Raw genomic sequence first — 53,021 nt, 5'->3', positions numbered from 1 at the left:
CCGGGATTTGTCGCCCGCGGCAACGGAACGATCATCAACATCGCATCGATCGTTGCGATCGCGCCGGAGGTGCTTAACGGGGTCTATGGCGGCACCAAAGCCTTCGTGCTCGCATTCAGCCATTCGCTGCGTCATGAGCTCGCCGACAAGGGCGTGCGCGTGCAGGCGGTGCTGCCGGGCGCCACGGCCACTGAATTCTGGGATGTCGCCGGCACGCCGGTTCACCAGCTTCCGGCGCAGATCGTGATGACGGCCAGCGACATGGTCGATGCCGCGCTCGCGGGTCTCGACCTTGGCGAGACCGTCACCATCCCGTCGCTGCCCGACAAGGCCGAGTGGGATCGTCATGAGGCGGCTCGCCTTGCCATGACGGACAGGCTCTCGAGCGCGATCCCGGCGCCTCGCTACAATTTGCACAGACGTGCGGGCGCAGGCGTCTAGCCGACGCCAACGCCTCTCCCGGAGTTACACACGTACTCCTCGGCATCCAGCCGGACATGCCGAGACCGCCGCGCCGATGCGCGACGGCAATCCTTCACACGTCCGGTTGAACAAAGGAGACGTACCATGAAAACGGAAATTGCCATTGCTCGCACCGCCACCCAGGTTCCGCCAGCGGTCCTGGCTCTGAACGCACCTATCCCCTGGCGCGTTCACGCCGAACGCCTGCTCGCTTCCGCCGAGCCGGTCAGCCGGGTCGGCCTCTACGTGTCGCTCGCGATCATCTACGCCTGGTTCGGCGGCATGAAGTTCACCGCCTACGAGGCCAACGGCCTGGTGCCGCTGGTGGAGAACAGCCCGCTGCTGAGCTGGTTCTACGCGATGTTCTCGGTGCGCGGCTTCTCGACCTTCCTCGGCTTCGTCGAGCTCAGCATCGGGCTGCTCATCGCGCTCCGATTGGCGAGCCCGCTGTTCTCCGCAGCCGGCGGCCTGCTGTCTGCCGGACTGTTCGTCACGACCGTCAGCTTCATGATCTCGACGCCGGGCGTCATCGTGCCGGAGCTCGGAGCTCCCGCGATCACGGTCGCGCCGGGTCAGTTCCTGCTGAAGGATATCGGTCTGTTCGCCGCCTCGTTCTGGGTGTTCGTCGACTCGCTGAAAACCGTGGTTCGCAAGTGAACCGGCGTGGGCATCAGCACCGCATGAAACCCGCAAAGCTGCTCGCTGTGTTCGTCGTCGATAGCGGCGAAAAGGAGCCGACGATCACAGTTGAGCAGGATCCATCCTCAAGGAGCACGAAATGAGCAAGCGTCTCGACTACGATCAGGTTGCGCCGGCCGGCATGAAAGCGCTGGGCGGCGTCTACGGCTACATCATGCAGAGCAAACTTCCCGCGGTGCTGGTCGATCTGGTCTATCTGCGGGTATCGCAGATCAACAATTGCGCCTACTGCCTCGATATGCACACGCGCGATCTGCTCAAGAAGGGCGAGAAGATCGAAAAGCTCGCGTTGCTGCAGGCGTGGCGGGAGGCCGGCAATCTCTTCGATGCCCGCGAACGCGCCGCGCTCGCCTGGGCCGAAACGGTGACGCATGTCGCCGCGACCAACGTGCCGGATGACGCCTATCGGGCCGCCCGCGAGGTGTTCGACGAGCGCGAGCTCGTGGATCTCACGATCGCAGTCAGCCTGATGAACGCCTACAACCGCATGGCCATCAGCTTTCGGAACACGCCGAAAGCTGCAATCGAGAAGTAGAACCGGACGCGCGTTTGAGCGCAGCAGGACGCCGACCAGAGCAGGGCGGCAACAACGTCGAAAGGATATGCATCATGTCACGGCCAGTCATCGACGACGCGATCGACGTCTTCAAGATCGACGACGACGTCACGCTCAGGCGAATGGTTCTGCACAACGCGAACCCCAAGGGGATCGTGCTGTTCCTGCACGGGTTTCCGGAGACCCTGTACGCCTGGCAGGATATTGCCACGGCGCTGGCTGGTGACTTCGAGGTCCACGCTTTCGACTGGCCGGGCTACGGCCTCTCGTCACGGCCAGCGATCGACCGGTTCTCCTATGCGCCCAGGGACTACGCGCGGCTTCTGGATCGATATATCGAGAAGGCGGGCATCGACACATCGAAGCTGACGATCTATGCCACCGATATCGGGGCGCTTCCGGCGCTGCTGCTGGCCGTGGAAAAAACCGATATCGCAAGAACGATCATCGTGGGCGATTTCGCCCCGTTCAACAGGCCGCAGTTCATGTATCCGAGCCTGCAAAGCCTGAAGGCGGGACCTGCGATGGACCAGGTCCGCGCCAGCCTGAACAGCAATCGCGACGAGATCCTTGAAAACACCTTCACAAGGGGCTTGCCCAAGGAAGCTCATTTCGACGTCGCGCGCGAATTCAAGGACGACATGTCCCGCGGATGGATGCAGGGCGCGATGACGATGGCAGATGCGTTCGCGCATTACTACTCGCACTTTACCCGAGACCAGGATCACTTCGAAGCGCAACTGACCCGGCTCACGACACCGGTAAAGGTGGTCTGGGGCGAGCAGGACCTCTACATCAACAAGCAGATGGGAGTTGAGCTCGCCGAAAGACTGCACGCGGAACTCACGGTTCTTGCGGGCGTCGGGCATTTCCCCCATTTGCAGGCCCCTGCGCTGACGATCGCCGAGGTCCGGGCCGCATTCCGGTGAGCCGCCCAGCCCATTGACCGGCGCGGCCCAATGCTCGGCTTCGCCCAAAGCCATGCGGCAGACGCAACCGGCCGCGCGGGCGCGAACCGTCTCGCGCGGTTGCCATGGGTCGCTCCCCGGCAGATGATGCAGAAAAAGCCGATCGAGAGGAAACGAATGCGTGGACGTCGCGTGCTGATGGAATCGTTCGTGGCGCACGGCGTGCGTCACATCTTCGGCAATCCCGGCACCACCGAAACGCCGCTGCTCGACAGCCTGCCGGCTTTTCCGCAACTCGCATACATCATGGCGCTGCATGAAGGTGTCGCGGTCAGCGCCGCGAGTTTCTACGCGCAGGCGTCGGGACGCGTCGCCGTTACCAATCTGCATGTCGCGCCGGGCCTCGGCAACGGCATCGGTTCGCTCTACGGCGCGCTGAAAGCAAATTCGCCCGTGGTGGTGACGGCCAGCCAGCAGGACACCCGCATGCGGCTGAACAATCCGCTGCTCGGCCACGACCTCGTTGCGATGGCAGCACCAGTCACGAAGTGGAGCGTGCAGATCGAGCGCGCCGACGAGATCGCACCGATCATGCGACGCGCGTTCAAGGTGGCGACCGATGCGCCGCAGGGGCCGGTGTTCGTGGCGCTGCCGATCGACGTCATGGAACAGGAAACAGCGGTCGATGTGCTGGCGCCGGATCATCTGTGGCGCGCGACGCGCCCCGATCCTGAAGGCATCGAGGCACTGGCCGCGCTGCTGCTGAAATCGAAACATCCGGCCATCATCGCCGGCGATGACGTGGCGCGATCGGGCAGCGTGCAGGCGCTGGTGGCGCTCACGGAAGCGGTCGGTGCCACGGTGTGGTTCGAAGGGCTGCGGCATCACGCGCCGTTTCCAACCGGCCATCCGAGCTACCGTCAGGCGCTGCCTGGCGATGCCCGGCAGGTGCGCAAGGCGCTCGGCGACGCCGATCTCGTGCTGCTGGTCGGCGGTCCGTTCTTTGAGGACATCTGGTTTGCGCCAGGCGGCCACATTCCTGACGGCGCGGCCCTGCTGCAGATCGAAGCCTCGGCCGAGCGTCTCGCACTCAACAACCGGCTCGATGCCGGCGTGGTCGGGGACATCGCCGCCAGTCTCGGCGCGCTGACCGACGCTTTGCGCGCAAAGGCGGGTGCAGAGTTCAGGCAAACTGCGCAAAACCGCAATGCCGCGCTGGCCGAATTGCAGGCGAAGGAGAAAGAAGCCTATCGCGCGCGCGTCGAGAAAAGCTGGACCCGCGAACCGAGCTCGATGCCGCGCGTCACCGCGGAACTTCGCCGCGGTCTACCCGACAATGTCGTCATCGTCGATGAGAGCATCACGGCCAGCCTCGATCTCGCGCGCGCCTTCGACTATCGCGGCTTCGGCGATTATTTCGGCGGCCGCGGCGGCGGCATCGGACAGGGCCTCGCCGGCGCGATCGGCGTCAAGGTCGCGATGCCGGACCGTCCGGTTGTCGCCGTCTCCGGCGACGGCTCGGCGATGTATGCGATCCAGTCGCTGTGGACCGCTGCGCACCACAAGCTTGCGATCGTGTTCGTGGTGCTCGCGAACCGCGAGTACCGCATCCTCAAGCACAATGTGGACGTCTGGCGGCAGAACTTCGAAGCCGGCACCCAGCATCCCTATCAGAACATGGATATCACCGGCCCCGCGCTCGACTTCGTGCATCTCGCAGCCGGCATGGGCGTCGAGGCCGTCCGGGTCGAGAGGGCCGATGACATCGCAGGCGCCGTTGCGAAGGCCGTTGCAAGCCGGCGGCCGTACCTTGTCGAGATCGCAATCGAAGGAAAGCGGTAGGAGTTTCTCATGGCAGGCATTCTGGACGGCAAGGCTGCATTGGTGACGGGCGGCGGCTCGGGCATCGGCCGGGCGACGGCGATTGCGATGGCGCGCGAAGGCGCGCGTGTGGCGGTGTCCGACCTCTCGAAGGACGGCATCGAGGAGACGGTCGCGCTCGTCAACGCCGCCGGCGGCCAGTCGATCGCGATCCAGGGCGATGTCACCGACGAGGCCGCCGTCGCCAACATGGTGGCGCGCACGGTGTCGGCGTTCGGGCGGATCGATTGCGCGTTCAACAACGCCGGAGTGGCCGGGCGCTCCGTCGGACCGCCCGGCCAACGCATTCATGAGCTCACGCAGCCCACCGTGGCAAAAATGTTCTCGGTGAATTTGATGGGCGTGTTCCTGTGCCTGAAGTACGAGATCGCGCAGATGCTCAAGCAGGGCGGCGGCGGCGCGATCGTCAACACGGCCTCGATCGCCGGGCTGATCGGCCTTGCCACCTCGGCTCACTATGTCGCGACCAAGCACGGCGTCGTCGGGCTGACCAAATCAGCGGCGGTCGAATATGCCCAGGACGGCATCCGGGTGAATTGCGTCAATCCCGGCTACATCAAGACGCCCATGACCAAGGAGACGATGGACGAGCGTTACGACGAGATCATGGCCAAGGTGCCCGTACGCCGTTTGGGCGTACCGGAGGAGATCGCGGAGGCCGTGGTCTGGATGTGCTCGGACAAGGCGTCCTTCATGACCGGCGCCTCGCATGTGGTCGACGGCGGCTACACTGCCGCCTGACATGCATCGGCGAAGCTAAACCCGTCCGTTGACCGGCAGCAGGGCGCCGGTGACGGCGCTGGCGGCGTCGGAGGCGAGGAACAGGATGACGTCGGCGAGTTCTTTCGGCGTCACCCATTTGGAGATATCGGCTTTCGGCATCGCCGCACGGTTGGCCGCGGTGTCGATGATCGAGGGCAGCACGGCGTTCACCGTGACCTTGCCCTTCAATTCGGCGGCGAGCGACTCGGTCAGGCGATGCACGCCGGCCTTCGACGCCGCGTAGGGGCCCATGCCGGAGGCGGCCTGCAGCGCGCCCAGCGCGCCGATATTGATGATGCGTCCGGCGCGGGACTTGACCAGATAGGGAATGGCGGCCTGTGATGTGTTCAGCGCGGTCATCACGTTCATGGCGTACATGCGCTGCCAGGTTCTCGGATCGCCATCGGTGACGGCCTCGAACACGAAGCCGCCGGCAATATTGATCAGCGCGTCGAGCCGGCCGAAATGCGCCGCTGCCTTGTCGATCGCCGCCTTGGCCTGCGCCGCGTCGGTGAGATCGACGTTACCGAGCTCGATGCGGTCGGGCGTTGCCGCCGCGGTCGATGCGGTATGGTCGAGGCCGGCGACGCGCGCGCCCCGCGCCAGAGCTTCGTCGGCGACCACCTTGCCGAGCGCGCCGAGGGCGCCGGTGATGACGATGGCTTTTCCGTTCATGGTGGTCTCCGTAACCGCAAATGGCAGGGGACCACTATGATCAGGCGGAATTCATTTGCAACGAGGCGAATTTCGCGCCGTAGTGTGGACGGTCAATCTATGCCCGCAAAGGATGTTGGCGATGTCCGCTCCACGGCCATGCGAAACCCATCTCGACGTTGTCAAATTCCGTTACGGATTGCCGCATCTGGCGCAAGCGCTCAAGCGCGACCGCAGGGTCAAGGTCGTGGCCCTCGGATCATCGTCGACCGCGGGAGCCGATAACATCCTGCCGTTCCCGCCGCGGCTGGAGCTCTTGTGGCGCAGCCAGAAGCAATCGTTTGGCCGGATGATCGACATCATCAACCGCGGCATCGGCGGGCAGGAGGCGCCGGAAGAGTTTTCGCGGATCGAATCCGACGTCATCGCCGAAACGCCTGTCATGGTGATCTGGCAGGTCGGCACCAACGCGGTGTACAAGGACTTAAACTTCGATCAGGTGCAGGCGACACTCGAGGCAGGCCTCGACGTGCTCGGTGGGCTGCCGCTCGATGTCGTGGTGATGGATTCGCAGTACACCGACGCAATCATCGGCAAGGCCGACGTGCTCGAACGCGCCAACCGGTTCATGCCGATGATCGCCAAGGTCACTGCAAGCAGGAACGTGAACCTGTTCAGCCGCTTTGCGCTGATGAAGCGCTGGGTTGACGATGGTATTCTGCTCTCCGATCTCGACGATGGCGCACCGGAGCATCTCCATACGAGCGAGTGGGCGACCGATTGTGTAACCAAGGCGCTGCTCGGTGCGATCAACGATGCGGTCGCGCGGGACGCGATTGCGTGAAGTGACTACGTAAGACTACGGGGTATGGCGTGATCGCTAAAATTCGCGGCAGTTCTGTAAGTCGTTTGCAGAACCCTTTTCGTAGAAGCGGAACCTCGACCAAGCAGGGGGTTTGCGAATGGGAAATCTTCCGGATCACGGTTTACCGCTCGTTCAGCTTAAGGAGCAGCGGCGCGATCTCGTGGTGGCGTTGCAGAACCGCAAAGGGCCGGTGAGCAGCTGGGAATTGATGCAGATCGCGGCGATCCAGCAGGCGATTTCCGCCTTCGAGGACGTCATTGCCGATCTTGATGCCGAGCTCGAGCTCGAGGCTGCGGCGTAATCCAATTGATCAGGCTTGCAGATAGCGGCCTTCAAGCGCCTTGCGCTCGGCCTGTCCGAGCCCGAGGCCGTCATGGAAATAGCCGTCGAGGCTGCCGTAGTCGTCATCGATGGCCTCGAACGCCGCGTCCAGGAACGCGGCCTGCACGGTGCCGAGCACCTGCCTGACGTGGTCGGGAAGCTCGGAGGTCGCGGACGTATCGCGCTTGTAGAACTGGTTGGTGAGCAGATAGTCGTCCGCGATTACCTCGTCGGGCACGCCGAGCGCGTGCAGGATCAGCGCGCAGGCAAAGCCGGTGCGGTCCTTGCCGGCGGTGCAGTGGATCACCAGCGGCGCGCGATCTTCCAGCAGATGGGCAAACAGCGTGCGGTAGCGCTCGGTATTGTCCTGCACATAGCCGCGATAGGAGTCCCGCATCACGTCGACCGCGTCGTCCTTCGACAGCGGCCGGGTCTCGGCGATCGCGCGCAGCGCGGCGACGACCGTCGGCTCGACCGGGAGCGAATGCACGGTGACGTCGGTCATGCCGCACAGCGCCTCGGCGCGCTCGGCGACACCGCGGAAATCGAACGCGCTTCTGACCCCGAGCCCGCGCACGACCGCGATGTCCTGCTCGGTGAGGTGGGCCAGATGGTTGGAGCGGAAGATCTGCCGCCACCGCACGGTCCGGCCGTCATGCGTCACGTATCCCCCCAGGTCGCGAAAATTGCTGGCACCGGAGAGATTGAGATGACGCGCGAGGGTTTTGGACATCGGGCAGACCTGTTGCTGTGGATGCTGTCTTGACGCAGGAGTCTCGTGCAGACAGGTCTATAATGGGCGCGTGAGGGGGAGAATATGACTTATCGCGGGATCGCCATTGTTGCCGGCGCAATTCTTGTCGCCGGTTCCTCGGCTGCGTCGGCGCAGTCCACGTTCCGGAATTATCGCTGCGCCGACGGCACGCAGTTCGTCGCGCTGCTGGGGGCGGATTCGCGCGCGCATCTGCAACTCGACGGCAAGGCGGTGGCGCTGCGGAAGCGGCTGTCGCTGACGGGGACGCGCTATAGCGGGAGCGGGGTTACCCTCGATATCACCCGGACCGGTCAGGCCCGGCTGAAGCACGGCAAGCAGCCGGTCACGGCCTGCGACCTGACATGAAAAAAGGGCCGAAACGCTGCGTTCCGACCCTTCCTTACCGTTCTGACGCTGTTTGATGTCGCCGCGTCGCGCGACTTGGTTGCCGCGGCATCAGTGGTCGCGGCCCGGCTTGGCGTCGTCGATCGCGGCCTGATGATACCAGCTCTCGCTGCAGATGCTGGTTTCGACCTGCGCCGCCAGCTCGAGCGCCGAGCGCGCCTCGCCGTAACGACGTCCCCCGAGAGCCGCGCGGCCCCCGGCCGGGAATTGATAGATCTTGGCAGATCCCTGGTTTTGGCCCGTGGTGATCATCTGAAAGTCTCCTTGGCCGGAATGCGAGCCTCCATGCTGCGCCCGACTCCTTCGCGTGTGGTTACCGAGTTCTGATATTGGCCGGGGCTGGACTGGGTGCAAATGACTACGAAGCGGGCAGCTATTGTCCATTCTTTGGGCAAATCTCGGTTTGCATCCTGCGAGGCAGGATGCAGCTGACCAACGCTTGAGCGGGGGTGATGGTTGCCGGTGACGGCTCGGCGGGACCCAAACTGTCACATGGCGCTGCCGCAGCTTTAATCGGCGAGGGCGCTAGCGGCCGGATTTGCTGGAGAATCGGGCGGCGGGCGGCTCAGTAAGCGGATTCTGGCTGGCGCCGACGCATGCCAGCCGCGCGCCTTTGTCGCAGCAAAAAGTTCAAAAGCAGCTGTGGACATTCCGGCCGACCTGCGTCCCGCAGCGCAGCGGCTGGCATTCAAATTGCTTAATAGGAACCGGCCGATGGTGGCCGGGTACGTGCGGCGACCGACTGGCTTTCGGTTTCCTCGCGGTTTTTTGCATCATCAACAGAGAGGCTCAATGACCAAGTACAAGCTCGAGTATATCTGGCTCGACGGATATACGCCGACGCCGAACCTGCGCGGCAAGACGCAGATCAAGGAATTCGCGTCGTTCCCGACCCTCGAACAGCTTCCGCTGTGGGGCTTTGACGGTTCGTCCACCCAGCAGGCTGAAGGCCACAGCTCTGACTGCGTGCTGAAGCCGGTCGCATGCTATCCCGACGCCGCGCGCGAGAACGGCGTGCTGGTGATGTGCGAAGTCATGATGCCCGATGGCAAGACGCCGCATTCGTCCAACAAGCGCGCCACCATCCTGGATGACGACGGCGCCTGGTTCGGCTTCGAGCAGGAATACTTCTTCTACAAGGACGGCCGTCCGCTCGGCTTCCCGGGTGAGGGTTATCCGGCTCCGCAGGGCCCGTACTACACCGGCGTCGGTTACAAGAACGTCGGCAGCGTCGCCCGCAAGATCGTGGAAGAGCACCTCAACCTCTGCCTCGCCGCCGGCATCAACCACGAAGGCATCAATGCCGAAGTGGCCAAGGGCCAGTGGGAATTCCAGATCTTCGGCAAGGGCTCCAAGACCGCGGCCGACCAGATGTGGATGGCTCGCTATCTGATGCTGCGCCTCACCGAGAGCTATGGCATCGACATCGAATTCCACTGCAAGCCGCTCGGCGATACCGACTGGAACGGCTCGGGCATGCACGCCAACTTCTCGACCAAGTACATGCGCGAAGTCGGCGGCAAGGAATATTTCGAGAAGCTGATGGCGGCCTTCGAGAAGAACCTCATGGACCACATCGCCGTCTACGGCCCGGACAATGACAAGCGTCTGACCGGCAAGCACGAGACCGCGCCGTGGAACAAGTTCAGCTACGGTCTGGCCGATCGCGGCGCCTCGATCCGCGTGCCGCACTCGTTCATGAACAACGGCTACAAGGGCTATCTGGAAGACCGCCGTCCGAACTCGCAAGGCGACCCCTACCAGATCGCCTCGCAGATCCTGAAGACCATCGCCGAGGTCCCGACCGGCGCGAAGGCCGCGGCCTAAGCCATCACCGGATGCCCTGACGGGCGTCCGCTCACGCAAAACGGGTCCGCCAGGGCAGCACGCCTTGGCGGACCCTTGCATTTTCATGACGGCGTTGGCCGGTGCCGGCGCACCGAAAGCGGTTTCGCCGCGTTATGAACCGCGCTAGACAACGGTGGTATCTTTGGCTGCCGCGGGGACACGGCGCTTGTTTGAGGGATTTTACAAGGTCCGGTTCGAACTGGGCGGCAATGTCGGCCGCAGCGTGATGTATGTCGGCAACGGCAAGATGCTCGGCGGCAACTCCGCCTTTGCCCATATCGGCAGCTATGAGATCGAGGGCGACGAGGTCGCGGCCGAGATCAAGACCGTCCGTCACAACCCCGATCCGAACTACCGCGCGATGGCCGGCACCGATGACGCGACCCTGATTGCGAAGGGACGGCCGGACGGCGCGCTGCTGCGCTTCAAGGGCGAGCTGAAGGAATTGCCCGGCGTGCCGTTCCAGTCGGTGATGACGCCGATCACCGAAGACGAGATTCCGGCCGTCCGCGGCGTCGGCGAGGGCGGCATCGTCGACGGGCTGTACTCGATCCACATCCGCATGCTCGACGGGGTCGACGGCGGCCTGACCGGCGTGATGCTGCTCAACAACGGCCGCATCCTCGGCGGCGATGCGTTCTTCTACTATCTCGGCAGCTACACCTCGGCGAACGGCCGCTGGAAGGGGCAGATCCTGAACCAGGAGCACACCTCGGCGGTGGGCGAGAACCCGATCTTCGGCGGCCACGAGGTCGGCATCGGTTTTGCCGGCACTTACGACGAAGAGGGAGCCGTGCTCGACGCCACCGCGTTTGCCGGCAAGCGCAGCCTCCGCCTCACTGCGGTGCTCAAGCTGATGCGGCGAGCGTAATGGGCAATTCGGTGCGCGTGCTCTCGACATTGGCGCTGAAGGGCGCGGTCGCGCGGCTGGCCGCGGCCTATCACGCCGCGAGTGGCGTCCGGATCGATGCGGATTTCGCGCCGACGCTGGCGCTGCTCGAGCGCCTGCGCGGCGGCGAGGCGCCCGATCTCGTGATCCTGACCCGCGAGGGGCTGGACGAGATGATCCGCGAAGGCCGCGTTGCTCCTGAGAGTGCGGCTGATCTCGCGCGCTCCTATGTCGGTCTTGCCGTGAAGGCGGGGGCGGCGCATCCTGATATCGCGACCGAGGCTGCGCTGCGCGCGACACTGCTTGGTGCGCGCGCAGTCGCCTATTCGCGGCTCGGCGCCAGCGGCATCCTGTTCGCGCAGCTGATCGAACGGCTCGGGATTGCGGCCGCGATCAACGCCCGCGCGGTGATCATTCCGCAGGGCTTTACCGCAGAAAGGCTCGTCAGCGGCGAGGCCGATCTTGCGGTCCAGCAGATCAGCGAGCTGAAGCAGGTCGACGGCATCGAGGTGATCGGTCCCGTTCCGCTGGAATTGCAGACGCCGGCGGTGTTTTCCGCCGGCCGGATGACGCGTTCGCAAAGCGCCGATGCCGCCGATGATCTGCTGCGCTATCTGTCGTCGCCAGCGGTCGCGCCGGTATTGCGCGAGACCGGGCTCGAGCCTTGAATTTGCCCGCAGCACGACGCAACCTGCCGCCCATGTTCAGACCCCTTCATGTCATCATCGTTGCCGCGGCACTGGCCGCGCCGGCGCTTGCGCACGCGCAATCGGCCGACCTCGTCTTGTGCGATCGCGTTGCGGCCGATCCCTCCGATCCCGACCGGCCGGCCGACGTGAAGGGCGTCGCCGAGATCGCGGCGTCGGATATCGCGACCGCGATCAAATACTGCGCGGTCGCCGCAAAATCGTCGCGCCGTGCGATGTACCAGCTCGGCCGCGCCTATGCCGCGAACAAGCAGACCGCGGAGGCGGTCGCCGCCTGGCGCAAGGCGGCCGACAAGGGCTCAACTTCGGCGATGGTCGAGCTCGGCGTGCTCTACGGCACCGGCAGCGGCGTGGCGAAGGACGAGGCGCAGGCGCGAAAACTGCTGGAGCGCGCGGCGCAGGCCGGCAATCCGCGCGGCGTCAGCAATCTGGCGGCGCTCGGCGGCAGCACAGCGGCCGATCCGGCGCGCTCGCGCGACCTGCTCGCCAAGGCCGCGGAGACCAACGCCGAGGCGCAATATCAGCTCGGCATGATGTTGGCGGAAGGCAAGGGCGGTGCGCAGGACGATGTCGCCGCACGGGCGCTGTTCGAAAAGGCCGCGGCGCAAAACCATCCCGCCGCGCTGGAGCGGATGGGCGCCTTCGCGCAGGCCGGCCGCGGCGGGCCGAAGGACAGCGATGCCGCCAAGGCCTACTACGAGCGCGCCGCGGCGCTCGGCGACGAGGACGCCAAGAAGGCGCTGGAGCGCGCCCGCTGTCCCTATGTCATCAAGGACAAGCGCGGCAACCCGGTGACCAATCTCTGCTTCTAGAGTTCCGGAACTGCCGGCGAGCATGGCTCCCTGAACTGGAAGAAACTGGCCCTTTCTTTCGCGACACTCCGGTTCTAGCTTCGACCTTTCACGCCAAGCGCAAGCGACGGTCGCAACATCGGGGCAACCTTGATGATCTCCCAGTTCTTCGAAGTCGAGATAAAGGACGGCCACATCGACCGCTACATGAGCCTTGCGGCCTCGCTGAAGCCGGCGCTGGACGCCATGGGCGGCTGCCTCTTCATCGAGCGCTTCCGGAGCCTGACCCGCAAGAACCTGCTGCTGTCCTATCAAATCTGGCAGGACGAGGGATCCATGACCGCGTGGCGCGTCGATGAGGGCCATCATGCGGTGCAGACGATCGGTCGCGAGAAAGTCTTCTCCGACTATCGCATCCGGATCGCCCAGGTGATCCATGAAGCAAGGCCGGGCGGCCCGATCTGGCAACCCGAACGGCGCACACCCTACAACGACCCCACGAGGCGTCCGGCTACATACGTCGTTGCATCGGAGTCGACGAATCCCGATCTGCCGGTCGGCACGCAATGGCGTCGCGATTCCTTCGCGAGCATGTATCGCGACGGCCGTTTCGCGCATCTCGTCGACGTGCCGGATGTTCAATCCGGTCTGGACTTCGGTGCCAAGCTGTTCGCCGATCCGACGACCGAATATTTTCGCGTTTTCGAGGTCATGCGCGACTACGGAATGTACGATCGCCGCGAGGCGCCGCAATATTATCCGCCGGCGCGTCGCGCCTAGCCGAGAGGAACGCTCGCCGCGGCACGCCGTTGACCTCGCGAAAGGCACTGGCGAGGCGATGTCATGATCCGCAAGCTGCGTTCCGGCGAGTATCGGCTGTATTCCCGCAAGGTCAATCCGAAGACCGGCAAGCGCCGCAATCTCGGAACCTTCAAATCGCGCGCGGCGGCCGAGAAGCACGAGCGCGACGTGCAGTATTTCAAGCGGCATTAGGGCCGCTTGCAGGCCGTCGCAGGGGGCGCTACCAAAATGCCGAAAAACAACCCCATGCAAAGTAGCCGGCGCGGCGCGCCAACCAAGCCGCTTGACACGTCGGGCAACTCAGGGGTATTCTTCCAATATTCCGAAATGTGCAAAACCTGAGCGGCCGCGCTTACGGTGCAGGGCAGGCCGCGCCGGTCTTGACCCAGGCCTCGACCAGCGCGCCGGCTTGGTCCTGAGTGCCGGGCGCGGGGGCGCGGCCGAAGCCGGGATGCCAGGCCCAGCCCACCAGCGTGTCCTTGCCGATATGCTCGATCAGAGACTCGACCTTGCGGCCGCCATTGCGCGCCGGGTCCTTGATCTGCTCGCAGATCTCGCCGATCGACTTGCCGCCCCACGCCATCTCGCGCGGCGCCAGATGCCATTCCGGATGGCCGGGGACGCGGCCGGGTTCGAAATTGCCGTGTTGGTGGCAGGTCGCGCAGCGCATCGCCTCGATGCCGTGACCATCGGCGCCGCGCGTCACCGGCGGCTGGTGGATGCGGCTGACATCGCCCTGCCGCGGGCTGTCGCCGGCGGGATGGCAGTTGGTGCAGCGCGGATGCGTCAGCACCCTGCCGAGCTCGGTGAAGATCGCCGCCGATCGCTTCTCGACGTTCTCGATCGACGCAAAGCTGTCCGGCGAGGCGAGGGCGTGGCTTGCGGCCTGCGACGCCGCGTAGCCCGCGCACAGGCTGGTCATGAGCGCCGTCGCCGCCGCGATGATCCGAAACCTGGTCTCCGTCATCGCACGCTCATTTGTTGGCGATCAAATAGCGCTGGGCGTCGGCGAGGATCACGTCGCGCACCGCTTCGTGGTACTTGATGTAGCCGGTGCAGCGGCAGAGATGGCCGTCGAGCGCATCGGCGATGGTCTGCTCGAGCTCGTCGCGCGGCACCGGCGTGCGCGCCAGACGTTCGAGCAGCACCTGCCCCTCGTTGAGAAACCCCGCCGTGCAGTAGCCGCACTGGAAGGCGAAGTGGGCGATGAAGGCTTTTTGCAAGGTGGAGAGCTCGCCGTCCTTGGCGTGTCCCTCGACGGTGCGGATCGTCTTGTCGTGAAAGGTCACGGCGGAGACGATGCAGGTCGGGCTGGTGTAGCTGGTGCCGTCGGGGTTATCGACGATGATGGCGCAGCTCAGGCACTGCGCGGCGCCGCAGCCGAACTTGGTGCCGGTCATGCCGAGCATCTCGCGCAGGAAATCGTTCATGGTGAGGTCGTCGCGGACCTCGAACGGCCCGTGCTTGCGGCCGTTGATGGTCAGGCTGAGCGTCGTCACGTCAGCGCTCCCTTGAGCAGGCTTGAGGTCACCGGCAGCGAGCGGAATCGGTGGCCGGTAGCGTCATAGATGGCGTTGAGCAGCGCCGGCACGATCGGGATCATCACCACCTCGGCCATGCCCTTGGGCGGCTCGTCCGGCGTCAGCGGCGGCAGCATCTCGATCTCGAGATCGCGCAGCGGCAGGTCGGAGCCGCGCGCGACCAGATACTGGCCGAGATTCCATTGCCCGTTGCCGGGGCCGCCCTCGTACGGCGGCAGCGTTTCCAGCAGCGCGTAACCGACGCCCATGGCAAAGCCGCCATGCGACTGGCCCAGCACCACCTCGGGCACCAGCGCCTGGCCGCATTCGAACACGCTGTAGGCCTTTGCGATGCGCAACGTTCCGCTGGCGCGCTCGATTTCGACGCGGACCAGCGTGCCGCACATCGAGGTATAGGCGGTGCCGATCCGGTTGTTGTCGGTCGGCGGAAACTTGACGCTGACCCGGTCGATCCGTTCGAACGCGCTGCGGCCGCGACGGATCGCCAGCGCGTCGATCTCGGCGCGGTACTGCTCGCCGAACAGCGGGAAGCGCGCCCGCGACCAGGCCCAGCGTGAAAAACTATGCGCGATCGCGCCGGTGACGAGGTTGCGGGCATGCGCGGTCGCGGCGAGTTTTGCCAGCGGCAGCGGGGCGAGATCGTCGAGTGTGAGCTGGCCGTCCTTCCAGCGCGCCTTGTCCCATTGCTTGGCACGAGGATCAGTCTTTGGCATGCGCCACAGTTCGAGCGCCGCGGGCCACAGGCCGAAGCGGTAGATGATGCGGGCCGCCTCGGCCGACGAATGGGTGCCGACATGGGCGCCGATCGAGGCGCTGGTCGGCGAACTGATCGCGGGCACCCAGCGCGGATTCTTCTCGGCGAGATCCTGGGTCTTCTGGTCCATCGTGTAGGGATCGCCCGAGCTGACCAGCCCAAGCGCGTCGTAGCTGTCGACGCGGGAGACCGCGACCTCGTCGGCGATGGCGCCGAGATGGCCGGCGACGCGGTTGGCGAGCGCGGTGCCGATGCCGTTGCCCATCTCGACGTGATCGCAATAGATCGCGATCCGTCCCTCGGGACCGAGCTCGACCCGGCCGAGCGAGCAATCCGCGCCCGCGCCGTAATCCTTGGTGACGCAGGCGACCCCGGTGCCGATCAGCCGCTCGGCGGATGCGCTCTGCTTGAATTTGGCCCGCTGCTGCCAGATCGGGTGCTGCTCGAGCTTGTCGAGGATTTCCGGCGTGCGCACCGACACGATGTAGGGATTGCCGGTCATGGTCCGGCCGTTCTGCTTCAGCGCGTTGTTGCGGCGGAACGCGATCGGATCGGCCTTGAGCTCATCGCATGCTTCGTCGATCAGCACTTCGAGCGCGGTCATGGTCTGCAGCGTGCCGTAGCCGCGCATCGAGCCGGCGGTGACGCCGCGCGAATGCAAGGCAACCGTGGTGACGTCGACCTTCGGGACGTCGTAGATGCCGATCGCGGCGGTGGCGCCGACGGTCGCGACATTGGCGGAGAAATTGGCGAGCCCGCCTCCGTCGAGCACATGGTCGGCGGCAAACGCGGTGATCTTGCCGCTCTTGCGATCGATCCCGATCCGCGAGCGCATCTTGAACGGGTGGCGCTTGATGCCGGCCTGGAACTGCTGGTAGCGGTCGTGCGCCAGCCGCACCGGCTTCCCCGGCAAGAACATCGCGCTCAGCGCGACATAGAGGATGAACGGGGTATGGTCGCGGCCGCCAAAGCCGCCGCCGACATGGGCGAACTGCGCGTTGATGTGCGTGGGCCTGAACGGCGCGCGCGCCTTGCCGAGCAGATGCGCGATCGACTCGATCGCCTCATAGGGCGACTGCACGCCGAGCACCAGCTCGAGATTGCCGCTTTTGCCGTCGTACCAGGCGAGCCCGCTTTCCGGCTCGAGGAACATCGGATCGACCGATTGGGTCTCGAACTCGCGGTCGAGCACCAGCTGCGACGGATCGTCTTTGCTGAGCTGAGCCCGGATCTGTTCGCCATAGGTGGCCGCCTTGGCGTAGTCGGGCTTGGTGTCCTTGGCGAGCGGCAGCCAGACCGGCAGCGGCGCGTTCTGGATCCGGCTCGGCGACACCCAGCCGGCCATGACAGGGGAATAGACATCGGGTGCGTCGGGGGTGGCGCCGGCGACGCGGGTGAAGCGGTAGGCCCCGTAATTCGGCAGGGTGACCGGGCCGGTCTCGTCGCCGATCTTGACGAAGGTGCCGTCGCGCAGCGCGAAGCGCGCCCGGTCAAAGGCGTCGAAGGTCTCGAAGATCAAGAGCGCGACCGGCTGGCCGAGATAGATCGGGGTCTTGCCGATCGGGCAGAACAGGTCGCCGGTGTAGAACTCCGGCACCCGCGTGCCGATCCGGTCGAGATCATCGGCGGTCACGACCACCGACGGCTTCGCCGCGCCGTCGAGCCGGGCGAGGTCCATGCCGGCATAGACATGCGTCGCGTCGTTGGCGCGCACCAGGATGGCGTGCGAGGTGGTCGCCGGCCAGCCCGGCATGTCGGCGGCGCGGAAGTCGGAGGCGTAGAGCTTTGCGCCGGTGACTTTTGCTACGCCGTCGACGCGGCCGGCGCCGGCCGCGGCCGGATTGAACTGGCCGCGCCCGGGCAGCGTCTCCCGGGTCGCGAACGCCGGCGCCTTGGCCAACTCCTTGGCAATGGCGAGCTGCGACAGGCTGACCGAGATGCCGCCCGCCGACAACCACTTCACGAATTCGCGTCGCGAAGGCCGCATGCCCAGATCCCTCATCAACGCTCTCAGTCGCATGTCGCGCCCCGGTTTACCGGGAGGCGCGACACGCGCCGCAACGTAGCGGTCAAGCCGCCATGATTCGCAACGCTACGATAGGCGGAATCCGCCGCCTCACTGCAGATCGGCGATCGTCGCCGGCCCGGGACCGGGCGTGATCAACGCCGGCCACTGCTTGGAGCCGAACGGCACCATCGGCGGCAGGAAGGTGGCCATGCCGCGCTTCTTGGTCTCGGCGATGATCGCCTCGCGCGCGTCGCCGCCCATCAGTTCGTAATCCATCAGATGGTAGCTGCCGAAGAACAGCGCGCCGACCGAGCGGTCGGCGATGATCCGGGTCAGCGACTCCAGCATGTCCTGCGGCGTCGTGGTGAAGTTGATGGTCTCGATCAGCATCAGGCGGTCGTTCATGGCGTCGGGCCCGAAGAACTGCGCCAGCACGCTGAAGATCACGTTGTTCTGCCGCGCCACATAGATGGTGTTGCTCGCGCCGTAGGTCTTGTCCCAGTCGGCGCCGAGCTGGCCCTTCCAGTCGGCCATCACGGTCATCCAGTGCGCGACCTGGGTTTGCGCCGCCCAGGCGACGTTCTTGGCGAGCAGCGGCGCCTGCTTCTTGCCGAATGCCTGCAGCTTGGCGAACGGGATCGCGCCGGCGGACAGGCATTCATCCATGAAGGCGAGGTTGTTCTGCAGGATGGCGCGGTTGTTGTCGCGCCAGTCGGCCTGCATCGGCGTCTTGTCGAGCCCGTCGAGCGCCGACTGCATCCGGCTGCGATAGGCCGCCATCGAGCCGCGCCACGCCTTGTCGTCGGCATTGTCGACGTAAGGGCCGACCACCTCGGCCAGCGCCATCGTGCTGTGGCCGACCGACTTGAGCAGCTGATAGACGACCGGCACCTGCGGCGCCTCGGTCGGCGGCTTGCCCGGCCGGTACAGGATCAGGCGGCCGCCGGCGCCGGAGAACAGGCCGAGGATCACCGGATGCTTGTCGAGGATGTTCTTCTGGAAAATCCTGGCCGCGTCGCCATACAGCTCGAACATGCCAGTGTTGAGCGCGAGCACGTCCTTGGTGGCGACGTCGGCCGGCGTCGATGAGGTCTTGCCTGAGATCGGCGCCATGTAATCGGGCAAGGCCTGCGCCAGTGCGGCGCCGCTGCCGCCGAGCAGCAGGGTCGCGGCAACTGCCAGGCGAAAACGAGTGGTCATGTGGTGCTCCTCGAAGCCTGTCATGAGAGCCGGACGCGCATCGCCGTGGCGTTAGCGGACGCGCGGGCATTTGACGCAAATTGCACAGGATGGTCGGTCCCGCATGACGCAGCACGAGGTGCGGGCGGGGCCTACAGCTAAGCGACGAATCGGCCGGTGTCCACTCCCGGAGATTGCGGAGATGACTGCGCCAAAAGACCTAATGGCCGAGGCATGGCGCCGATGCTATGTCGCTCGGGGACACATTTTATTTTTGGATTTCATGCGTTGCTGAACGGACTTTACAAGGTCGAGTACGGCATCAACGGGGCGTTCGGCCGCAGCATCATGTGCATGCATGACGGCAGGTTGCTGGGTGGCAATTCGGCCTTCGCCCATCTCGGCACCTATCAGGAAACCGGCGGCGGCCAACTTACCGCCGAGGTGATCACCGAGCGCCACAATGACGATCCCCATTACAAGCCGCTGATGGGCGCCGACGTCGCCGTCATCAAGGTGCGCGGCCGGACCGAGGGCTCGACCATCCTGTTCGAGGGCGCGTCGGATGCGATGCCGGGCGGCGTGTTCTGGGCCAATCTGGCGCCGCTCGACGACGAGGCCCTGCCGCCGCGCGGCACGGTAGGTCCTGGCGGCATCGTCAACGGCCTCTATTCGATCCACCTCCGCGTGCTCGACGGTGTCGATGCCGGCCTCTCCGGCGTCATGCTGCTGCTGGACGGCCGCATCCTCGGCGGCGACGCGTTCTTCTACTATCTCGGCTCGTATTCGTCCGCCGACGGCCGCTGGAAGGGCGAGATCCTCAATCAGGAGCACACGCCGGCCAAGGGCGAGAACCCGGTGTTCGGCGGCCACGAGGTCGGCATCGGCTTCAGCGGCGCCTGCGCGGGCGACCGCGCGGAACTCGAGGGCATCGCGCTGGCCGGCAAGCGCAGCCTCCGCCTCGGCGCAACGCTCAGGTTGATGCGGACCGTCTGATTGCGGTCGGGCCGGCCTCAGTCCTTGATCAGGAGAACGCCGCCGATCACCAGCGCGATGCCGGCCAGTCGTGAAACTGATACAGGATGCGCCGGCAATCCGAAGACGCCGAAATGATCCATGGCGATCCCGGCCAGCATCTGGCCGCCGACCACCAGCGCCAGCAGGGTTGCGGCACCGAGCGAGGGCAGCAGCAGGATCATCAGCAGGATGAAGACGCCACCCAGAATGCCGCCGCTCCAGGCCCACCACGGCACAGCCGTCACCAGCTTCCACGACGGCACCGGCTCGCGCGTTGCCACCAGCACGACGGCCATCGTCGCGAGCCCGCCGAGATAGCTGACGAAGCCGGCCCAGGCCGGCGAGTTCAGGGCGGAGCGCAGATTGCCGTTCAGGACCTGCTGAACGGCAACGCTGATGCCGGCGCCGAGCGCGAGCAGATAGAGAAGCCAGGTTTGCATGGATTGCCCCAGGAGATCGATTTGCGATCGATTTGCGGAGTATTCCCCGTCACATTCGGTTGGCAATAAGGCGCCTGCATGCGGGCATGGCGCCAAACGCAGGGAACACCCTTCCACCCGCGCCCCGGATCGACTAAGAGGCCCGCAAATCCCTGTTTTGCTCAACCATTCGCATGATCCGCCTCGATAACGTCTCCAAGCAAGTCGGCCACCAGATCCTCTTCATCGAAGCCTCCGCGGCGCTCCAGAAGGGCGAGAAGATCGGCCTTGTCGGCCCCAACGGCGCCGGCAAGACCACGCTGTTCCGGATGATCTCCGGCCAGGAAATCCCCGACGAGGGCCAGGTCTCGGTCGATCGCGGCATCTCGATCGGCTATTTCAGCCAGGATGTCGGCGATATGAGTGGCCGCAGCGCGGTTGCCGAGGTGATGGACGGGGCAGGGCCGGTCAGCGAGGTCGCGGCCGAGCTCCGCGAGCTCGAGGCCGCGATGGCCGACCCCGACAAGGCCGACGAGATGGACGACATCATCGCGCGCTATGGCGAGGTGCAGCACCGCTTCGAGGAACTCGACGGTTATGCGCTCGACGGCCGCGCGCGCGAGGCGCTGTCGGGTCTCGGCTTCAGCCAGGAGATGATGGACGGCGACGTCGGCAAGCTCTCCGGCGGCTGGAAGATGCGCGTGGCGCTGGCGCGTATTCTTCTGATGCGGCCGGACGTGATGCTGCTGGACGAGCCGAGCAACCATCTCGATCTCGAAAGCCTGATCTGGCTCGAGCAGTTCTTGAAGGGCTATGAGGGCGCGCTGCTGATGACCTCGCACGACCGCGAGTTCATCAATCGCATCATCAACAAGGTGGTCGAGATCGACGCCGGCCAGCTCACCACCTATTCCGGCGACTACGAGTTCTACGAGCAGCAGCGCGCGCTGTCCGACAAGCAGCAGCAGGCGCAGTTCGAGCGGCAGCAGGCGATGCTCGCCAAGGAGATCAAGTTCATCGAGCGCTTCAAGGCGCGCGCCTCGCACGCGGCGCAGGTGCAGAGCCGGGTGAAGAAGCTCGACAAGATCGAGCGGGTCGAGCCGCCGCGGCGGCGGCAGACGGTGGCGTTCGAATTCCAGCCGGCGCCGCGCTCCGGCGAAGACGTCGCCAGCCTGAAGAACGTGCACAAGGCCTACGGCAGCAAGCGGATCTATGACGGGCTCGACTTCATGATCCGCCGCAAGGAGCGCTGGTGCGTGATGGGCGTCAACGGTGCCGGCAAGTCGACGCTGCTGAAACTGGTCGCCGGCTCCGCCGAACCGGATGACGGGTCGGTCGCGATCGGCGGCAGCGTCAAGATGGGCTATTTCGCCCAGCACGCGATGGACCTGCTCGACGGCGAGCGCACCGTGTTCCAGTCGCTGGAGGATGCGTTTCCGCAGGCCGGCCAGGGTAGCTTGCGCGCGCTCGCCGGCTGCTTCGGCTTCTCCGGCGACGATGTCGAGAAGCGGTGCCGGGTGCTGTCAGGCGGCGAGAAGGCGCGCCTCGTGATGGCCAAGATGCTGTTCGATCCGCCGAACTTTCTGGTGCTGGACGAGCCGACCAACCACCTCGATCTCGCCACCAAGGAGATGCTGATCAACGCGCTGGCCGAGTTCGAGGGCACCATGCTGTTCGTCTCGCACGACCGGCACTTTCTCGCCGCGCTCTCCAACCGCGTGCTGGAGCTGACCCCCGACGGCATCCACCAGTACGGCGGCGGCTACACCGAATACGTCGCCCGCACCGGGCAAGAAGCGCCGGGGTTGCGGAGCTAGGACTGCTCCGCCTTCGTAGCCCGGATGCAGCGAAGCGAAATCCGGGATCAGTCTTTCCGCTCGCCAAAATCGCCATTGTCGGCGGCACCGCTGCCGCCCCAATCCGACGGCAGGATTCCCTGGCGAATGTATCGGTGGAGCGACGAGTGCTTCCAGTCGGCCGGCGACGAAACGAGGCGGTGTTTGGCCGGATTGTAGTGGGTGTAGTCGACGCAACGCTCAAAGTCGCGTTCGTTACGGACGGTGTGCTCCCAAAACCGCCTCTGCCAGAGCCCATATTCGCCGCGATGGTTGGCTGAGACTGGCACGCCGGCAGCAACGACCGCCCGCGTAAAATGGCTCTTGATTTGCCGCCATCGATCCGAGAAGTCGGCGTCTTCGGGTGGAAGCGTCATCACCGCGTGCAGGTGCTCCGGCAAGATTACGATGGCGTCTAGGGTAAACGGCTTCTTGGCACGCGCCGCACGAAATGCGGCGCGCAACAATCCGACGTGCTCGACCAGGAGCGACGATCTTCGATCCTCCAGCGTGACCGTGAAGAAGAATGTGCCGCCCGGCATGAAATTGCGTCGATAGTGCACCATGCGGAGAGGCTTACCCCGGATTACGCTTCGCTCCATCCGGGCTACAAGGTCCTGCGTAGCCCGGATGGAGCGAAGCGTAATCCGAGAGAGTCTATCCGCGCAACCCAAGCGAGCCGCGTTCACGCACTCCAGCGCGCGCAAAAGGCTTCGACGTCGCCGGACTGAAATTCCGGCAGCCGCTCCCAGATGGTTTCCGCCGGCCAGTCCCACCACGCGATCTGCGCAAGCTGGGCCGCGATGGTGCGGTTGAAGCGCTCCTTGATCGGCCGCGCCGGCACGCCGCCGACGATGGTGTAGGGCGCGACGTCGCGCGAAACCACCGCGCCCGCCGCCAGCACGGCGCCGTCGCCGACGCTGACGCCGGGCAGCACGATGACGCCGTGGCCGATCCAGACGTCGTTGCCGATCACGACGCGATCGGCGCGCCGATCCCGGAAGAAGTCATGATCGCGCTCGGCGGACGCCGTGTAGTATTCCGGGCAATAGGTGAAGCGGTGTTGCGAGGGGCGCTCCAGCGGATGGTTGGGCGCGCCGATCCGCACCTGCGCGGCGATCGCGCAAAACTTGCCGATCTGCGCGTCGGCGACGATGCAGCCGGGACCGAGATAGGAGAAGTCGCCGAGCTCGGTGTACTCGATCGCGGTGTCGCCGAGGATCTCGCAGCAACGGCCGATCGTCACCTCGCGCAGCTTGACCGTCGGCGCGATGACGGTTTCGGCGAGTTTTGGCGGCTTGGTGTCAGTCATGTGAATGTCCTTGGTCGGGCGGCCGGTTGCAGCCGCAGTGCGTATAGCACGCGCGGCATTCGGATGAACCGCGGCGGCTGCGCACCGCAGCAGCAATGCAATGGCGCATGGCACGCCGCGCGGGGCTCGCCTTGTCGGGCGCCGGGCCGGCCGCTACGCTTTGCAAAAAAGCGGGAGCGAAGCGATGAAGCAGATCAGGATCGGCGACATCACGATCGATGCGGTGATCGAGCGCGAGGGGCCATGGCGGCGGCCGCAGGATTTCTTCCCGGCCTATGACGATGCCGTGTTCAAGCATCATCTCAAGACCATGGAGCCCGAGGTGTTCGATGCTACGAGCGGCTTGATGATGATCACCTACCAGACCTTTGTGGTGCGCACGCCGCGCTACACCATCTTGGTCGATACCTGCACCGGCGAGGACAAGGGCCATCCGCCGCCGTTCGACTTTCCGGGCAAGGAGCGCTGGCGCAACGAATTGTTCCCGCTCGGCGTCTCCTTCGAGCAGATCGACTACGTGTTCTGCACCCATCTGCATATCGACCACACCGGCTGGAACACGACCCTGCGCGACGGCCGCTGGGTGCCGACCTTCCCGAATGCAAAATACGTCTTCCACAAGCGCGAATACGCCGCCTGGGAGGCCGAGCATGCCAGGGGCGCCAACCCGCCCGGCACGGTGTTTCGCGACAACTGCCTGCCGATCGTCGAGGCCGGGCAGGCGCTTTTGGTCGACGACGACTACGCGCTCGACGACACCGTCACGCTGACGCCGACGCCGGGCCATTCGCCCTGCCATTGCTGCGTCAATATCGTCTCGAAGGGCCAGCGCGCCGTGGTCGCCGGCGACCTGATGCATCACGTGATCCAGTGCCGCGAGGTGGATTGGTCGGCCAAGCCGGATTGGGATCCGAAGCAGTCGGCGGTGTCGCGGCGAAAGTTCTTTGCCTCGGTGGCCGAGACCGACACGCTGATCCTGCCGATCCATTTCCCGGCCCCGACGGTCGGCCTGATCAAGGCGGACGGCGACCGCTTCGACTACCGCTTCAAGCGGGAGTAGCAGGATCTCGTAACCATAGGCCTGAACGGATTCTTAACGGCCTGTTCGGACAAAGGGCTTGCGATCCAACAACAAGGCCTCGGCGATGCATCCCCGGCGATTTGTGCGTGTGCGTCCGTCCGGTTGCGTGTCGAGCGTGGTCAAGCTGCTGCTTGAGCCGAAAGCACCGCTGCTCGAATGCCGCCTGGTGGACTATTCCGCCGGCGGCGCCTGCCTGGAATTTTCAAAGCCGGTGCAACTGCCCGAACGTTTCGAAATGCTTCACGGCAACACAAGGAAACGATGCCGGCGGGTCTGGAGCAAGGGCGTGCGGGTCGGCGTTTCGTTCTGAGCGGCGGCCGCGCTCATCCATCCGTCAACGCCGATTGGGCCGCGCTTGGGCGGCCCAATGTACGATCGTCGGTGCGAGAACGCCGCGGCGAGGGCGCTCAGGCGCCGCTCTGGCACTTCTTCATGAAGGAGGTTTTTGCCGCGCCGGCGAGCTTCTTGCCGTCCGAGCCGACCGCCTTGGCCGCGCAGGCATCCGTCGTGCACTTCTTCATGAACGAGGTCTTTGCCGCGCCGGCCAGCGGCTTGCCGTCCTTGCCGACGGCCTTGGTCTCGCAGGAGGCGTCCTGCGCAAACGCCGAGCCGGCCGCAAAGGTCGCGATCACGACAGCCAAGAAAATCCGCTTCATCTGGGTTCTCCCTAAAGCAAACCAGTGCTGCGGATTGGATATCGGATTCTGTGCCCGATCAAGTTCCCTTGGCGGATTTTGCCGATAAAATGCGGAAGCAGGATCAGGAAAATTCCGCGTGCAGCGCGGAACAAATTGGGGGGGAAGCCGACAATGGATTTCGAGACGCTGGTCAAGACACGCCGAAGCGTGCGCGGGTTCAAGAAGCAGCCGGTGTCGCGTGCCGTCATCGAGGAGATCATCGAGGTCGCCAAGCGGGCGCCGTCCTCGATGAACACCCAGCCCTGGCACGTCCACGTCCTGACCGGCGAGCCGCTCGAGGAAGTGCGCCGCCGCAACATGGCGGAGATGATCGCCGGCGCCAAGCCGAAGCGCGACATCGTCAGCCATGGCGAGTACCAGGGCGTGCACCGCACGCGCCAGGTCGACATCGCCAAGAAACTGTTCGGCGCGATGGGGATTGCCCGCGACGACAAGCCGATGCGGCAGGACTGGGTGCTGCGCGGCTTTCGCCAGTTCGACGCGCCGGTGTCGCTGGTGCTGGCCTATGACCGGGTGCTCGATCCCGGCGCGGTCTGCCATTTCGACCTCGGCGCGCTCTGCTACGGCATCGTGCTGGCGGCCTGGGATCGCGGGCTCGGCAGCGTGATCAACGGCCAGAGCATCATGCGCTCCGACATCGTGCGCGAGGTGGCGAGCATCCCCGACGAGCACGTGATCATGACCTGCGTCGCGATGGGCTATCCCGACGACAGCTTTGCCGCCAACGCGGTGCAGTCGGATCGCGAGGCCAACAGCGATTTCGTTCGCTATGTCGGCTTTGCCGATTGAGACAGCGCGCGTTCGGCGCGATTGCGCAGGCGCTGACCACGGTGCGGGATATCGAATTCCGCGCGATGAAACCTCGGCGCATCGCGCGAGGTGAAACTGCGTTTGCGCTATTCCCGCCGCTGCAAAATGCGCTACTGCTTTGTTGAAAACAACAACAGCACCGGCGAGGACGAAAGATGAGCGATGACGAACAGACGGCAATGATCCGCGAGACGGTGGCGAAATTCGTCGATCGCGAACTGATCCCGCTCGAGCCGCACTATCTGAAATCGAAACTGCCCGGCAGCGCGCATCCCGAGCTGAGCGCCGAGCAGCGCAAGCGGCTGCGCGACGTCTCCAAGGAGCTCGGCCTGTGGGGCCTCGACGCGCCGGAGGATCTCGGCGGCCACGATCTGCCGACGCGCACGATGGCGGCGGTGCACGAGGAGCTCGGCCGCAGCGCGGTGCCGTTCGTGCTGCCGCCGGACTCGCCGAACCTGCGCATGCTGCAGGCGGTCGGCACCGAGGCGCAGAAGAAAAAGTATCTGCAGCCCTATATCGAGGGCCGGATGGCGTCGGCGATTGCGATCTCCGAGCCCGGCGCCGGCGGCGATCCCGCTGCGATGAAGACGCGCGCCGTGCTCGAGGGCGAACAGTGGGTGCTCAACGGCCGCAAGATCTGGATCAGCAACGCGCGGGCGGCCGACTTCATCATCGTGATGGCGCGCGTCGGCAGCGATCAGCGCCAGGGCGGCATCACCTCCTTCATCGTCGAGCAGGCCACGCCGGGCTTCATCATCGAGCGCGAGATCCCGATGCTCGGCGGCGGCTCGACTTATGAGATCGTGTTCGAGGATTGCCGCATTCCTAAGGACTCCGTGCTCGGCGAGGTCGGCAAGGGCTACGCGCCGATGCAGCTGCGCCTGCGCACCCGCCGGCTCGAAATGGGCTCGACTTGCATCGGCATTACCAAACGCGCGCTCGACATGCTGTGCGAGCACGCCAAGCAGCGCGAGACCTTCGGCGTCAAGCTCGCCGAGCGCCAGGCGATCCAGTGGTGGATCGCCGACATCGCGACCCGCATGCATGCCTGCCGGCTGATGGTGCGCGAGGCTGCCGACAAGACCGACCGCGGCGAGGACATCCGCCACGAGGCCTCGATGATCAAGGTGTTCGCGACCGAGATGGCCTATGAGGCCTGCGATCACGCCATGCAGACGCTCGGCGCGCTCGGCATGACCCTGGAACTACCGCTCAACGCGCTGTGGCAGAAGGCCCGCCTGATGCGGATGTACGAAGGCCCGAGCGAGGTGCACCGCCAGTCGATCGCGCGCCGCGTGCTCGGGTTGCGGGGCGGGTAGCAAACCGCCGTTGCCGCAAACCCCGTCATTGCGAGCGCAGCGAAGCAATCCATTCCTCCGCTTGCGGCGCGATGGATTGCTTCGCTGCGCTCGCAATGACGGGGAGGGAGCTTGCGGCGCGTTGGATTGCTTCGCTTACGCTCGCAATGACGGGGAGAGAGCTTACTGCTCCGTGACGGCGCGCGGTTAGGCCGCGCGCACGTCCGACAGGAAGCGGTTGACCTGGCCGGCGAGGTCCTTCGACTGGGTCGAGAGCTGCTCGGCGGCGCCGAGCACCTGGGTTGCCGCGGCGCCGGTGTCGTCGGCGGCGTGCTGCACGCCGGAGATGTTGGAATTGACCTCCTGGGTGCCGCGCGCGGCCTCCTGCACGCTGCGCGAGATCTCCTTGGTCGCCGAGCCCTGCTCCTCGATCGCCGCCGCGATTGCGGTGCCGATCTGGTCGATCTCGGTGATGACTTCGACGACGTTCTTGATCGCGCTGACGGTCTCGTCGCTCGCGGTCTGGATCGCGGTGATCTGCTCGGCAATCTCCGTCGTCGCCTTCGCGGTCTGGCCGGCGAGCGACTTCACCTCGGAGGCGACCACGGCAAAGCCGCGGCCGGCCTCGCCGGCGCGCGCCGCCTCGATGGTGGCGTTGAGCGCGAGCAGATTGGTCTGCGCCGCGATCGACTGGATCAGCGTCACGACGTCGCCGATCTTCTGCGCGCCCTCGGCCAGCGAGCGGGCGGTATCGCCGGTGCGGCGGGCGTGATCGACCGCGCGCGCGGCGATCTCGGTGGACGTTGTGACCTGGCGGGCGATCTCCGAGATCGAGGAGGTCAGCTCCTCGGTCGCGCTCGCCACGGTCTGCACATTGGTCGAGGTCTGATCGGAGGCGGCGGCGACGACGGCGGCCTGGCGGTTGGTGGCGGCCGCGGTGGCCGACATCGATTGCGCGGTCTGTTCCATCACCGAGGAAGCCGACGACAGTCCGCCGACCAGCTCGGTGACCTTGGTCTCGAAGCTGCGGGTGAGATTGTCGAGCACGCGGGCGCGGCGCATCTTGACGTCGTTCTCGGCCTCCTTCTCGGCGGCGAGGCGGTCGGCCTCGATCTTGTTGTCCTTGAACACCTGCACGGCGGCGGCCATCGCGCCGATCTCGTCATGGCGCGCGGCGCCCGGGATCTCCTCGGCGACCTCGCCGGCGGCAAGGCGCGACATCCGGCCGGTGAGGGCCGCGATCGGGTTGAGGATGCGGCGGCGGACCAGCACGATCAGGCCGGCGCTCACGGCAATGACGGCGAGCAGGCCGATCGATGCCACCACGAAGCTGAAGCGCGCCGACGAGTAGGCGGCAGCGAGCCCTTGCTCGGCATTTTCGTAGAAGGCGTCGCGCACGCCGATGATCGAGGCGAGGCCGACTTGCGATTCCGCGTAGTAGGTCTCGACGTCCATGTCGTATTTGCCCGACACGGCGCCTTCCTTGCCGAGCTTCAGCGCCTTGCCGAAGCGCTCGACATAGTCGGCCTGCATCTTGCCGAGGGCGGAGAGGACGTTGGCCGACGTCGCCGGATTGTTGCGCAGCTCCTGCAGCGTCGAGAGGATCTGCTCGGTCTTGCCGGTGCTGCGGAACAGGTCCTGCTTCTCCTGCTCGGTCGCAACCCGCTTGGCGCCGACCAGCGCCTTGTGCAGGCTGGCATTGTGGCCGCCGATGTCGCGCAGCGTCCAGGCGACGTTAGCGTAGCTGGCCTGGCGGTAGGCATTGCCGTCGAGGCCGGCGAGCCGGCGCACCTGCTCGTCGAGCAGCGCGGTGACGCCGGCGTTGAACACCGAGTTGTCGGCGACGATCTTGGTCGCGGCCGGGCGGCGGCTGTCGACGGGACCTGCGATCGCCGTCGCAATCGCGTCGCGGAGCGCGGCGAATTTCGCCTTCAGCGCGTCGATCGCGCTGGCCACCGCCTCGCCGTCGTCGAGCGATCCCGGCAGGCTGGCGCGAACCTGGTTGACCCTGGCGAGCGCGCCATCCGTCAGCGCACGAAGCTTGTCGAGGTCGGCGATCTGCTTCTGCTCGATCGCACCGCTGCTGAACAGCAGATTGGTGGCCATGCCGCGTTCGGAGTTCATGTAGCGCGGGATGTCGCCGACGGCGCGAACGATGTCGAGCCGGCTCTGCGCGGTCGAGATCTTGTCCATGGTCTGGTACTTGGTCACCGCGACGTAGGCCGCGAGTCCGCCGCCGACCGCGGAGAGGGAGACGATCGCGGCCGTCAGGAGGGTACCGATTTTCATGTGCGCGCCATTTCTTGACGAGAGAGGGGAGAGCCTCAACCGTACCGGGTGCGCATTAAGCAGGGGTTTACGATGCGCGCGGAGCGAGCCTTTGCCGCCGGCATCGACCCAAAGTCGAAGCGGCCGCGTCCCGGCGGCGCCGCCGCGCCGCTCAGTGCTCGTTGTCATCGGCACCCTTGGCGGCGCCGCGATGCTGCGTCGCGCCGTTGGTGCCGGCCTCGCCGCAGGGCAGCTGGGTCCAGCTGCCGTCGGCAGCCTGCTGATAGGCCTGGCAGCCGGTCGATGTGACGGTAGATTTGTCGTCGGCTTTCTGCCGCTCGGAACTCTTCGCCAGCGCAGGGGTGGCAATGGCTGCGATGGCCGCGAGCGAGCTTGCGAAAACCAGCCTTGCGATCCGCATGTCGGGTTCTCCTTCTCGAAGCGGTTACGTATCCAGAAAAGGAATTGGGCGATTTTGCGCCACGGCGGCGCGCTTGCGACGAATTGCTTAATGGCAGGAAAATCTGCGAAAAGGGCGATTAACGCCTGTGACCGCGGCGGAGCGCGCGCTTCGTCGCAGCGCGGTATCGCCGCACGATGATAGGATCGCCCCCATGGCCCACCGCATTCTCGTTCTCTACGGCTCCTATCGCTCCGACCGGATGGGGATCCGGCTCGCCCATTTCGTCGTCGACGGCTTTCGCGGCCGCGGCGACGATGTCGAGCTGATCGATGCCAAGGCAATCGGCCTGCCGATGCTCGACCGCATGTACAAGGAATATCCCAAGGGGCAGGCGCCGGCTGCGCTCGAGACGCTCGCAGGAAAAATCCGCGCCGCCGACGGTTTTCTGTTCGTCACCGGCGAATACAATTGGGGCGTCCAGCCCGGGCTCAAGAACCTCACCGATCATTTCCTCGAGGAGTGGTTCTGGCGGCCGGCCGCGATCGCCAGCTACTCGGCCGGGCGCCTGGCCGGCGCGCGCGCCGCGACCGCCTGGCACGGCACGCTCTCGGAGATGGGCATGGTGGTGGTGTCGAGCACGATCGGTGCAGGCCCGATCGGGCAGACCCTGTCGGAGGACGGCAAGCCGATCGGCGACGCCGGCAAATCGCTCGAGCGCGCCTTTCCGCGCTTTGCCGACGATCTTGCCTGGTGGATGGAAGCCGCCAAGGCGCAGCGGGCGCGCAAGGCGCCGCCATACTGAGCGCCGCGTTGCGCGGTGGGAGGTCGGAGACGATGAACCTGTTCAATTCAGCTTTCGATCCCGCGCGCGAGGCGGCACTGGTCACCGGCGCCGGCAACGGCATCGGCCGCGCCATTGCGCAGGCGCTGGTCGGCGAGGGCGTGCGCACCGTGTTTGCCGACCTGCACGAGGACAGGGTGTCGGCTGCGATCAAGGCCGCGCCGCGCCCCGAGCTCGCGGTACCCTGGGTCGGCGATCTCGCATCCCGTGACGGCTGCGACGCGCTGCTGGCCCATGCGCAATCATCGATCGGGCAGGTGACGCATTTCGTCCACTCGGCCTCGCCGCCGCGGCGCGAGGCCGATCACGCGATGGCGGTGGGCGACCACACCTGGCGGCAGATGCACGCGGTCAATCTCGATGCCGGCTTTCATCTGTCGCGCGAGTTGGCACGCAGTCTGATCGCAGCGAAGACGCCGGGCTCGTTCCTGCTGCTGACCTCGCTGCATTCAGGCACGCCGCGCAATTTGCCGCATTACTCGACGGCGAAGGCCGGCATGGCGATGCTGGTCAAGGAGCTTGCCAAGAGCTGGGGCCGCTACGGCATCCGCGTCAACGCGCTGGTGCCGGGCGCGATCGCGGCCGGCGGCTTCGTCGCCGATCCCGCGCTGGCACGGCACATCCCGCTTGGGCGGCTTGGGCAAGCCGACGATCTCGCGCCGATGGCGCTCGCCGTGCTGTCGCACAAGCTCTCCGGCTACGTCACCGGCGCGTCGATCGTGATCGACGGCGGTCTGTCGCTGACCAACTGGTTCGCGCCGCCCGAACTCGAATGAAGGTTATTCCTTCGTCCTGATGTAGCCGGCGAGCCGCGTCTTCTGGTCCTGGCACCAGGTGGTCATGCCGGCGCGGCGCTGGTCGAGGTCGATGGACTGGGTTGCAACCGCGACTTCCAGCATCAGATCGTCGGCCTGCTTCTCGCCCATCTTGCCGCCGGTGTGCATGAAGGCGATCGCCTTGCGCACCTGTTCGGTGGTGCCGTCGGGCAGGTGCATCTCCTGCGCCTTGGTGACGAGGTCCTGATAGACCACATCGGTGCCGGGGCACTCGACCTTGGCGGCGAAGGCCTGCAGCACCATCGTGACATAGGCCGAGCGCGGGTCGGCATGGGCCGGCGACGCGGCCACGATCAGGCCCGCGACCAAGAGAGCAGAACGCATCGAATTCCTCCCGAGTACTTCCGATTTTTGGCCAAGCTAGCGTCGGCCGGAACCGACTGCAACCGCCAGGACACACTTGCCGAAAGAACCGATCAAACAGACGTGTTCCAACCGGCCTTGCCACGATTTCAGCACGATTTGGGCAGCTTCTGCGACGGGTTAACGCAGGGGAGAACGATCGTGTCGAAGTTGGGGCTTGCGGCGGTGCTGGTGGGATCGCTCGCGCTTGGCGGCTGCATGCAGGCGACGCTGTCGCCGGTGAACGATGCTGCGATGACGCTGCGCGACAAACAACTGCTGGCGCACACGCCTTACACGGAAGTCAAAGTCCCCGAGCAGTTCCAGCGCCACATTGTTGAGTACACGCGCCGGGAGCAGCCGGGTTCCATCCTGGTCGATACCGATAAGCGCTATCTCTACTACGTGCTGCCGGGCGGCAAGGCGATCCGTTACGGCGTCGCGGTCGGCGAGGAGGCGATGGCGTTCTCCGGTGTCGCCACCGTCGGCCGCCTGGCCGAGTGGCCGGACTGGGTTCCGACCAAGGACATCCAGGAGCGGCTCGGGCCGTATCCGGCGCGCGTCGCCGGCGGACCGGCCAATCCGCTCGGCGCCCGCGGCATCTACCTCTACCAGGGCAACAAGGACACGCTGTACCGCATCCACGGCACCAACCAGCCCGAATATATCGGGCAGGCGATCTCGTCGGGCTGCATCCGCATGACCAACGCCGACGTCATCGACCTCTATCAGCGGGTCAAGCCGGGCGCCGTGGTCGTGGTGCTGCCGCCGGGGCAGAGCGCGTAGGCGTGCATAGCGCGTAGGGCGGATTACCGGGTCCGCGCGGGCGCGGCCCGACGAAAGAAAGGCGGATTAGGCTAGCGCTAATCCGCCTTGTTTTTTGCTCTCACCGCACCGGCATTGGCGGCCGGACCACGGGGCCGTTCTCATCATCCGCCTCAACAACGCTGGACTGCTGCTGCGATTGCAGCGGCAGCGGCGCGGCGCTCGGCGGCAGCGCGGATGACGTGCGTGGCGGCTGCGCCGCGGCCGGCGGAGGCGGCGGGATGTAGGCCTGGACCGGCCGGCGGACGGCCGGCGGCGGAACGGCGGCTGCATGCGGCACGGCCGCCGGCGGCGGCGTTGCGGCGCGCGGACGTGGCGCCACCGGACGCGGCTCGGCGGCCCTGGTCTCGGTTGCCTTCGCGACGCGCTGGGCCAATTGATCCTGGCCGGCCTTGAGCTGATCGATGCTCGCCTTGAGCTGCTCGACCTGCTGTCCCATCGCGGCGAGATCGCGCGCCATCGACTGCAGCAACTGGGTTTGATCCGGCGCGCCGGCTGTCGTGGCCGGTGCCGCCGCAAGCGCTGCCGGCGCCGGTGCCGGTGCCGCAGGGGCAGCGGAGGAGGCGGGTGCGGCTGGGGCTGCGGCAACGCTTTGCGGCGGAGCCGCCGCTGCCGTGTCTGTCGTTGCCGGTTGATCCGCCGCCGCTTGCGCGGCGGGCGCGTTCGGCTGATCGGCCGGAGCCGGCGTCGTCATGCCGGGAATCAGCGACGTCAGCTGCGCGACCTGCGGCATCCACTCCGCGGTCAGCTGCCTGGCGCGGTCGCCATAGTGCTGCCACGCCGCAGCACCCATGGCGCTGACGATCGCGAACATGAACCAGAAGGCACGGATCGCCCATCTGTTGCCGGCAACCGGCGGGCGGCCGAGCTTGATGTCATCGAGCCTGATGTCGCTGGTCGCGGCCGGGTGATACGGCGAGACCGGTGGCGCCGCCGCGAACGCCGGCGCAGTCGCGAACGCTGGCGCTGCAGCGAACGCTGGCGCGGTCGCGAACGCTGGCGCTGCCGCGACCGATGGCGCAGCGCTGACCGGCGGCACCGAGGGCGCTGCTGCGGCCGGAGGTACCGGCGCAGACGGTGGCGCTGATGTCAGCGGTGACGCAGGCATGGGTGTCGGGCTCGGCCCGAAATACGGCTCGCGATGCGCCGCCGTGACAGCACCTGCCGGTGCCAGCGTCGGGGCGGCGGCATGCTCTGCGCGTGCCGGTCTGAGGTCAGATTCAATCGCGAAAATATCGTGCGGATCAGCGTCTTTAAGTGTCGATTGCATTGGCGGTCCCCGTTTCAGCCCAAGGTCAAACCGCAAATGGCGGCTGGCGAATTTACGCTCCGTCTCAAAACCCTAGCCCTGCGCCACGACTCCAGTCCGGTTTGACCAAAGCAAGGCGAGAGGGTGGAGAGGTTGGGGTGTTTCGGGAACATCCCGTGGACGAGCGGTGCACGGATCGGCCGGCGCCGTCAGCATCAGCGATGCTCCGAGTTGTGTGGCCCATCCACCACACCCGCGCGGAAATCGTGCCGCGCAGGCCACACCTTGCCGCATTCCGCCTCCGTTCCGCCCCGATTGGATTCGGCCATTGGGCGACGTTGGATTTTCGGCTTGGGCTGGGGAGCGCGAGTTGGGGGTGCAACATGTCAGGCGACGGTGCAGTCAGTTCGTACGTCGACGTCAACCGCGGCGCACCTATCGCCGTGCGCCCGGTCTCATTGGCTCCTGCGCGACGCGCGCTGCATCTGTTCGCCGCCGTGATCGGCGCCGCCTCGCTTGCGGCCTGCGTGCAATCCTCCGTCGTCAGCGAGCGCTCGCAGGCGCTCGCAAGCCGGCCTGCGTCGAGCGAGCCGGTTCGAACCACGGCAGCTCCGGCCCGCACCCGCGTCGCGGCCATGCGCCGGCATACGCCTTATGCCTCGCGCAAGAAGCCCGGCGCGACCAGGACCGCGTCGCAGGGAGTCGCGAGCTTCTACAGCGAGGCGCAGCAGACCGCGAGCGGTGAGAAATTTGACGGCCGCGACCTGACCGCGGCGCATCCGACATTGCCGTTCGGCACCAGGCTGCGCGTCACCGACGTCAAGAGCGGCCGCTCGGTGACGGTGCGGGTCAACGACCGCGGGCCCTATGTGCCCGGGCGCATCGTCGATGTCTCCTATACGGCTGCGCAGTCGCTCGGCATGATCGGCAAGGGCGTCGCGAATGTCAGGCTCGACGTGGTGCAGTGAGACAGACGTGAAGGCGGGATTTTTGCTTGCCTGACCGGGAAAAAGTCCCGGTCGCGTCGCCGCTTTAATCCCGTTGCCCGCGCAACCAGCCCGGCTAGAATCATCGCCGCTACTTCCCGTGCTCTCGATTTCCAGGCGCGTGGATTTCAACCCAATGAACCTTCCCCGCCTTCGCCTCCTGAAGGCGGGGTTTTTCTTTGGCTGGCATGCAGCCTCAACGCGTTGACAGGCAGGGCAATCGCATATGGGGGATTCGAGTGATGTTGGCATTGGCGGTGGGCTCCCTCTCCCGCTTGCGGGAGAGGGCGGGGTGGGGGTGTCTCCGCACTGCGAATCCCACCGTGGAGACACCCCCCACCCGCCACGCATCTCACGATGCGCGTCGGCCTCCCCCGCAAGCGGGACAGGCGAAGTGAGCCAGCTGATGAGCTTGTGCGCCACATATGCGATTGCCCTACGTTGACAGGGCCGGCCGGCGCCATAACCTCCGCTCCTCTTCCCGAGGGGCGCGCCATGCCAGACAACAACGAAAAATCCGACGGCATCTCATTGGGGCAGCCATCGCGACGCGGTGCGTTGCAGCTGTTCATGGGCGGCGCGGCCATGATGTTTGCGCCGGATGGGCGCATCGTTACGCCGGCACGAGCCGAGACCGCCTCTGCCGACGGGCTCGTGCGCGGCCGGCCCGACGAGCAGGGCATCGCGCCGTCGGCGATCACAGATTTCCTCGACGACGTTGATCGCCAAGGCTACGAGCTGCACAGCTTCATGCTCTGGCGTAACGGCCGGGTGGTCGCCGAGGGCTGGTGGTCGCCGTACCGCGCCGACCTCAACCACATGATGCATTCGCTGACCAAGAGCGTCACCGCCTGCGCGGTGGGCCTTGCGATCGCCGACAAGCGGTTCGGCCTGCAGGACAAGGCGGTGTCGTTCTTCAAGGACAAGCTGCCGCCGGTCGTCGACGACAAGCTCGCCGCAATGACCGTTGAAGATCTCCTGACCATGCGCACCGGCCATGCGTCGATGACGTCGGGCTCGGCATGGCGGCCGATCAAGACCAGCTGGGTCGCCGAGTTCTTCAAGATCCCGGTGGTCCACCAGCCCGGCACCAAATGGGTCTACACCTCGGCGGCGACCTATCTGCTGTCCGCGATCGTGACCAGGACGACCGGAGAGGCGGTGGCCGATTATCTGAAGCCGCGACTTTTTGATCCGCTAGAAATTTCAGGCCATGAGTGGCCGGTCGGGCCGGAGGGCATCTCGCCGGGCGCCAACGGCTTGAGCTGGAAGACGGTCGACGCCCTCAAGCTCGGCATCCTGCACGCGCAGAACGGGATGTGGAACGGCAAGCAGGTGCTGCCGGCCGACTGGGTCGCCGCCGTGCAGCAGCCGCACGTCAAGGATACCTACGGCTATCAATGGTGGATCGGACCCGAAGGCACCTTCTACGCCGACGGCCTGTTCGACCAGCTCAGCTTCGTCTTCCCGAAGCACAATGCGGTGGTGGCGATCACGGCCGGCATTCCGCAACGCAGCGGCTTCAACAAGCTCGTGTTCCGCCATTTCCCCGCGATGTTCTCCGGCGCGGCGGCGAACAACGATGCCGATGCAGCCAGGCTGAAGGCGCGCACCGCGGCGCTGCAATTGCTGCCGCCGCTGGTGCCGGCATCGTCGCCGGTCGCCGCCGGAATTTCGGGCAAGACCTGGCAGATGCCGGAGAATGCCGACGCCATCAAGTCGGTGACTCTCAGCTTCGCCGACAAGACCTGCACCTTCACGCTCGAGGACGGCAGGGGCACGCACAGAATCGAGGTCGGGCTCGACGCGCCGCGCGAGGGCACGACGACGATGACCGGCAACAAGCTGCACCACGAGTACCAGCCGGATCTGATGCGCGTGGTCGCGAGCGGCAGCTGGCGCGACGTGCGCACCTTCGTGATGACCTGGACCTTCGTCGAATCGGCGTTCCGCGACACCGTGACCTGCACCTTCGAGGGGCCGCAGATGCGGTTCGCGCGCAGCGTCAATGTCAACTCGTCGGCGCTGGACATGCTGACCTTGATGGGAAAGCTGGCGTAGCCGCGACCGCACGTTGCGCGTCTGGGGTGCGTGCGCAAGCGCTTTCACCAAATTGTCACGCTCCCGGCGAATTCCGGCCCAAAGCCGCTGCCAACAGACGGGCGAGCAGAATGCGTCGGCGAGGGACTAGCGTTGGCCTACAAGATGATCGCAGAACGCGAGAACGAAACGGTCAGAATTGAACGCGAGAGCACCTGGCTCATCGTGGCCAAGGCTCGCGTCTGGGCCAGCGAGGGATGGCAGGTCGTCATCACCGACAAGGACGGCAAATCCTACCCGCCGGAGGATTTCGACAAGCTCGCGGCGGCGTGAGAGCGTTTTCCAGCGAAGTGGATGCCGGTTCGCGTGAAGAAAACGCGTCAAACGAGAATCTAGCGCTGCGCTGACACCAGCAGCATCATCGGGCGTTCGAGCTCGTCGGCGAGTTCAGGCATCGCCGCGATCTGCTCCGGCGTCGGTGAGAACTCCTCGACATGGCGGAGCGTGAAGCCCGCGCTCATCAGCGTGTTGAGCGTGGTGCCGATGGTGCGGTGATATTTCAGCACGCCTTGCACGTACCATTCGGTCCGCCGTTCGCCTTCGACAAAGTAGCGGTTGACCGGCCAGGTCTTGCGGCCGTCCTCATCGGCTCCCCAGCGCGGATGCGCGGCCGCCATGTAGACCGGATGTTCGATGGTGAAGACCAAATGCGACTCCGGGCGCAGGGCGCGATGCAGCATGCGCGCCAGCCGGTCAAAATCCCTGACGTAGTGGAAGGCGAGCGCGCTGTAGGCGAGATCGAACGCGCCCTCCGGCAATTCGAGCGTTTCGAGATCGGCGATCTCGTACGCGATGGCCGGATCCTGCGTCATCTCTTTCGCCCGCGCGATCATGTTCTGCGACAGGTCGATGCCGAGCACGCCGGTGGCGCCTTGCTCGCGCATCCAGCGCGCGGCCCAGCCGAAGCCGCAGCCGAGATCGACCACGCGCTTGCCGGTGACATCGGGCAGCATGGCGCGGATCGCGGGCCATTCGGGCGCGCCGACGAGGCCGCGGACCTGCCGCGGCAATTGGCTGTAGCCGGCAAAGAAGCCGGGATCGTCATAGATGTTCTGGGCCATGGTCACAGCAATTCGGGTCGGTGTTGAAGCGTAACCCGCTGGCGCGGCGCCTGGAACCCGTCATTGCGGCGAGTCGGGCCGTCGCCTGGAACCAGATATCGCATTCGGCGGTTTTGATCCCAGCCCCGCGGGACAGCGCCAGGCCGGTCCCTGCGAGATCGGACAGCGGAGGAGAGCGTCATGATTGCCGAGACCGAAATCCACACCATCGCACGTCAAATGCTGCAGAAGCACGGCCCGCAGGCGATCGCCCAGGCCGCGCAGAACGCCATCGCGTGCGAGAGCAAGGGCGACACCGACGAGGCCCGCGACTGGCGTCATGTCGAGCAGGCCATGAAGATCATGCGCGGCCCGAGCCAGGGCTGACGACCCGGCAAGAAAGATGCCTGAGCACATGATCTGGCGATCTCCGCCGGATCGTGCGGCTTGCGATGCCCCGGCGCTGCTTGCGTGACGCTTGCCTTGATACTTGGCTGGCCTTGATACTTGCCTTGGCCGGAAATTCCGGGACCTCTATAATTGCAAAACAGCACAATTTCATCTGGGGGAATTCGCCATGGCTTTTTCACTCTACGACGCAACCGTCGCCAATTACCTGCAGATCCTCGGCGCCGTGACCAGCTTCCTCGACAAGAGCCTCGCGCACTTCAAGGAGGCGGGCGTCGATCCCGCCGAGATCGTCGAGACCCGGCTGTTTCCCGACATGCTGCCGCTCCGCTTCCAGGTGGTCTCGCTCGCGCATCATTCGCGCGGCGCGATGGACGCGGCGAAGAACGGCGTGTTCGTGCCGCCTTCAGCCAAGCCGGACCTGGACTATGCCGCGTTGCAGGCGTTGGTGAAGGATGCGCATAGCGAGCTCTCGGGCCTGGCGCCTGATGACGTCAACGCGCTGGTCGGACGCGACGTCACCTTCAAGGTCGGCGACCGCACGATGCCGTTCACGGCGGAAGGCTTTTTGATGTCGTTCTCGCTGCCGAACTTCTTTTTCCACTCGACGACGGCCTACGACATCCTGCGCCACAAGGGCGCGCCACTCGGCAAGCGTGACTTCATCGGCCGGCTGTCCCTGAAGAAGTAATGGCGTCGCGTGCAGACACCGTCTCCGTCGCTCGGCTGCGGTTACAATCTTAAATAGTGAATATAAATCACGGTTGTGCAGCCGCACCGGCGATGTTATTAATCTCAAGTAGTGAGCTAGCTATATTTCAACTCTGTTTCTGGTGCCGGGCGACTGTCCGCAGCGCCCGGTTGCGGGCGTTTGACGGCTTTGGTCGGGGGGTTCGGGGGCTTCCATGAAGACGAAGACCATGAAGACATGGCTATCTGCAATCCTGCTGCCGTTCGTGATTGCGGTGGCGATCGCGGCGTCGCCGCTGGTCGCGCAGACGCAGTCCTCCTATCAGCCGCAGGCGCAGTTCTGCGTCGACGGCAAGGGCGCGCTGTGCGCAAAGCTGCCGGCCTATATCGGGCCGGATCCGCTGCTCGCGCTCACCGACGGCTACAACGGTCTCTACGGCCAGCCGCCGCAGAAGGCGTCGGAGGATCTGCAAACCCCGTTCGACAACATGGCCTGGCAGATGTTCGTGGCGCTGAACTGGGCGCTCAGCGGCGTCGACCAGCCGGCGGCGCAGGGGCTGACGATGCCGGGGCCGCGGGTCTGGCAGGGCTATCCCAAGGTCAGCGCGCTGTTCGGCAATTCGAAGAACCGCGCCGGCTGCCGCCAGGCACTCGCGCTGCCGACGTTCTACATCGGCTCCGACGGCAACGGCGCGCCGGCGCCGAACAATGAAGAATATCTGCAGGCCTCGACCAATTTGCCGCTGATCGACGTCAACGGCAACTGGACGCTGTTCGAGCGCCGCGTCAACGCGATCGAGGCGTCGTATTTGCGCGCGCCCCAGGGCCTGTCGTCGCAGAAGCTGACGACGCGCGACGGGCAGCTCAATTTCATCAAGAACAACCCGAAGGGCGCCGAATTCACCGCGTCGGCCTCGATGCCCGACGGCAAGAACGGCTCGATCGAGATCAAGGCGGCGTGGCGTGTGCTCGATCCCAGCAAGGACGACGTCTCGAAATATTATACGCAAAACATCCTGCTCGCGGTCTCCGGCGATCTCGTCAGCAACGGCCAGCCGTTCTGCCGCAGCGAGAAGGTTGGCCTGGTCGGGATGCACATCCTGCAGCGCAATCCGTTCGTCGAGAAGAACAAGGCGCTGCGGCCGCAATGGATCTGGGCGACCTTCGAGCACGTCAACAACGCGCCGCAGGCGCAGACCCCGTGCAACGTCTCCAACGGTTGCGGCGATGCCAAGAGCCCGACCTACTGGATCAACCAGCCGAGCTGCGGGCCGGCGGCGAGCGCGCCCGGCGCGCATTACTCGTACTACGATCCGGCACAGCCGGGGCTCGGCACCAACATCGCGCCGCAGAACCTGCTCGGCACCAAGACGCGGTTCCCGTGGAATCCGCGGCCGCCTTATGCGCAGGGCGGCACCAGCAAGGCCACCGCGCTGCCGCAGGCGGTGCGCTGCTGGCAGATCTATCCGACCACCACCAATCTGAACGAGCAGTGGCGGATGGCGCTGGCCTCGACGAAGAGCGTGTTCCAAAACTACATGCTGATCGGCACGCAATGGGGCGGCCAGCTCGAGCCGCCGACGCCGCCGAATCCGGTGCCATCGAACGCAGTGCCGGGCATGCTCTCGAACATCACGCTCGAGACCTACATCCAGAACTACACCGGCAGCGATCCGAGCCTGCCGGGTCCCGGCTCGTGCATCAGCTGCCACAACTTCGCGACGCTGGTCGACGGCAAGACGTCGGCCAATTTCAGCTTCCTGCCGGGCCTGGTCGACCCGGTCGCCACGCGCGCCAAGATCAAGACCGCGCGGTGAGGGCGGTCACCTGACGCGAGCGGCAAGTCCAGTCGTAGTGGCGGACGCTAGCCCGCCTTGCGCCATTGCGGCACCGGATCGAGCGGCGTGCGATACAGCTCGCTGCGATCGGCGTCGGTGACGCGGACCGCGCAGCCGCGCGCCTTCAGCTCCGGCTTGACCTGCGACAGCTCGCAGGCGAGCTGGTCGGCGCGATCGGAGGCCACGAGAAGGTTTTCGAGGATGATGGTTCCCTGATTACGGAACTCGTCTCCCACCACAAGATCGAAGGTGTAGTACGGCATTCCGATGTCTCCTTCGGTATGCAGCACAGGGTAACACTGAGTCGTGTGTTTCCTGCGTGCGTTGCGCTTGTTCGTCGAGCGATTGGCGCAAAACCATGTGCAGAACATCACGCTTGATCAGCAACCGAGCAGATGCGCGGCACAATGATGGAGTCCGTGTGACCCAGCTCACCGCCATGGCGTTAAGATTTGATTAAAAGTCTCACGGCAAGCTTGAGCCAGGCTGGAATTGCGGCGGAACCGGACTGTTCGAGCCGGCAGCTGCAGGAGAGGGCCGGTGGCGTAACGCCCGCCGGCCTTTTCTCGTTGAGGGCGCCGCCGCGCCGCCTTCGACTTTAGTCGCGCAGCGCGGCCTGATGCCGGGCGCGCCATTTCGGGCCGGGGCCCCGCATGTAATGCAATTCGGGGCGATAGGGGTGCGAGACGCCTTCGATCAGCGCCAGGCCGCGCGCGACCAGGACGGCGAGGCGGCGGCGCAGCGATCGCAGGGTGAGTTCCATCGACTGCATGGCGCCCTCTCAGTGCAGCTCGCCGAGCACGTCGACGAAGGGCAGCTCGAAGATCTCGTCGCCGAGATCGTCGGTGACATGCAGCACCCAGTTCCGCCAGTCCTCCGCGCTCGGCGTCATCAGATAGCTGCGCACCAGGCGTTCGGCATGCAGGCGCGCTTCGGCGAGGTTCATCGCGGCACCGGCGCGATCCAGGATCACATGCTGGTCGTCGGAACAGTGGAAGTAGACTGCGGGCATTTCCGGATTCCCATTCCCATGGCGAGTCTCATCTCGCACGCTGTGATAGCAGGGAGGATCGTTTCGGAGAATCCGGATGATCCCCCATCGGGAAACTACGGGAATTGCTGACGATTTGAATCACGCGGCCGTGATCAGCGAGGTCAGAAGACCGCTTCGCCCACGTTAACCTCGCTGCGCGGGCCGAGCACGATGACGTTGCCCGCGGCGTCCTTGACGCCGAGAATCAAGAGTTCCGAGGTGAAGCCCGCGATATTCTTGGCGCCGAAATTGCAGACGCACACCACCAGCGAGCCGAGCAGCGCCGCCGGTTCATAATTGGTGATCTGCGCGCTCGACCACATGATTCGTTCCGCGCCGACGTCGACGCCGACCTTGTAAGACGGGTTGCGGGCGCGCGGAAACGGCTGCACCTCGACGACCTTCCCGATTCGGATATCGAGTCGGGCGAAGTCGTCGTAGCTGGCTTGCGGCTTCAGGGGAGACATCTTCGGCTCACCGCTGGTCATCGTTCTTGGAAGGCGAGGCGGACGCCGAGCGCGATGTAGATGGTGCCGACGACGCGGCCCTGCCAGCGCCCGATGCTCTTGTTACGCCGGATCCACGGGCTGATCTGGCCGGCCGCGAGCGCCAGCAGCGAGGTGTAGGCCGCGCTCATCGCGACGAAGATCAGGCCGAGGGTGGCGAACTGCGCGACCGCGGAGCCGTGATCGGGGTGCACGAACTGCGGCAGGAAGGCGAGGAAGAACAGCGCGGTCTTCGGGTTGAGCATTTCGGCCCAGATCGCCTGGCGGAACGCGCGCTGCGCATCGACCGGCTGCGACGCCGGCAGGTGCAGGTCGTCGTTCCTCTCGAACAGCGCGCGGATGCCGAGCACGATCAGATAGATCACGCCGGCATATTTTACGATCGAGAACGCCAGCGCCGAGGTCATCAGCACCGCCGACAGGCCGAACGTCGCCATCGCGGTGTGGACGAGATCGCCGAGCGCAATCCCGAACCCGGTGGCGACGCCGACCCGCGGGCCGCCGGTCACGGAGCGCGCCAGCACCAGCAGCACGGCCGGGCCGGGGATCAGGAACAGGCCGAGCACGACGGCCGCGTAGGTGAGAAGGGTGGTGAGGTCGATCATGAAACGCGTCCCGGGTGATGGGGTGTGGCAATGGCCGCGAAGCGGCGCTTCGGATCAAGCATCACGTCCGCGCTCTCGACAATGCGCATTTCCTCGGTGCCTCGCTGCGCGGTGCGCTCGAGCACGCCGTGGATCGCGGATGCCGCATAGCTCAGCGCAGCCGGCGTCGCCGCGCCGCGCACGCGGGCCGACGCGAACAGCGCCGCGAACAGGTCGCCGGTGCCGGACGGGCTGATCGGCACGCGCGGCGTGCGGACGCGCCAGCCGCCGCTGCGTTCGATCGCGAGCGTCTCGATCTCGCCGTCAGGCGTATCGGCGAGCTCGGCGCTGGTGACGACGATGGTCGAGGGGCCGCGCGCCATCACCGCACCGGCCCGCGCGATCAGATCGCCGGCCGTCGCCGCGCGCGCGCCGCAGAGAAATTCGAACTCGAAATGATTGGGCGTGATGATGTCGGCGAGCGGGCACAGGGTGTCGCGCACCAGCGGCGGGATGTCCGGGCGCACGAACATGCCGCGGTCGCGGTCGCCGAGCACGGGATCGCAGCAATACAGCAGCGCCGGGTTCTGCGCCTTGGCGCGGGCGACGAAATCGGCGACCTCGTGGGCGATGTCGGCCGAGCCGAGATACCCCGACAGGATCATGGTTGCGGCCGCGATCGCGCCGCGCTCCTCGACGCCTTGCAGGAGATCCGCGACCAGCTGCACGTCGAGCACCCGGCCGCGAATGGTCGGATAGCCCGGCCGGTTGCTGAGCAGCGTGGTCGGCACCGCCACGACGTCGATGCCGGCGAGCTGGATCGGAAACACCGCGGCGCTGTTGCCGACATGGCCCCAGGCCACCTGCGACTGAATGGAGATCACGCTCATCGCTTGCGCGTCACCCGAACAGCGCGGCATAGATCACGTAGAACCAGCCCAAAATGCCGTGGATGATCGCCCACAGGATCGAGTGGTTCTTGGTGTAGGAAATCGCGATCGCCAGCGCCGAGCCGAACCCCACGCCATATTTCGCGCCCTCGACGCGAACCCCGTAATACCGATTGCCGTTCATGATGTTCCTTCCGTCGCGCGAGGTGGGGGAAGGGTAACTGCCACCTGCTGTCAATTCAACGGTGGAATGGATCGGGCAGGCACTACGATCCGTCATCCTGAGGTGCGAGCTCTTGCGAGCCTCGAAGGATCGACGGCCACCAGCCGGGCCGATTCATCCTTCGAGGCTCGCCCAGCAGCGCAATCGCGCTGCAAGGCTCGCACCTCAGGATGACGGGGATGGTGTTGGGTTGATCCAAGCGTCAAAACAGCTCACTCGGTGTCATCACCCGCGGAAGCGGGTGATCCAGTATTCCAGAGGCTGAGGTGATAGAGCCGAGAAGCCGCGGCGTACTGGATCGCCCGGTCCATGTGCGCAATTGCGCACAGGCCGGGCGATGACAGTTGTGAGTGGGGCGAGCCCGGAGGCTCGGCAATACGCGCAATTGATTTGCCCGCGGGCTTCCGCCGGGTCGGCATTCATGCGACATTTGCCGCATGAGTGAAGCCGAGACCCTGTTTGCTGTGCTGCGTCAGTCGGTCGACGAGGCGGTCGTCGACATGCTCGAGCGCATGGTGCGGGATGCCCCGGACCTTGCGCTGAACCGGATGAACCCGCTCGACCTTGCGGCCAGCAGCGGTCTGGCCGAGGAGCAGGTGATCGCCGGGCTGCTGCATGCGGTGTCGCTCGGCATGCTCGAGATGACGTGGGCCGTGATGTGCCCGAGCTGCGCCGGGGTGCTGTCCGCCAATAAGAGCCTGAAGACCCTGACCAGCGCGCAATACAATTGCGGATTCTGCGCCGTGGGGTACGAGACGACGCTCGACAATCTGGTCGAGGTCACCTTCACGGTCAGCCCGCGGCTGCGCAAGATCGCGGCGCATAATCCCGACGAATTGTCCGTGGCCGAGTACTACCGCCAGATATTCTGGAGTTCGGCGATCGATCTGCCCGACGATCTGGAGCAGCCGCTGCGCGAGGCCACGCTCGAAACCGTCGATCTGCCGGCGGGGGAACGCGCGATCCTGTCCATGAACGTGCCGGCGGGCACGCTGATCGTGTTCGATCCGGTGACGCATGCGGCGCAATTCCTCGACGTCAGGGGCAAGGAGGCGCGCGAGCGGCAAAATCTCACCGTGGTCTTCAACAAGATCCAGGTGCCGGTCGACACCACCGTGCTGCGTCCCGGGCCGCTGCGGCTGACTTTGGAAAACCGCACCGACGCCCGCGTGCTGCCGGCGGTGTGGGTGGCGAGCCAGGCGCTCGACGATCTCCTCGGGCGGCGCAAGCCGTATTTGACCGCAAAGCGCCTGCTCACCAACCAGACCTTTCGCGACCTCTACCGCACCGAGACGCTGGCCATCGGCCAGCGCCTCAAGATCCTGAGCCTGACCTTCCTGTTCAGCGACCTCAAGGATTCCACCGCGCTGTATGATCGCGTCGGCGACCTCGTCGCCTTCGATCTCGTCAACGAGCATTTCCGCCTGCTGCAGGAGATCATCGCAGCGGAGCGGGGCGCGGTGGTGAAAACCATCGGCGACGCCGTGATGGCGACCTTCGAGACCCCCGATCGCGCCATCGCCGCGGCGATCCGCATGCAGGAGGCGATGAGCGATCTCGGCGCCGAGCGGCAGCATCAAAGCCTGCGCCTGAAGATGGGCATTCATGAAGGATCGTGCCTTGCCGTCACCCTCAACGGCCAGCAGGATTATTTCGGCCAGACCGTGAACATCGCTTCGCGGGTCCAGGGACTAGCCGCCTCGCGCTCGATTGTGGTGACGGAGGCGGTGCTGGAGAACGCCGAGACGCGGGCCCTGCTCGAGGCCAACGGCTTGCGGCCGACGCAGAAAACCGTGACCTTGAGCGGCATCGCCGACAAGGTGTCGGTGTACGAGATCACCTGAACGCATCGCCGCTCGTCATGCACATCCTCCGTCCCCAGTTCCGGATCGAAAAGCAGCGCGCGCTGGAGTTTGCCGCCGCGCGTGGCTTTGGCGTCATCGTCGCCGCGGACGCGAACGGGCCGCGCGCATCCCACGTGCCGTTCGTGATCGAACAGCGCGATGGCAGCGTCACCGTGCAAGTGCACTTCACGGCGAAGAACCCGCTGGTCGAACTCGCCGACGGCAAGCGGCGCTTCCTGCTGATCGTCACCGGCGACGACGCCTACGTCTCCAACGACTGGTACGCCTCGCGCGACAACGTCTCGACCTGGCTCTACGAGGCGGTGCATCTGTCCGGCGTCGCGCATCTGCGCGAGACCGGCGACAACCGCGGCCACGGCGATGCGCTGCTTGCGATCGCCGAGGCGCGGCTGCCGAAGCAGCCCTGGGATCTCGCGCAGATGGAGCCGACCAAACGCGAGACGATGCTGGCGGCGATCCGGGTGATCGATCTCGTCGTCGACGAGATCGAGGGCCAGTCAAAGCTCAATCAGCACAAGAGCGATGCCGATCATGTCGCGGTCGCCAACCAGTTGGCGCGCGCGGCGGAGACGGGGAGCCGCCGGCTTGCCGAGAGGATGCGGACGCTGCGGCCGGAGCTCGACTACGATGATGTAGAAAGCGTAGGGTGGGTTAGCGAAGCGTAACCCGCCGCCACCTGTTGAACCGATGGCGGATTACGCTCCGCTAATCCGCCCTACGATTCTACGGATTGGCGCAAACGTCTTGTTAAGAATCGATTCGTGTCGATTTCTTCGATTCCGATTCGTTCTTTGCGAACAAAATGGAGTCAGAGGCAGAACAAGGCGGCATTGCGGCCCTGCTTCTCGATTTCTCACGAGACATCACAAACAGTTTGATCGGGACCGTCGGCCCGGCCGCGTCGGAATAAAGCGCGGCGCGGGCCGTCATGACCAGTGCACGAACTGAATTCAGCAGAGGCAAGGTGCCTCGATCATGCTGAAGCCACCAAAGGAGAAGTTCGATGACGTCGGTCAAGTGCCTGTCCGCGGGATTGCTCGCGATCGTTATGCTCACTGCGTCAGCCGCGGCGCAGGCGATGCCCGCATCCGGGCGACACGAGATGGTGACGAGCAGGGTGAGTGTATCCCAGCCCGGGCAATCGACAGACAGCTATGCCTTGACCCGGCCGCTGTTCTCCGTCGGATCCCATGCGTCGCCTCAGAATATGCCCGGCGGTGTTTGCGACCAGGGCGACGATCCCATGATCTGCTGAGCCTTGCGCAGTGACGCTGCCGAATTGGCCGCGACGCGCGCGCTATCGCTGACATCGTCATCGGACGCGCGATCGCGCCGCCCGATGACAGGCGCAAGCAATGCACGCGAGGCAAACCTGTTGTTAACAACTGCTTCGCGCCGATTTGCTCGATTCCGATTCGTTCCTTGCGAACAAAATGGAGTCGGATGGGGAACGAAGCCGTGACGCGCTCGCGGCGGGAACCGTCACCAAATCGCCGCAACTGCCGAAGTTTCGTGCGGTTTCGTGCTTTCCAATTTCGGAACCGGGTGCCCCTGCCGCTCGTTCTATTGCGGGATGATTGTTCAACCGTTCGACAGGAGTGCACCATGCGAAAAGTCATTGTTCCGATCATCGCGGCCCTCGCGCTCGGCGCAGCGACGCCGGCGATGGCCTACGATTCCGGTAGCCAGATTTCGATGCAGGCTGCGCTCGACGTCGCAACCGATCTCGGCATCGTGACGGTCTCCGAGACCCAGTTCCTCGGCGACGAGTGGGAGATCGAAGGCCGCGACGGCGCCGGCCGCTGGATGAAGGTCGACGTCGACGCGCGCAGCGGCGCGGTGCGCAACCTGGAGCGCGGCTGGTAGTAATTACACCGCGTGATCTGACCCCGCCGACGTGATGTAGTCGCGCGTAGTAGTGCGTAGCCCGCATGAGCGGAGCGACATGCGGAAAAACCCCGGATGTCGCTTCACTCATCCGGGCTACAATTCTGTGCTATGCCTCTTGCATGGCAAAGAAGGCAAGGAAGCTGACATCGCGGCGATCGATCCTGGTGATCGACATCGGCGGGACCCATGTCAAGGTCATGACCGACCGGGAGCGCGTCAGGCGCGAGTTCGAATCCGGTCCCAACCTCTCGGCCAAAGAAATGGTGCGCAAGGTCAAGGCGCTGACCAAGGACTGGTCCTTTGACGTGATCTCGATCGGCTATCCCGGGCCGGTCGTGAATAACCGGCCGCTGCGGGAGCCCTACAATCTCGGCCGCGGCTGGGCCGGCTTCAACTTCCAGAAGGCGTTCGCGCGCCCGACCAAAGTCGTCAACGATGCCCTGATGCAGGCGATCGGCAGCTATCAGGGCGGCCGGATGCTGTTCCTTGGCCTCGGCACTGGCCTCGGCTCGGCGATGATCGTGGACGGCATCTTCGAGCCGATGGAGCTCGGGCATCTGCCGTACCGCCACGGAAAGACCTTCGAGGACTATGTCGGCGCGGCGGGCCTGCAACGCCGCGGCAAGAAGAAGTGGCGCAAGACCGTCGACGACGTCATCGCGCTGCTCGCCGCCGCGCTGGAGCCCGACTACGTCGTGCTCGGCGGCGGCAATGCCGAGCACGTCGATCACCCGCCGCGCAATGTGCGGTTCGGCGACAACGCCAATGCGTTCGAGGGCGGATTCCGGCTGTGGAGGACGGGGCGAGGCAAATCGTCCCGTGTGCACCGAAATCACGCAGCGCGGCCTTAGCGGATTTCACAGGGATGGATTACCCTTCGACGGACGATTCCGGCGATCGCCGCCCGTTCGGCGTGTCCGCAAGTCAAGGAGACCGGCCATGACAAAACCGTTTCCATCCAGGACCCACATCGGCAATCACACGCTGCATCCGGAAACGCTGATGCTGAACTACGGCTACGACCCGCAGCTGTCGGAGGGCGCGGTCAAGCCGCCGGTGTTTCTGACCTCGACCTTCGTGTTTCGCACCGCCGAGGACGGCAAGGACTTTTTCGACTTTGTCGCCGGCCGGCGCGAGCCGCCGGAGGGGATGGGCGCGGGGCTGGTCTATTCGCGTTTCAACCATCCGAACAGCGAGATCGTCGAGGACCGGCTGGCGATCTATGAGCGCACCGAGAGCTGCGCGCTGTTTTCCTCGGGCATGGCGGCGATCTCGACCACGGTGCTGGCGTTCGCGCGGCCGGGCGACGTGATCCTGCATTCGCAACCGCTCTATGGCGGCACCGAGACGCTGTTCACCAAGACGCTGGCCGGGCTCTCGATCGGCGCGGTGGGTTTTGCCGACGGCCTCGACGAGGCGACTGTCCGCGCTGCTGCGGAAGAGGCGATGAAGAAAGGGCGGGTGTCGATGATCTTCATCGAGACGCCGGCCAATCCGACCAACGGCCTGGTCGACGTCGCGCTGACGCGGCGGATCGCCGACATGATCGGCAAGGCGCAAGGCCATACGCCGGTGATCGCCTGCGACAATACGCTGCTCGGGCCGGTGTTTCAGCGGCCGATCGAGCATGGCGCCGATCTGTCGCTGTACTCGCTGACAAAATATGTCGGCGGCCATTCCGACCTGATCGCAGGCGCGGCGCTCGGCTCCAAGGCGCTGATGAAGGACGTCAAGGCGCTGCGCGGCGCCATCGGCACCCAGCTCGATCCGCATTCCTGCTGGATGATCAGCCGCTCGCTGGAAACGCTCAGCCTGCGCATGGAGAAGGCCGACCGCAACGCGCGGCTCGTCGCCGACTATCTGCGCGACCATCCCAAGGTCGCCGCCGTTCATTATCTCGGTCACCACGACGCGGGCTCGCCCGCGGGCCGGGTGTTCGCCGGCCAGTGCTCCGGCGCCGGCTCGACCTTCTCGTTCGACATCGCCGGCGGGCAGGCTGCCGCGGAAAAATTCCTCAACAGCCTGCAGATATTCAAGCTCGCGGTCAGCCTCGGCGGCACTGAATCGCTGGCGAGCCTGCCGGCCACCATGACCCATTCCGGCGTGCCGGCCGCGATCCGCCACAGGATCGGCGTGCTCGATTCGACCATCCGCCTCTCGATCGGCATCGAGCACCCCTCCGACCTGGTCGCCGACATCGCGCAGGCGCTGAACGCGGCGTGAGCAACGGACTCCGCTTCACCTCGCCCCGCGTGCGGGGAGAGGTCGGATTGCGAAGCAATCCGGGTGAGGGGGAGTCTCCGCAAACTCGCTGCACAAACTCGGCTAGCGGAACGGCGCGAGGATCTCGAGCAGCCGCTCGCGGTTGTCCTTGCCGATCTTCTCGATGACATGCCGCTCGTGCTCGGCGGCGAGCAGCTTGAACTGGCGAAGCGATGCCTCGCCTGACGCGGTGAGATGCAGGGCATGGCTGCGCCGGTCGACCTTGGAGGCCGCGCGCTTGACCAGGGTGCGCTGCTCCAGCGCGTTCAAGAGATGGACCAGCCGGGCGCGCTCGATGCCGAGGCGCTTTGCCACCGCCATCTGGGTCAGGCCTGGATTGGCCGATATCACCGTCAGCACCGAATACTGCGTCGGTGTGATGTCGACTGTTGCGAGCGTCTTGATGAAGTCCTGGAAGATCCAGAGCTGAAAGCGCCGCACCGCGTATCCGACGTGCAAGGCGAGGCCGTCGAGGCCGACATGGGCGCTCGCATCGATATCCTGGGCCTCGGTCTTCGGCTTTCGCTTCCCCGATACGGCGGACTTCGCTTCGGACTTCGCTTCGGCCTTGGCGGCGCGCGCTGGCACGGCGATCTCTCCTGTTCGATCCTCGCGCCGGACGGCGCATCAATTGTTGTTGCATGCAACAATAATACGATTGGATCGAAAGCCAAACGATTCCGCGTCGCCCCACGGGTGCCCGAACCGGCTGCGGCACGGGGGGCGTGCAGGGCGGTCATTGACGCGGTGCGACGCGACGCACATATGGTGGTTCGCCGGTGCACCCGACCGGCGAGGACCACGCCATGCCCCCAGACATCGATCCCGCCGCCGCGCTGACCGAAAACGACGTCGTGCGCTGGCTGACCACCGAGACGCGCGACCAGCGCTTCATCGACAATCTGTTTGCCGAGCTGTGCCTGCGGCTGCAGCGCGCGGGCATTCCGCTGAAGCGGGCGTCGCTGCATCTGTTGATCCAGCACCCGCAATGGCTCGGCGCCCGGATCCTGTGGATCAACGGCGCGCAGGAGGCGACGATCACGCGGGTCGACTACGACGTCACGCAGCGCCCCGAATTTATCGGCAGCCCGGTCGAGGAGATCCAGGGCGGCGTCAGCGAGATCCGCGAGCGGCTCGACCGCGATCCAGCACAGGGCCGCAAGCATGGCGTCTACGACGAGCTGCGGGCGCAGGGACTGACCGACTATGTGGCGTGGCCGATGCTCCATACGCTCGGCAAGAAGCATATGGTGGCGTTCTCCACCGACCGGGTCGGCGGCTTCGACGACGCGCATATCGCAACGCTGCAGCGCCTGCTGCCGCTGCTGGCGCTGGTCAGCGAAATCCGCATGAAGAACCGGCTGGCGCGCACGCTGCTGGAAACCTATGTCGGCGCCCACGCCGGCGAAATGATTCTGGCCGGCGCCACAAGGCGCGGCAGCGGCGCGACGGTGCGTGCCGCCATCCTGATCTGCGACCTGCGCGATTTCACCAGGATCTCGGACTCCTGGCCGCGCGACGACGTGATCGATCTGCTCAACGACTATTTCGACGCGATGTCGGAGCCGATCGCGCGCCACGGCGGCGAGATTTTGAAATTCATGGGCGACGGCCTGCTCGCGATCTTTCCGCTCGACGAGCCAAAGGCCTGCGCCAATTTGCTGCGCGCCGTGACCGAGGCGCGCCAGGCGATGGCCGCGCTGAACGAGAAGCGCGCTGCCGGCAGCGCGCCGCTGCGCTACGGCATCGGCGTCCACGTCGGCGACGTCATGTACGGCAATATCGGCTCAAAGGCCCGGCTCGACTTCACCGTGATCGGCCCTGCCGTCAACATGGCCTCGCGGCTCGAGGCCCTGACCAAACAGCTCGGCAAGCCGGTGCTGCTGTCGCGCGAATTCGCCGATCTCGTCGCCAGCGAGTTCAAGCTCGAACATGTCGGCGAGCATTCGGTGCGCGGCTTTGCCGAGCCGATCGAGCTGTTCGCCTATCACGGGTGAGGGCGGCGCGTAGATCCTATGGGGTGACAGGTGGTCAGGAGGTAAGCTGAGTTTCCAACCACCAACTCACCCCGAGGATCAACGATGCAGGCTGATCACACTGACACACCTGTCGGAAGCGAGTATGCCACGGTTTACGTTGCTTTCGAACTGAGCAAATCGAGCTGGAAGCTGGGCGTGATGACGCCCGGCGCCGAGAAGATGAGCCGTTACCAGATCGAGGGCGGGGACCTGGCGGCGCTGTCGAGTATTCTGGCGAAGACGCGAGCGAAGGCGGAGCAGCTGGGCAAGCCGGTTTGCATCCTGTCCTGCTATGAGGCTGGGTTTGAAGGTCATTGGCTTGATCGCTGGCTGAGCAATAACGGGGTCGTCAATCACGAGATCGATCCCGCAAGCATCGCGGTAAACCGACGGGCGCGACGGGCCAAGACCGATCGGATCGATCTGGCGCAGCTGATGCGTTCATTTCTGGCTCATCTGCGCGGCGAGCCGGGCGTCTGCAGTATTGTTCGCGTTCCCACGCCTGAGGACGAGGATCGCAAGCGGCGCACGCGCGAACGCGATCGGCTGTGCAAGGAGCGCACCATGCACACCAACCGGATCAGCGGGTTGCTGCACGCTCAAGGCATCCGCGATGCCATGCCGTTGAAGCCGGGCTTCTTGTCGGATCTCGAGCAGATGCGCACCGGC

At 65.5% G+C, this 53,021-nt stretch carries 63 protein-coding genes (1 of these 63 running past the window's edge); 38 read left to right on the top strand and 25 right to left on the bottom strand.

The features are described from left to right. The 6 genes from CI41S_RS26050 to CI41S_RS26025 form a co-directional block, all read left to right on the top strand. Positions 1-441, top strand: partial view of an SDR family NAD(P)-dependent oxidoreductase gene (locus tag CI41S_RS26050; RefSeq protein ID WP_139862222.1) — the 3' portion only. Its footprint begins 375 nt before the window's first position; the window shows 441 of its 816 coding nt (coding positions 376-816); the start codon falls outside the window, past its left edge; its stop codon occupies positions 439-441. A gap of 126 nt (positions 442-567) precedes the next feature. After that, on the top strand, positions 568-1,119 hold the full coding sequence (locus CI41S_RS26045; protein WP_139862221.1) for a YkgB family protein: 552 nt from the start codon (positions 568-570) through the stop codon (positions 1,117-1,119). A 121-nt stretch (positions 1,120-1,240) separates the two neighbouring features. Continuing rightward, positions 1,241-1,696: a carboxymuconolactone decarboxylase family protein gene (locus CI41S_RS26040; protein ID WP_139862220.1), complete on the top strand. Its 456-nt coding sequence runs from the start codon at positions 1,241-1,243 to the stop codon at positions 1,694-1,696. A 74-nt stretch (positions 1,697-1,770) separates the two neighbouring features. Beyond that, on the top strand, positions 1,771-2,646 hold the full coding sequence (locus CI41S_RS26035; RefSeq protein WP_139862251.1) for an alpha/beta fold hydrolase: 876 nt from the start codon (positions 1,771-1,773) through the stop codon (positions 2,644-2,646). 156 nt (positions 2,647-2,802) lie between these two features. Next, positions 2,803-4,467: a thiamine pyrophosphate-binding protein gene (locus tag CI41S_RS26030; RefSeq protein ID WP_139862219.1), complete on the top strand. Its 1,665-nt coding sequence runs from the start codon at positions 2,803-2,805 to the stop codon at positions 4,465-4,467. Between the two features lie 9 nt (positions 4,468-4,476). Continuing rightward, on the top strand, positions 4,477-5,247 hold the full coding sequence (locus CI41S_RS26025; RefSeq protein WP_139862218.1) for an SDR family NAD(P)-dependent oxidoreductase: 771 nt from the start codon (positions 4,477-4,479) through the stop codon (positions 5,245-5,247). 15 nt (positions 5,248-5,262) lie between these two features. Here the strand turns inward: CI41S_RS26025 and fabG are convergent, their stop codons facing one another. Then, positions 5,263-5,943, bottom strand: a complete 681-nt coding sequence (gene fabG / locus CI41S_RS26020; RefSeq protein WP_139862217.1) for a 3-oxoacyl-ACP reductase FabG — start codon at positions 5,941-5,943, stop codon at positions 5,263-5,265. A gap of 121 nt (positions 5,944-6,064) precedes the next feature. Here fabG and CI41S_RS26015 point away from each other — a divergent pair, with 121 nt between their 5' ends. After that, positions 6,065-6,766 (top strand): SGNH/GDSL hydrolase family protein, encoded by a 702-nt coding sequence (locus CI41S_RS26015; protein WP_244626703.1) that lies wholly within the window; start codon positions 6,065-6,067, stop codon positions 6,764-6,766. Positions 6,767-6,884: 118 nt separating this feature from the next. Continuing rightward, a complete protein-coding gene (locus CI41S_RS26010) occupies positions 6,885-7,088 on the top strand; it encodes a hypothetical protein (protein ID WP_139484072.1) in 204 nt (67 codons plus the stop codon). 9 nt (positions 7,089-7,097) lie between these two features. Here CI41S_RS26010 and CI41S_RS26005 read toward each other — a convergent pair whose 3' ends face one another. After that, positions 7,098-7,841 (bottom strand): tyrosine-protein phosphatase, encoded by a 744-nt coding sequence (locus CI41S_RS26005; protein ID WP_139862216.1) that lies wholly within the window; start codon positions 7,839-7,841, stop codon positions 7,098-7,100. Between the two features lie 84 nt (positions 7,842-7,925). On the opposite strand from CI41S_RS26005, the gene CI41S_RS26000 reads away from it, so the two are divergent. Next, positions 7,926-8,228: an MliC family protein gene (locus CI41S_RS26000; RefSeq protein WP_139862215.1), complete on the top strand. Its 303-nt coding sequence runs from the start codon at positions 7,926-7,928 to the stop codon at positions 8,226-8,228. Between the two features lie 90 nt (positions 8,229-8,318). Here the strand turns inward: CI41S_RS26000 and CI41S_RS25995 are convergent, their stop codons facing one another. Then, positions 8,319-8,519, bottom strand: a complete 201-nt coding sequence (locus CI41S_RS25995) for a DUF2735 domain-containing protein (protein WP_139862214.1) — start codon at positions 8,517-8,519, stop codon at positions 8,319-8,321. A gap of 540 nt (positions 8,520-9,059) precedes the next feature. Here CI41S_RS25995 and CI41S_RS25990 point away from each other — a divergent pair. The 6 genes from CI41S_RS25990 to CI41S_RS25965 all read left to right on the top strand — a co-directional run bounded on the left by CI41S_RS25990 (position 9,060) and on the right by CI41S_RS25965 (position 13,495). After that, positions 9,060-10,094: a glutamine synthetase beta-grasp domain-containing protein gene (locus CI41S_RS25990; RefSeq protein WP_139862213.1), complete on the top strand. Its 1,035-nt coding sequence runs from the start codon at positions 9,060-9,062 to the stop codon at positions 10,092-10,094. A 187-nt stretch (positions 10,095-10,281) separates the two neighbouring features. Next, the gene (locus tag CI41S_RS25985) at positions 10,282-10,986 is read left to right on the top strand and encodes a hypothetical protein (RefSeq protein WP_139862212.1); all 705 of its coding nucleotides are present in this window, start codon (positions 10,282-10,284) and stop codon (positions 10,984-10,986) included. Further along, positions 10,986-11,672, top strand: a complete 687-nt coding sequence (locus CI41S_RS25980) for a substrate-binding domain-containing protein (RefSeq protein ID WP_139862211.1) — start codon at positions 10,986-10,988, stop codon at positions 11,670-11,672. The genes CI41S_RS25985 and CI41S_RS25980 overlap by 1 nt, the downstream gene beginning before the upstream one ends. 32 nt (positions 11,673-11,704) lie before the next feature. Next, a complete protein-coding gene (locus CI41S_RS25975) occupies positions 11,705-12,523 on the top strand; it encodes a tetratricopeptide repeat protein (RefSeq protein WP_139862210.1) in 819 nt (272 codons plus the stop codon). Positions 12,524-12,655: 132 nt separating this feature from the next. Further along, positions 12,656-13,282 (top strand): antibiotic biosynthesis monooxygenase family protein, encoded by a 627-nt coding sequence (locus tag CI41S_RS25970; RefSeq protein WP_139862209.1) that lies wholly within the window; start codon positions 12,656-12,658, stop codon positions 13,280-13,282. A 63-nt stretch (positions 13,283-13,345) separates the two neighbouring features. After that, a complete protein-coding gene (locus CI41S_RS25965) occupies positions 13,346-13,495 on the top strand; it encodes a hypothetical protein (protein ID WP_016843021.1) in 150 nt (49 codons plus the stop codon). A gap of 160 nt (positions 13,496-13,655) precedes the next feature. On the opposite strand, the gene CI41S_RS25960 is transcribed toward CI41S_RS25965, so the two are convergent. The 4 genes from CI41S_RS25960 to CI41S_RS25945 form a co-directional block, all read right to left on the bottom strand. Further along, positions 13,656-14,270 carry an Isoquinoline 1-oxidoreductase subunit gene (locus tag CI41S_RS25960; RefSeq protein WP_139484063.1) on the bottom strand — a complete coding sequence of 205 codons (615 nt, stop codon included), beginning with the start codon at positions 14,268-14,270 and terminating at the stop codon, positions 13,656-13,658. 7 nt (positions 14,271-14,277) lie between these two features. Continuing rightward, positions 14,278-14,802: a (2Fe-2S)-binding protein gene (locus CI41S_RS25955; RefSeq protein WP_139484062.1), complete on the bottom strand. Its 525-nt coding sequence runs from the start codon at positions 14,800-14,802 to the stop codon at positions 14,278-14,280. Continuing rightward, positions 14,799-17,585: a xanthine dehydrogenase family protein molybdopterin-binding subunit gene (locus tag CI41S_RS25950; RefSeq protein ID WP_139862208.1), complete on the bottom strand. Its 2,787-nt coding sequence runs from the start codon at positions 17,583-17,585 to the stop codon at positions 14,799-14,801. Before CI41S_RS25950 ends, CI41S_RS25955 begins: the two co-directional genes overlap by 4 nt. 129 nt (positions 17,586-17,714) lie before the next feature. Then, positions 17,715-18,806 (bottom strand): hypothetical protein, encoded by a 1,092-nt coding sequence (locus CI41S_RS25945; RefSeq protein ID WP_139862207.1) that lies wholly within the window; start codon positions 18,804-18,806, stop codon positions 17,715-17,717. Between the two features lie 267 nt (positions 18,807-19,073). On the opposite strand from CI41S_RS25945, the gene CI41S_RS25940 reads away from it, so the two are divergent. Continuing rightward, entirely contained in the window at positions 19,074-19,781 is a 708-nt protein-coding gene (locus tag CI41S_RS25940; RefSeq protein WP_139484059.1) for a hypothetical protein, read from the top strand. Between the two features lie 17 nt (positions 19,782-19,798). Here CI41S_RS25940 and CI41S_RS25935 read toward each other — a convergent pair whose 3' ends face one another. Further along, positions 19,799-20,242, bottom strand: a complete 444-nt coding sequence (locus tag CI41S_RS25935; RefSeq protein ID WP_139484058.1) for a DMT family transporter — start codon at positions 20,240-20,242, stop codon at positions 19,799-19,801. Positions 20,243-20,415: 173 nt separating this feature from the next. Between CI41S_RS25935 and CI41S_RS25930 the strand changes: the two genes are divergently transcribed. Further along, a complete protein-coding gene (locus CI41S_RS25930) occupies positions 20,416-22,038 on the top strand; it encodes an ABC-F family ATP-binding cassette domain-containing protein (protein ID WP_139862206.1) in 1,623 nt (540 codons plus the stop codon). Positions 22,039-22,085: 47 nt separating this feature from the next. Here the strand turns inward: CI41S_RS25930 and CI41S_RS25925 are convergent, their stop codons facing one another. Beyond that, on the bottom strand, positions 22,086-22,622 hold the full coding sequence (locus CI41S_RS25925) for an REP-associated tyrosine transposase (protein ID WP_139862249.1): 537 nt from the start codon (positions 22,620-22,622) through the stop codon (positions 22,086-22,088). Positions 22,623-22,741: 119 nt separating this feature from the next. After that, positions 22,742-23,368 carry a DapH/DapD/GlmU-related protein gene (locus tag CI41S_RS25920; RefSeq protein ID WP_139862205.1) on the bottom strand — a complete coding sequence of 209 codons (627 nt, stop codon included), beginning with the start codon at positions 23,366-23,368 and terminating at the stop codon, positions 22,742-22,744. A gap of 184 nt (positions 23,369-23,552) precedes the next feature. Here CI41S_RS25920 and CI41S_RS25915 point away from each other — a divergent pair, with 184 nt between their 5' ends. Together CI41S_RS25915 and CI41S_RS25910 are read left to right on the top strand one after the other, a co-directional pair. Beyond that, on the top strand, positions 23,553-24,428 hold the full coding sequence (locus tag CI41S_RS25915; protein WP_139862204.1) for an MBL fold metallo-hydrolase: 876 nt from the start codon (positions 23,553-23,555) through the stop codon (positions 24,426-24,428). Positions 24,429-24,513: 85 nt separating this feature from the next. Further along, on the top strand, positions 24,514-24,759 hold the full coding sequence (locus tag CI41S_RS25910) for a PilZ domain-containing protein (RefSeq protein WP_172628203.1): 246 nt from the start codon (positions 24,514-24,516) through the stop codon (positions 24,757-24,759). 97 nt (positions 24,760-24,856) lie between these two features. On the opposite strand, the gene CI41S_RS25905 is transcribed toward CI41S_RS25910, so the two are convergent. Next, a complete protein-coding gene (locus CI41S_RS25905) occupies positions 24,857-25,105 on the bottom strand; it encodes a hypothetical protein (protein ID WP_139862202.1) in 249 nt (82 codons plus the stop codon). Positions 25,106-25,258: 153 nt separating this feature from the next. Between CI41S_RS25905 and CI41S_RS25900 the strand changes: the two genes are divergently transcribed. Beyond that, a complete protein-coding gene (locus tag CI41S_RS25900; protein ID WP_139862201.1) occupies positions 25,259-25,936 on the top strand; it encodes a nitroreductase in 678 nt (225 codons plus the stop codon). A gap of 176 nt (positions 25,937-26,112) precedes the next feature. Then, positions 26,113-27,276 carry an acyl-CoA dehydrogenase family protein gene (locus CI41S_RS25895; protein ID WP_139862200.1) on the top strand — a complete coding sequence of 388 codons (1,164 nt, stop codon included), beginning with the start codon at positions 26,113-26,115 and terminating at the stop codon, positions 27,274-27,276. Positions 27,277-27,462: 186 nt separating this feature from the next. Here CI41S_RS25895 and CI41S_RS25890 read toward each other — a convergent pair whose 3' ends face one another. Continuing rightward, positions 27,463-29,544 (bottom strand): methyl-accepting chemotaxis protein, encoded by a 2,082-nt coding sequence (locus tag CI41S_RS25890; RefSeq protein WP_139862199.1) that lies wholly within the window; start codon positions 29,542-29,544, stop codon positions 27,463-27,465. A 151-nt stretch (positions 29,545-29,695) separates the two neighbouring features. After that, positions 29,696-29,944 (bottom strand): hypothetical protein, encoded by a 249-nt coding sequence (locus tag CI41S_RS25885; RefSeq protein ID WP_139862198.1) that lies wholly within the window; start codon positions 29,942-29,944, stop codon positions 29,696-29,698. A gap of 193 nt (positions 29,945-30,137) precedes the next feature. On the opposite strand from CI41S_RS25885, the gene CI41S_RS25880 reads away from it, so the two are divergent. Continuing rightward, positions 30,138-30,728 carry an NADPH-dependent FMN reductase gene (locus CI41S_RS25880; protein WP_139484047.1) on the top strand — a complete coding sequence of 197 codons (591 nt, stop codon included), beginning with the start codon at positions 30,138-30,140 and terminating at the stop codon, positions 30,726-30,728. Positions 30,729-30,760: 32 nt separating this feature from the next. Beyond that, the gene (locus tag CI41S_RS25875; protein WP_139862197.1) at positions 30,761-31,543 is read left to right on the top strand and encodes an SDR family NAD(P)-dependent oxidoreductase; all 783 of its coding nucleotides are present in this window, start codon (positions 30,761-30,763) and stop codon (positions 31,541-31,543) included. Between the two features lie 3 nt (positions 31,544-31,546). Here CI41S_RS25875 and CI41S_RS25870 read toward each other — a convergent pair whose 3' ends face one another. Further along, complete coding sequence (locus tag CI41S_RS25870; RefSeq protein WP_139484045.1) at positions 31,547-31,927, bottom strand: hypothetical protein; 381 nt, start codon at positions 31,925-31,927, stop codon at positions 31,547-31,549. Between the two features lie 237 nt (positions 31,928-32,164). On the opposite strand from CI41S_RS25870, the gene CI41S_RS25865 reads away from it, so the two are divergent. Next, the gene (locus CI41S_RS25865; RefSeq protein WP_172628202.1) at positions 32,165-32,731 is read left to right on the top strand and encodes a L,D-transpeptidase; all 567 of its coding nucleotides are present in this window, start codon (positions 32,165-32,167) and stop codon (positions 32,729-32,731) included. Positions 32,732-32,831: 100 nt separating this feature from the next. On the opposite strand, the gene CI41S_RS43685 is transcribed toward CI41S_RS25865, so the two are convergent. Further along, positions 32,832-33,878 (bottom strand): hypothetical protein, encoded by a 1,047-nt coding sequence (locus CI41S_RS43685; protein ID WP_172628201.1) that lies wholly within the window; start codon positions 33,876-33,878, stop codon positions 32,832-32,834. 524 nt (positions 33,879-34,402) lie between these two features. On the opposite strand from CI41S_RS43685, the gene CI41S_RS25855 reads away from it, so the two are divergent. The 3 genes from CI41S_RS25855 (at position 34,403) to CI41S_RS25845 (ending at position 37,378) form a co-directional block, all read left to right on the top strand. Further along, the gene (locus CI41S_RS25855; RefSeq protein ID WP_139484042.1) at positions 34,403-34,987 is read left to right on the top strand and encodes a septal ring lytic transglycosylase RlpA family protein; all 585 of its coding nucleotides are present in this window, start codon (positions 34,403-34,405) and stop codon (positions 34,985-34,987) included. A gap of 513 nt (positions 34,988-35,500) precedes the next feature. Continuing rightward, positions 35,501-37,066, top strand: a complete 1,566-nt coding sequence (locus tag CI41S_RS25850; RefSeq protein ID WP_172628200.1) for a serine hydrolase domain-containing protein — start codon at positions 35,501-35,503, stop codon at positions 37,064-37,066. 132 nt (positions 37,067-37,198) lie between these two features. Continuing rightward, complete coding sequence (locus tag CI41S_RS25845; protein WP_139484040.1) at positions 37,199-37,378, top strand: hypothetical protein; 180 nt, start codon at positions 37,199-37,201, stop codon at positions 37,376-37,378. Positions 37,379-37,437: 59 nt separating this feature from the next. On the opposite strand, the gene CI41S_RS25840 is transcribed toward CI41S_RS25845, so the two are convergent. Continuing rightward, the gene (locus tag CI41S_RS25840) at positions 37,438-38,166 is read right to left on the bottom strand and encodes a class I SAM-dependent methyltransferase (RefSeq protein ID WP_139862193.1); all 729 of its coding nucleotides are present in this window, start codon (positions 38,164-38,166) and stop codon (positions 37,438-37,440) included. A 180-nt stretch (positions 38,167-38,346) separates the two neighbouring features. Between CI41S_RS25840 and CI41S_RS25835 the strand changes: the two genes are divergently transcribed. From CI41S_RS25835 to CI41S_RS25825, 3 genes are all read left to right on the top strand, one after another. Continuing rightward, entirely contained in the window at positions 38,347-38,532 is a 186-nt protein-coding gene (locus CI41S_RS25835) for a hypothetical protein (RefSeq protein WP_139484038.1), read from the top strand. A 190-nt stretch (positions 38,533-38,722) separates the two neighbouring features. Further along, positions 38,723-39,244, top strand: a complete 522-nt coding sequence (locus CI41S_RS25830) for a DUF1993 domain-containing protein (RefSeq protein ID WP_139862192.1) — start codon at positions 38,723-38,725, stop codon at positions 39,242-39,244. Positions 39,245-39,458: 214 nt separating this feature from the next. Then, the gene (locus tag CI41S_RS25825) at positions 39,459-41,060 is read left to right on the top strand and encodes a hypothetical protein (RefSeq protein ID WP_244626702.1); all 1,602 of its coding nucleotides are present in this window, start codon (positions 39,459-39,461) and stop codon (positions 41,058-41,060) included. A gap of 47 nt (positions 41,061-41,107) precedes the next feature. Here CI41S_RS25825 and CI41S_RS25820 read toward each other — a convergent pair whose 3' ends face one another. The 7 genes from CI41S_RS25820 to CI41S_RS43675 form a co-directional block, all read right to left on the bottom strand. After that, on the bottom strand, positions 41,108-41,344 hold the full coding sequence (locus tag CI41S_RS25820) for a DUF6894 family protein (protein WP_139484036.1): 237 nt from the start codon (positions 41,342-41,344) through the stop codon (positions 41,108-41,110). Between the two features lie 335 nt (positions 41,345-41,679). Next, positions 41,680-41,853 (bottom strand): hypothetical protein, encoded by a 174-nt coding sequence (locus CI41S_RS43680; RefSeq protein WP_172626951.1) that lies wholly within the window; start codon positions 41,851-41,853, stop codon positions 41,680-41,682. A 9-nt stretch (positions 41,854-41,862) separates the two neighbouring features. Beyond that, a complete protein-coding gene (locus tag CI41S_RS25815; RefSeq protein ID WP_139484035.1) occupies positions 41,863-42,093 on the bottom strand; it encodes a DUF6894 family protein in 231 nt (76 codons plus the stop codon). A gap of 143 nt (positions 42,094-42,236) precedes the next feature. Beyond that, complete coding sequence (locus CI41S_RS25810; RefSeq protein WP_139484034.1) at positions 42,237-42,581, bottom strand: tRNA-binding protein; 345 nt, start codon at positions 42,579-42,581, stop codon at positions 42,237-42,239. 17 nt (positions 42,582-42,598) lie between these two features. Beyond that, positions 42,599-43,225: a LysE family translocator gene (locus CI41S_RS25805; RefSeq protein WP_139484033.1), complete on the bottom strand. Its 627-nt coding sequence runs from the start codon at positions 43,223-43,225 to the stop codon at positions 42,599-42,601. Next, positions 43,222-44,094 carry a pyridoxal kinase PdxY gene (gene pdxY, locus CI41S_RS25800; protein ID WP_139862191.1) on the bottom strand — a complete coding sequence of 291 codons (873 nt, stop codon included), beginning with the start codon at positions 44,092-44,094 and terminating at the stop codon, positions 43,222-43,224. Before pdxY ends, CI41S_RS25805 begins: the two co-directional genes overlap by 4 nt. A gap of 10 nt (positions 44,095-44,104) precedes the next feature. Then, positions 44,105-44,278, bottom strand: coding sequence for a hypothetical protein (locus CI41S_RS43675; RefSeq protein ID WP_172628199.1), 174 nt, complete (start codon positions 44,276-44,278; stop codon positions 44,105-44,107). Between the two features lie 476 nt (positions 44,279-44,754). Here CI41S_RS43675 and CI41S_RS25795 point away from each other — a divergent pair, with 476 nt between their 5' ends. After that, positions 44,755-46,161: an adenylate/guanylate cyclase domain-containing protein gene (locus CI41S_RS25795; RefSeq protein WP_139862190.1), complete on the top strand. Its 1,407-nt coding sequence runs from the start codon at positions 44,755-44,757 to the stop codon at positions 46,159-46,161. Between the two features lie 17 nt (positions 46,162-46,178). Continuing rightward, entirely contained in the window at positions 46,179-46,847 is a 669-nt protein-coding gene (locus CI41S_RS25790; RefSeq protein ID WP_139862189.1) for an FMN-binding negative transcriptional regulator, read from the top strand. A gap of 82 nt (positions 46,848-46,929) precedes the next feature. Here CI41S_RS25790 and CI41S_RS25785 read toward each other — a convergent pair whose 3' ends face one another. Beyond that, positions 46,930-47,199, bottom strand: coding sequence for a hypothetical protein (locus tag CI41S_RS25785; RefSeq protein ID WP_139862188.1), 270 nt, complete (start codon positions 47,197-47,199; stop codon positions 46,930-46,932). Here CI41S_RS25785 and CI41S_RS25780 point away from each other — a divergent pair. From CI41S_RS25780 to CI41S_RS25765, 4 genes are all read left to right on the top strand, one after another. Next, complete coding sequence (locus CI41S_RS25780) at positions 47,186-47,437, top strand: hypothetical protein (RefSeq protein ID WP_139484028.1); 252 nt, start codon at positions 47,186-47,188, stop codon at positions 47,435-47,437. The genes CI41S_RS25785 and CI41S_RS25780 overlap by 14 nt on opposite strands. A 350-nt stretch (positions 47,438-47,787) precedes the next feature. Then, positions 47,788-48,048, top strand: a complete 261-nt coding sequence (locus CI41S_RS25775; RefSeq protein ID WP_139484027.1) for a PepSY domain-containing protein — start codon at positions 47,788-47,790, stop codon at positions 48,046-48,048. A gap of 143 nt (positions 48,049-48,191) precedes the next feature. Further along, entirely contained in the window at positions 48,192-48,923 is a 732-nt protein-coding gene (locus CI41S_RS25770; RefSeq protein WP_139862187.1) for an ROK family protein, read from the top strand. 88 nt (positions 48,924-49,011) lie between these two features. Beyond that, the gene (locus CI41S_RS25765) at positions 49,012-50,295 is read left to right on the top strand and encodes a cystathionine gamma-synthase family protein (protein ID WP_139862186.1); all 1,284 of its coding nucleotides are present in this window, start codon (positions 49,012-49,014) and stop codon (positions 50,293-50,295) included. 102 nt (positions 50,296-50,397) lie between these two features. On the opposite strand, the gene CI41S_RS25760 is transcribed toward CI41S_RS25765, so the two are convergent. Further along, positions 50,398-50,922, bottom strand: coding sequence for a MarR family winged helix-turn-helix transcriptional regulator (locus CI41S_RS25760; RefSeq protein WP_172628198.1), 525 nt, complete (start codon positions 50,920-50,922; stop codon positions 50,398-50,400). Between the two features lie 218 nt (positions 50,923-51,140). On the opposite strand from CI41S_RS25760, the gene CI41S_RS25755 reads away from it, so the two are divergent. Next, on the top strand, positions 51,141-52,331 hold the full coding sequence (locus tag CI41S_RS25755; RefSeq protein WP_139862185.1) for an adenylate/guanylate cyclase domain-containing protein: 1,191 nt from the start codon (positions 51,141-51,143) through the stop codon (positions 52,329-52,331). A gap of 84 nt (positions 52,332-52,415) precedes the next feature. Next, positions 52,416-53,021: transposase (locus CI41S_RS25750; protein WP_139862184.1), on the top strand; the 606-nt coding region annotated here is incomplete at its 3' end.

The organism is Bradyrhizobium ivorense (assembly GCF_900696085.1).
GTDB classification, from domain to species: Bacteria; Pseudomonadota; Alphaproteobacteria; order Rhizobiales; family Xanthobacteraceae; genus Bradyrhizobium; species Bradyrhizobium ivorense.
Note: the sequence above shows the minus strand (reverse complement) of the source record. Positions and strands in the feature narration are given on the sequence as shown.

What these genes read in the sequence shown, in the direction of transcription:
- CI41S_RS25835 (WP_139484038.1), top strand. Translation starts at nt 38,347, where the DNA reads ATGATTGCCGAGACCGAAATCCACACCATCGCACGTCAAATGCTGCAG.
- CI41S_RS25830 (WP_139862192.1), top strand. Translation starts at nt 38,723, where the DNA reads ATGGCTTTTTCACTCTACGACGCAACCGTCGCCAATTACCTGCAGATC.
- CI41S_RS25880 (WP_139484047.1), top strand. Translation starts at nt 30,138, where the DNA reads ATGGCCCACCGCATTCTCGTTCTCTACGGCTCCTATCGCTCCGACCGG.
- CI41S_RS25870 (WP_139484045.1), bottom strand. Translation starts at nt 31,927, where the DNA reads ATGCGTTCTGCTCTCTTGGTCGCGGGCCTGATCGTGGCCGCGTCGCCG.
- CI41S_RS26035 (WP_139862251.1), top strand. Translation starts at nt 1,771, where the DNA reads ATGTCACGGCCAGTCATCGACGACGCGATCGACGTCTTCAAGATCGAC.
- CI41S_RS26045 (WP_139862221.1), top strand. Translation starts at nt 568, where the DNA reads ATGAAAACGGAAATTGCCATTGCTCGCACCGCCACCCAGGTTCCGCCA.
- CI41S_RS25810 (WP_139484034.1), bottom strand. Translation starts at nt 42,581, where the DNA reads ATGTCTCCCCTGAAGCCGCAAGCCAGCTACGACGACTTCGCCCGACTC.
- CI41S_RS25855 (WP_139484042.1), top strand. Translation starts at nt 34,403, where the DNA reads ATGTCAGGCGACGGTGCAGTCAGTTCGTACGTCGACGTCAACCGCGGC.
- CI41S_RS25770 (WP_139862187.1), top strand. Translation starts at nt 48,192, where the DNA reads ATGGCAAAGAAGGCAAGGAAGCTGACATCGCGGCGATCGATCCTGGTG.
- CI41S_RS25850 (WP_172628200.1), top strand. Translation starts at nt 35,501, where the DNA reads ATGCCAGACAACAACGAAAAATCCGACGGCATCTCATTGGGGCAGCCA.
- CI41S_RS25995 (WP_139862214.1), bottom strand. Translation starts at nt 8,519, where the DNA reads ATGATCACCACGGGCCAAAACCAGGGATCTGCCAAGATCTATCAATTC.
- CI41S_RS25975 (WP_139862210.1), top strand. Translation starts at nt 11,705, where the DNA reads ATGTTCAGACCCCTTCATGTCATCATCGTTGCCGCGGCACTGGCCGCG.
- CI41S_RS25910 (WP_172628203.1), top strand. Translation starts at nt 24,514, where the DNA reads ATGCATCCCCGGCGATTTGTGCGTGTGCGTCCGTCCGGTTGCGTGTCG.
- CI41S_RS25780 (WP_139484028.1), top strand. Translation starts at nt 47,186, where the DNA reads ATGACGTCGGTCAAGTGCCTGTCCGCGGGATTGCTCGCGATCGTTATG.
- CI41S_RS25755 (WP_139862185.1), top strand. Translation starts at nt 51,141, where the DNA reads ATGCCCCCAGACATCGATCCCGCCGCCGCGCTGACCGAAAACGACGTC.
- CI41S_RS25890 (WP_139862199.1), bottom strand. Translation starts at nt 29,544, where the DNA reads ATGAAAATCGGTACCCTCCTGACGGCCGCGATCGTCTCCCTCTCCGCG.
- CI41S_RS25805 (WP_139484033.1), bottom strand. Translation starts at nt 43,225, where the DNA reads ATGATCGACCTCACCACCCTTCTCACCTACGCGGCCGTCGTGCTCGGC.
- CI41S_RS25790 (WP_139862189.1), top strand. Translation starts at nt 46,179, where the DNA reads ATGCACATCCTCCGTCCCCAGTTCCGGATCGAAAAGCAGCGCGCGCTG.
- CI41S_RS25900 (WP_139862201.1), top strand. Translation starts at nt 25,259, where the DNA reads ATGGATTTCGAGACGCTGGTCAAGACACGCCGAAGCGTGCGCGGGTTC.
- CI41S_RS25895 (WP_139862200.1), top strand. Translation starts at nt 26,113, where the DNA reads ATGAGCGATGACGAACAGACGGCAATGATCCGCGAGACGGTGGCGAAA.
- CI41S_RS25980 (WP_139862211.1), top strand. Translation starts at nt 10,986, where the DNA reads ATGGGCAATTCGGTGCGCGTGCTCTCGACATTGGCGCTGAAGGGCGCG.
- CI41S_RS25920 (WP_139862205.1), bottom strand. Translation starts at nt 23,368, where the DNA reads ATGACTGACACCAAGCCGCCAAAACTCGCCGAAACCGTCATCGCGCCG.
- CI41S_RS26025 (WP_139862218.1), top strand. Translation starts at nt 4,477, where the DNA reads ATGGCAGGCATTCTGGACGGCAAGGCTGCATTGGTGACGGGCGGCGGC.
- pdxY (WP_139862191.1), bottom strand. Translation starts at nt 44,094, where the DNA reads ATGAGCGTGATCTCCATTCAGTCGCAGGTGGCCTGGGGCCATGTCGGC.
- CI41S_RS25775 (WP_139484027.1), top strand. Translation starts at nt 47,788, where the DNA reads ATGCGAAAAGTCATTGTTCCGATCATCGCGGCCCTCGCGCTCGGCGCA.
- CI41S_RS25815 (WP_139484035.1), bottom strand. Translation starts at nt 42,093, where the DNA reads ATGCCCGCAGTCTACTTCCACTGTTCCGACGACCAGCATGTGATCCTG.
- CI41S_RS25925 (WP_139862249.1), bottom strand. Translation starts at nt 22,622, where the DNA reads ATGGTGCACTATCGACGCAATTTCATGCCGGGCGGCACATTCTTCTTC.
- CI41S_RS25820 (WP_139484036.1), bottom strand. Translation starts at nt 41,344, where the DNA reads ATGCCGTACTACACCTTCGATCTTGTGGTGGGAGACGAGTTCCGTAAT.
- CI41S_RS25885 (WP_139862198.1), bottom strand. Translation starts at nt 29,944, where the DNA reads ATGCGGATCGCAAGGCTGGTTTTCGCAAGCTCGCTCGCGGCCATCGCA.
- CI41S_RS43675 (WP_172628199.1), bottom strand. Translation starts at nt 44,278, where the DNA reads ATGAACGGCAATCGGTATTACGGGGTTCGCGTCGAGGGCGCGAAATAT.
- CI41S_RS25825 (WP_244626702.1), top strand. Translation starts at nt 39,459, where the DNA reads ATGAAGACGAAGACCATGAAGACATGGCTATCTGCAATCCTGCTGCCG.
- CI41S_RS25970 (WP_139862209.1), top strand. Translation starts at nt 12,656, where the DNA reads ATGATCTCCCAGTTCTTCGAAGTCGAGATAAAGGACGGCCACATCGAC.
- CI41S_RS26015 (WP_244626703.1), top strand. Translation starts at nt 6,065, where the DNA reads ATGTCCGCTCCACGGCCATGCGAAACCCATCTCGACGTTGTCAAATTC.
- CI41S_RS26030 (WP_139862219.1), top strand. Translation starts at nt 2,803, where the DNA reads ATGCGTGGACGTCGCGTGCTGATGGAATCGTTCGTGGCGCACGGCGTG.
- CI41S_RS26005 (WP_139862216.1), bottom strand. Translation starts at nt 7,841, where the DNA reads ATGTCCAAAACCCTCGCGCGTCATCTCAATCTCTCCGGTGCCAGCAAT.
- CI41S_RS26000 (WP_139862215.1), top strand. Translation starts at nt 7,926, where the DNA reads ATGACTTATCGCGGGATCGCCATTGTTGCCGGCGCAATTCTTGTCGCC.
- CI41S_RS26040 (WP_139862220.1), top strand. Translation starts at nt 1,241, where the DNA reads ATGAGCAAGCGTCTCGACTACGATCAGGTTGCGCCGGCCGGCATGAAA.
- fabG (WP_139862217.1), bottom strand. Translation starts at nt 5,943, where the DNA reads ATGAACGGAAAAGCCATCGTCATCACCGGCGCCCTCGGCGCGCTCGGC.
- CI41S_RS25965 (WP_016843021.1), top strand. Translation starts at nt 13,346, where the DNA reads ATGATCCGCAAGCTGCGTTCCGGCGAGTATCGGCTGTATTCCCGCAAG.
- CI41S_RS25930 (WP_139862206.1), top strand. Translation starts at nt 20,416, where the DNA reads ATGATCCGCCTCGATAACGTCTCCAAGCAAGTCGGCCACCAGATCCTC.
- CI41S_RS25865 (WP_172628202.1), top strand. Translation starts at nt 32,165, where the DNA reads ATGCAGGCGACGCTGTCGCCGGTGAACGATGCTGCGATGACGCTGCGC.
- CI41S_RS43685 (WP_172628201.1), bottom strand. Translation starts at nt 33,878, where the DNA reads ATGCCTGCGTCACCGCTGACATCAGCGCCACCGTCTGCGCCGGTACCT.
- CI41S_RS43680 (WP_172626951.1), bottom strand. Translation starts at nt 41,853, where the DNA reads ATGCAGTCGATGGAACTCACCCTGCGATCGCTGCGCCGCCGCCTCGCC.
- CI41S_RS25840 (WP_139862193.1), bottom strand. Translation starts at nt 38,166, where the DNA reads ATGGCCCAGAACATCTATGACGATCCCGGCTTCTTTGCCGGCTACAGC.
- CI41S_RS25765 (WP_139862186.1), top strand. Translation starts at nt 49,012, where the DNA reads ATGACAAAACCGTTTCCATCCAGGACCCACATCGGCAATCACACGCTG.
- CI41S_RS25915 (WP_139862204.1), top strand. Translation starts at nt 23,553, where the DNA reads ATGAAGCAGATCAGGATCGGCGACATCACGATCGATGCGGTGATCGAG.
- CI41S_RS25950 (WP_139862208.1), bottom strand. Translation starts at nt 17,585, where the DNA reads ATGCGGCCTTCGCGACGCGAATTCGTGAAGTGGTTGTCGGCGGGCGGC.
- CI41S_RS25795 (WP_139862190.1), top strand. Translation starts at nt 44,755, where the DNA reads ATGAGTGAAGCCGAGACCCTGTTTGCTGTGCTGCGTCAGTCGGTCGAC.
- CI41S_RS25875 (WP_139862197.1), top strand. Translation starts at nt 30,761, where the DNA reads ATGAACCTGTTCAATTCAGCTTTCGATCCCGCGCGCGAGGCGGCACTG.
- CI41S_RS25945 (WP_139862207.1), bottom strand. Translation starts at nt 18,806, where the DNA reads ATGACCACTCGTTTTCGCCTGGCAGTTGCCGCGACCCTGCTGCTCGGC.
- CI41S_RS25990 (WP_139862213.1), top strand. Translation starts at nt 9,060, where the DNA reads ATGACCAAGTACAAGCTCGAGTATATCTGGCTCGACGGATATACGCCG.
- CI41S_RS25905 (WP_139862202.1), bottom strand. Translation starts at nt 25,105, where the DNA reads ATGAAGCGGATTTTCTTGGCTGTCGTGATCGCGACCTTTGCGGCCGGC.
- CI41S_RS25935 (WP_139484058.1), bottom strand. Translation starts at nt 20,242, where the DNA reads ATGCAAACCTGGCTTCTCTATCTGCTCGCGCTCGGCGCCGGCATCAGC.
- CI41S_RS25960 (WP_139484063.1), bottom strand. Translation starts at nt 14,270, where the DNA reads ATGACGGAGACCAGGTTTCGGATCATCGCGGCGGCGACGGCGCTCATG.
- CI41S_RS26010 (WP_139484072.1), top strand. Translation starts at nt 6,885, where the DNA reads ATGGGAAATCTTCCGGATCACGGTTTACCGCTCGTTCAGCTTAAGGAG.